The organism is Streptomyces sp. NPDC001070 (assembly GCF_053598835.1).
Map to the genome: position 1 here is coordinate 76,090 of NZ_JBSFLB010000003.1, position 56,357 is coordinate 132,446.

Consider the following 56,357-nt stretch of genomic DNA (forward strand, 5'->3'; position numbering starts at 1 on the left):
GTCTCCGTGGTTGAGGAAGAGGCTGCTGCCGCCGAGGCCGTGCCGGTTGCCGAGGCGGTTGTGGAGGTCGAGCCGGAGGCTGCGCCTGCTGAGGCGGTGGTGGAGCCGGTGGTTGAGGCCGCCGTCGAGGTTGAGCCGGAGCCGGTTGTCGAGGCGGAGGTCGTTGCCGAGGCTGCGCCTGTCGAGGCGGAGCCGGTCGTTGCCGAGGTCTCCGTGGTTGAGGAAGAGGCTGCTGCCGCCGAGGCCGTGCCGGTTGCCGAGGCGGTTGTGGAGGTCGAGCCGGAGGCTGCGCCTGCTGAGGCGTTGGTGGAGCCGGTGGTTGAGGCCGCCGTCGAGGTTGAGCCGGAGCCGGTTGTCGAGGCGGAGGTCGTTGCCGAGGCTGCGCCCGTCGAGGCGGAGCCGGTTGTCGTCGAGGCCCCCGTGGCGGAGGAAGAGGCGCCTGCGGCTACTGAGCCGGAGGCCCCCGTCGAGGTCGAGCCGGAGCCGGTCGCCGAGGCCGCCGCGGGGCGGGGGGAGAAGCCTTCGATCACGCCGGGCAAGGCGGTGACGGCGTACTCGGCGGCGGAACTGACCGCGCTGGTGCGGTGGATCGACGGCGACGGCGAGAAGCGGTCGGACGACGAGCTGCTGCGCGCCGCGATGAAGGAGCTGGGCTTCGCCCGGCTGGGCCCGCGCATCAAGGAGGCCCTCGGCGCGGCGGTGGCCGAGGCGCGCGCCTGAGACGGCGCACATCATCCGACGCGGGGGCGCCCGGGGTTCCGGGCGCCCCCGCGTCGGCGTATCAGCGGTCGGCGTTCACCGGGCGACCGGCGGCGCGGCGACCCGTACCAGGACGGTACGGGTCGCCGTGTTTCGGCAGGCGTCGGTGACGGTGGCGGTGAACGCGTCGGTGCCGGAGAAGCCGCCGCGCGGGGTGTAGGAGAAGAGGCCGTTCGCCTGCTGGACGAGAACGCCGCGCGTGGGTTCGCTGTGGGCGGTGACGGTCGTCCCGCTCCCGGTGACGCCCTTGAGGACGTTGCCCGTGGCGTGGCCCTGCGGCCCGGAGGCGACGCGCAGCAGGCCCGGTACGACGACGGGCCGGGCGATGACGTACACGCGGTGGGCGGCGTGGTCGGAGACGTAGAGCCGCCCGCCGGGGGCGAGGGCGGTGCCCCAGGGGCCGGCGAGCGCAAGGGCGGCCGTCCGGGCGCGCGGGGCAGAGTAGAAGCGGGTGCCGTCCTCTGTCACCGCCAGTCCGCGGACGTCGCCCGGGGCGAGCCGCGCGGCGCCCGGTACGGGGGTGACCCGGCCGTCGCGGTCGATCCGCCGGACCCGGCCGTCGACGACGGCGTAGACGTTGCCTGCCCGGTCGGCCGTGAGCGGCCCGACGGTGGCCCCGGCGAAGTACCGGGTCGCCGCCTTGCCGCCGGGCGGGATCCGCCGCAGGCCGCCCGCCGTGCCTCCGGTGATGTACACCGAGCGGTCGCCGCCGACGGCGACGGCGTCGTGCCGGCCCGCCTCCGCGAGCAGCGTCGTCGTGCCGCGGCCGTCGGCGCCCACGGAGACGACCTTGCCCTCGCCGGAGACGTAGACCGTGCCGTCCGTGCCGACCGCGAGCCCGTACGGGGCGAAGTCGGTGGTCGCGAAGGTCGCGATGACGGGCGGGGCCCCGGGGGCGGAGGCGGTGACGCGGCGGATCGCGCGGTTCGCGGAGTCCGCGATGTAGAGCCGGCCCGCGGCGTCGGTGGCGAGCCCCGCGGGCCCGCGCAGTGCCGCGGCGGTGGCGGCGGCGCCGTCGCCGCCGTAACCGGGCACACCGGTGCCGGCGTAGGCGGCCGGGGCGCAGCCGGCGCCGGGGACCGGTGCGGCGGTGCCGGGGGTGAGCAGGACGGTGGCCGCGGCCAGCAGAGCGGCCAGCAGAGCGGCCGGCAGGGCGGCTACGGGGAGGGAGGGCCGGTGGCGGCGGCCGGGCCGTCCGGGGGATGGGCGCACGTCGGACTCCGCGGGGTGAGGTGCTGACGGGACGTCATCAATGTTGCAATCCCGGCCCGTCCCGGCGCGCCGGGTGACCCATCGGGGGGTCGCCCGAACGGTGGCGCGTTCGCGCCACGGCATCCACCCGTGGGACTCGTGTCGTGGTTACGCCACGGACGACTCGCAGAATTAACCTCATTCCCCTTGTCATGTCCGTTTCTACGCGCGTAACTTGAGCCGGTCCGCCGTGCGCTGCCCGGAATTGACGGGTCGTTGGGCCCTGATAGGAGAAACCCTCGTGCCGATCGCCAGACCGAGCCGACCCCGCAGCCGCGCCGCGGCGTTCGCGCTCATATCGACCGGAATCGCCGCGTCCGTCGTCCTGACCGGGCTGCCCGCCGCCCACGCGACCCCCTCGAGCGGGGCGGTCGTCGCCGAGGTGTACGGCGGTGGCGGCAACTCGGGCGCGACGCTGACCAATGACTTCGTGGAGCTCGCGAACGGCGGCTCGGGCGCGTACGACCTGTCCGGCTACAGCGTGCAGTACCTGAGCGGCTCCCCGTCCGCCTCCTCCAAGTGGAGTGTGACCCCGCTGAGCGGGTCGATCGCCTCCGGCGGCCGCTACCTCGTCTCCGAGGCCGTCGGCACGGGCGGCACGACGCCCCTGCCGGCCGCCGACGCCAGTGGCTCCATCGCCATGAGCGCCACCTCCGGCACCATCGCCCTGGTCAACGGCACCACCGCGCTGACCTGCATCACGGCCGCCGACTGCGCCGCCGACGCCCGGGTGGTCGACCTGGTCGGCTACGGCAGCGCGGTCGTCCGCGAGGGCAGCGGTCCCGCCGCCGGCGCGAGCAACACCGCCTCCGTCGCCCGCGGCGCCTCCCTGGCCGACACCGACGACAACGCGGCCGACCTCGCCTCCGGCGCGCCGAGCCCGGTCAACGCCGCCGGGCAGACCCCGGGCGGCGGCACCCCGGACCCGACGCCGACCCCCGAGCCGACCGAGCCCGGCACCACCCGGATCCACGACATCCAGGGCACCACGCGGGTCTCCCCGCTCAAGGGCCAGACCGTCACCCGGGTCCCCGGCGTCGTCACCGGCGTCCGCACCAGCGGCTCCAAGGGCTACTGGATCCAGGATCCGGAGGCCGACGCCGACGCCCGCACCAGCGAGGCCGTGTTCGTCTACACCGGTTCCGCCACGCCCACCGTCGCTGTCGGCGACAAGGTGCTGGTGACCGGCAAGGTGTCGGAGTACTACCCGAGCAGCACCACCCAGTCGGTCACCGAGATCACCGGCCCGACCGCCACCGTGCTCTCCGGCGGCAACGCGCTGCCCGCGCCGGTCACCCTCGACGCCACCACGGTCCCCGCCGCGTACGCGCCCGACGCGGGCGGCGGCAGCATCGAGGACCTGCCGCTCGACCCGGCCGCGTACGCGCTGGACTTCTACGAGGCGCACGAGGGCGAGCTCGCGCGGTTCTCCGACGCCCGCGTCACCGGCGGCACCACCCAGTACCATGAGGTGTGGGTGACGGTGAAGCCCGCCGAGAACCCCACCGGTCGCGGCGGCACGGTCTACGGCGCCTACGACCAGCCCAACACGGGCCGGATCAAGGTCATGTCGCTCGTCCCGGCCGCCGACGTCCCGGCCGCCGACGTCGGCGACACGCTGGCCGGCACCACCACCGGCACCATCGACTACGACGGCTTCGGCGGCTACAACCTCCAGGCCACGCAGCTGGGCACGCTGGCCGACAACAACCTCAAGCGCGAGGTCACCCGCAAGCAGAAGGGCGGCGAGCTCGCGGTCGCCACGTACAACGTGGAGAACCTCGACCCCGCCGACCCCGCCGACAAGTTCGCGCGGCTGGCCGACGGCGTCGTCACCAACCTCTCCTCGCCCGACATCGTGGCGCTGGAGGAGATCCAGGACAACAACGGCGCCACCGACGACGGCACCGTCGCCGCCGACCAGACCGTCCAGAAGTTCGTCGACGCCATCGTCGCGGCGGGCGGCCCCCGATACAGCTGGCGCTCGGTCGACCCCACGAACGACACCGACGGCGGTGAGCCCGGCGGCAACATCCGCCAGGTCTTCCTCTTCAACCCGGAGCGCGTGCAGTTCACCGACCGCGCCGGCGGCGACGCCACCACCGCGGTCCAGGCGGTCAAGTCCCGCAAGGGCCTGCAGCTGTCCGTCTCGCCCGGCCGGATCAACCCGACCAGCGAGGCCTGGAACGCCAGCCGCAAGCCGCTGGTCGGCGAGTTCCGCTTCCACGGCGAGCCGGTCTTCGTCATCGCCAACCACTTCAACTCCAAGGGCGGCGACCAGCCGCTGCACAGCCGCTACCAGCAGCCGGTGCGCAGCTCCGAGACCCAGCGGAAGCTGCAGGCCACCGAGGTCAACACCTTCGTGAAGTCGCTGCTGGCGGCCGACAAGCACGCCAACGTCGTGGTCCTCGGCGACCTCAACGACTACGAGTTCTCCGACACCGTGTCCACCCTCACCTCGGACGGCGTGCTGAAGGACCTCCTCACCACGCTCCCGAAGTCCGAGCGCTACACCTACGTCTACGAGGGCAACTCGCAGTCGCTGGACCACATCCTGCTCAGCCCGGGGCTGCGCAGCTTCGACTACGACGTCGTGCACATCAACGCGGAGTTCGCCGACCAGGCGAGCGACCACGACCCGCAGATCGTCCGCATCAAGCCGGACGACTGCTGACGCACCACCCGTGAGGGCGGCACCGGCGCGACGCCGGTGCCGCCCTCACGGCGTCACCGGGGGTCGGGCTCCGGATCGGGGAAGCCGCTGGCGGGCGTGTCGGAGCCGGTCCACGCGGCCAGCAGCTGCAGCGCGGCCTCGGAGGTGGAGCCCGGCTCGGCCGTGTGGATGCACATGGCCTGGTCGCTGTCGCCGGGGAAGACCACGTTCTCGTACGACAGGGTGAGGTCGCCGACGACGGGGTGGTGGTAGAGCTTCACACCGTGCGACTTCTGCCGCACGTTGTGGTCGGCCCACCAGGCACGGAACTCCGCGCTCTTGATGGTCAGCTCGCCGACCAGCTCGGTCAGCCCCGGGTCGTCCGGGTGGCGCGCCGCGTCCAGCCGCAGGGTGGCAACCGTCTCGGCGGCGTACTTGTCCCATTCGCGGTACAGGTCGCGCGCCGCGTCGTCGAGGAACATGAAGCGGGCCAGGTTGCGGTCGCGGTGCGGCAGCGCGTCGAAGTCGGTGATCAGCGTGCGGGCCAGCCGGTTGGCGGCCAGCACGTCCGTGCGCCGGCCCAGGACGAGCACGGGGGTGCGGTCGCCCAGCAGGTCCAGTACGCGGTAGACCTCGGGGCGCACCCGCTGGGGCCGCTGCGGGCGGCGGCGGGGCGGCTGGCGGTGCCGCGCCAGCTCGAAGAGGTACGCCCGCTCGGCCGCGTCCAGCCGCAGGGCGCGGGCGACGGCGTCCAGCACCGCCTCCGAGACATTGAGGTGCCGGCCTTGCTCCAAACGGGTGTAGTAATCGGTGCTCACCCCGGCCAGCCGCGCCAGCTCCTCCCGCCGCAACCCCGGCACCCGGCGCGGTGTACCGCTGACGCTGATACCGGCGTCCTGCGGGCTCAACCGGTTCCTGCGGGCCCGCAGGAACTCTCTGAGCTCGGCGTTGTGCTCCATGTGTTCCAGTATGGGCGGCCGATCATGAGGCGGCCCGGTGCGGGCGGGCGGTGCCTCCCGGCACCGCCCGCCCTACTGGCCGGAAGGGGGGCTCTCCTCCCGGTGGTCCAGCCGTTCCAGCCGCTCCTGGAAGCGGTCCGGCATCGTCCTGAGCCGCGCCGCCTCCGCCGCCGGCTCCTCGCGCAGCGGCCCGGCCGCGACGGGCTCGGGCGGTTCCCCGGTCACGTTCACCCAGGGCCCGGCCAGCCGCGCGAACTCCGCCGGCCGCAGGACCCGCAGCCCCGCCGCGCAACGGGGGCAGGCCGCTGTCAGGGCGCGCCAGCCGGGCAGCCCGGCACCGTCGCGCACGAAGACCCGCGCGGCCCGGCCGCAACGGCAGACGCCCATGCGCGCGGTGCGCACACGCTGCCGCGCGTAGCGCATCCCGTGCTCGTACCGGGTGTACGCGCCCAGCACGCTCACCTGGAGCACCACCGCGTCCCGGCAGTCCGTGGCACAGGTCAGGGCCTGTGCCTCGGCGGCCGTGTGCAGGCAGTAGAAGCCGCAGTCGCAGCCCCTCGCCGGGCTGCGGTGCCGCCGCCCGTAGCCGCACACGGCGTCGTCGAGGGCGCCGTACACGATCCGCCCGCCCAGCGACACGCCCCGGAAGCCCACACGGGTGCCGTCGTGCGACAGCATGGCAAAGGCCAGCTTGTACCCCGCGGGGGGCACCGCCGGCCGTTCCTCGGGCAACCGGCCCGCGAACCTCACCGCGCCGCGGCCTCGGCGGCCTCTTCGGCCACCGCGGCCCCCGCCTCGGCGCCGGCGGTCGCCTTCTCGTCCGCGGGTTGCTCCGCGAGTCCTGTGAGCTCCTCGTCCGCCTCTTCCGCGTAGCCGTTCGCCAGTGCCTTGCCCAGCCTCATTCCGGCCTCCAAGATCGGGCGAATCCCCTCGTACGTGCGGTACTCGGGCATCATGACGCATCGGCCCGCCCCGGGGTAGGGGGCCTCGGCCCGGACCGCCGCGATTTCCTGGCCTTTACACACAACTCCCGTCACATCCGCTATGCATGACGGCGCGTCAGCGTAAACTGGGAGGCGAGGGAGGCGTCATGGAGACGTATGTGACCATCGAACTCGAGGGCGGCAAGGACCCGGCCGAGGACCTGCGCAGACTCGAGGTCTGGCTGCGGGCCGACGAGGAACTGGCCCCGCTGGTCGCCCGCCGTGAGCGGCCCGCCGACGAGAGCATGGGCATCGCCTACGACCTGCTGCTCGTCATCCTCCAGGAGACCCTGCAGACCACCGCGCTCACCCTGCTCCGCGCCCTGCGCAACCATCTGCGCAACCAGCCCGGCGACTCGCTCACCGTCACCGTCCGCTCCGGGGACGTGGAGTGCGTCCTCACCGGCCGGGACACCCTGACCCGCGGCGAACTGGAGGCCATGGCGGCCCGCATCCGCCAGACGCTGGAGAACTAGCTCCGGAGAACCGGATCCGGAGGAGGAGACCGGGAAGAGACCGGGAAGAAGAGACCCTGGGGAGGTCCGGCGGGCATGCCGTACGAACCGTTCGCGTCCCGGTCGCGGGCGGTCCTGATCGGCGTCTCCAAGTACGAGCACGCCCGCGACTTCTCCAACATCCCCTCCGCCAACGCCAATCTGGGGCGGCTGCGGGCCGTGCTCGTCTCGGGATCGCTCGGCCGGTTCATCCCGCGCACCGTGGAGACCCTCGCCGAGCCGCGCACCCGCGACCGCGCGCTGCGGCTGATCGCCACCGCCGCCGCCCAGGCCCAGGACCTGCTGCTGTGCTACTTCACCGGGCACGGCTACGTCGACCTGGGGACCGGGGAGCCCGAGCTCTACCTGATGACCCGGGAGTCCACCAAGGACGGGGCCCGCCTGGACGGCATCCCGTACCGGGACCTGCTGAAGCTCCTCGCGTCCTCGCGCGCCGAGCGGGTCGTCCTCGTCCTGGACTGCTGCTACTCCGGCAACGCGGGCCTCGTGCCGCTGCCCGAGCGGCCGTTCTCCCTGATCACGTCGTCGGCCGTCGGCTCGCGCATCCACAAGGGGGACGGCATCGACCCGACGCCCTTCACCGGGGCCCTCGTCCGGGTGCTGGCCGAGGGCACCGACCCGTACGACCCGGTCACCGTGCAGGGCCTGGGGGTCCGGCTGCGCGAACTGGCCGACGAGTACGCCGCCACGCTCGACGAGCGGGTGGACTACGACCCCTGGTTCCCGACCGAGCGCTCCAGCAACAGCGCCGGCGACACCGTCCTGTCGCAGGCCCGGCTCACCCCGCGCCCCGCTCGCGGGACGCGCCCGCTGGCGCCGCTGCGCCGCCTCGCCCAGTACGCGGGCTTCGCCTGGACGTGGATGGCGGGACCGCACCAGCCGTACTGGCACCGCGCCGTCGGCATCGGTACCGCCCTGGCCCTGCTCGCGGGCGGCGTCACCGGCTGGGCGTGGGCGCACCGCCCCGCGCCGCTGTGCCCCGCCCCGCTCGAACTGCGCGTGCTGACCTCGCCGGAGACCCGCGCCGCGCTCACCGCCGTGCTCGACGAATTCCAGGACAGCGACGCCGCCGGGACCACCGCTTCCCTCGGCGGCCGGCCCGAGGGGTGCGGCCAGATCAACACCACCGTCTACGCCGCCCCGGCCGACCGTACGATCGCCGCCTTCCGCGCCTCCGCCGCCTGGGCGGAACCGGAACGGGCCTGCGGGAGCGGCGGAGGCTGCGCGATGCCGCTGCGCGACGTCGGGCCGCACCCGGACGTGTGGATACCGGCGGCGGGCACCGCGTACACCCGGGTACTGGCGGAGACCGAGCGCCCGGAGAGCGTCGTCGCCCTCGGCGGCCGGATCACCCTCGCGCACTCGCCGGCCGTCGTCGCCGCCACCACCTCGCTGGAGGGCGTCGGGCGCACCGGCAGCACCGCGCAGCAACTGGTGGACGCCGCCCACGCGCAGGGCGTGGTCGTCCGCAGCGCGGAACCGCACTCCTCGGACGCCGCCCTGGACCAGCTGCTGCACCTGGCTCCCGGCACCCGTGTGACCACCGACGCCGTCCCCCCGGCCGACGACCGGGCCCTGGCCTGTTCGGCCCGCACCTGGCTGGTGGACCGGCACGGCACCCAACAGGCCCTGCTGACCGCCGAGTCCACCCTGGCCGCTCTCGTCACCCCGGCCCTTGAGACCCGTCCCCCGTGTCTGGGCAACCAGTCCGACCCCTACACCGTCTACTACCCCCGCGACGTCCCGCCGCTCGACCTCACCCTCGTCCCGGTGACCTGGGAGACCGGCCGTGCCGACCGCGTGGACCGCGCCGATGCCGTGCACCGGCTCGCCACCTGGCTCGGCTCGGCGCCGGGGCAGCGGGCGCTGGCCGCGCAGGGCTTCCGTACGGACGTCACCGGCACGAGCGGTGCCGGCGACACGCCGCTGGACAGCGCGGTCTTCGTCGCCGACCCCCCGACCGGTGGCGAACCGCCCTCGCGGCAGGCCATCGAGGCCGCGCTGCGCGACCACGGCGACACCGGCGGTACCCGGCGGGACGTCCTCTTCGCCGTCGACGTCTCCAGCTCCGCCTTCTCCGGGGCCAATGTCTCCGTCGTCCGCTCCGTCCTGGCCCGCGCCGCCGGCTACCGGTACGGCATCGCGGCGGTGCCCGGCCGCACGGTCCTCCCGCTCGGCGCGCACGGCGCGGCCGCGCGGGACGCCGCGATCCGCTCGCTGGCGCCGGTCGAGCGCGACGCCCCCGTCGCCGCCGCCCTGCGCCAGTGGTCCCGTACCCTCGCGGACTCCCCCGGCGCCCTGCTCGTCCTCATCACCGACGACGAGGACAGCGCCCGCGTGGCACCGCCCGACCCTGACGTCCCCGTACTGGTGGTGTCCCTGGAGAGCTTCGGCTGCTCGCTGCGCTTCAACAAGGCGGTCACGGAGGGCGGCGGCGCCTGCCTGGCGGCGGCGCAGGACCTGCCGGACCGGGTCGCGGAGACGATCACCCGGCTCACCTCGGGAGGGTCATGAGAGCCGGGGGCCTTCCGGGTACGGGGGGGTGGAACGGACGGGCGCGCGCCGCCCGCCGGGACGGCGGCGAACCCGGATCGCGCGCCCGGGCCGCCCGGGCCGGCGTGACGACTCTGGCCGCCTCGACCGGCCGGACCGCTCTGACGGCCGTGGCCGGCTCGACCGCCGTGACCGAACGCCGCGCGCGCCGTGCGCGCCCTCCGTACCGGGTCCGCCGTGCGTACCGGGTCCTGGGGCTCCTGCTCCTGCCGGCCGCCGCCGCGGCCTGCAGCGGTTCCCCCGCCGTCCCGGCCCCGCCCCCCGACCGTTCCCGTCCGATCGTCGTCGCGAGCGACGCCGATCTCACCGCGGGCGGGCAACCCGGCGTCCGCCGCGCCCTGATCGACGAGTGGAACCGGCGCAATCCCTCCCGGCCCGCCCGCCTCGTCGAGCTCCCCTCCGCCTCCGACGAGCAGCGCAGCGAGCTGATCGGCGCCTTCCAGTCCGGTACCGCCGCGTACGACGTGGTCAACCTCGACATCAGCTGGATCCCCGAGTTCGCCGACAGCGGGCTGCTCCGTCCCCTCGACCCCGCTCTCGTCGACGGCGACTTCCTCCGCCAGGCCGCGGACGCGGGCCGCTGGAAGGGCCGCACGTACGCGGTGCCCTTCAACACCGACGTCGGTCTGCTGTACTACCGCACCGACGACCTCGCCAAGGCCGGCCGCCGCCCGGCCGACCTGCGCGAGTACGCCAAGGTCGGGGATCTGCTCGCCGACGTACGCCCCCTCGGCCACGCCGCCTACACCACCCAGCTGCGCGCGTACGAGGGCCTCACGGTGAACACCCTGGAGACCTTCTGGACCGCGGGCGTCGACCTCGTCGACGGCGACGGCCGCTACGTCGGCACCGAGGACGGGCTGCGCGAGGGCCTGGACGAGCTCGGCCGGCTCGGCGCCGCGAACAACCTCAATCCGGAGTCCCTGGAGGCCGACGAGTCCGTCACCCTCGCCCAGTTCACGGAGGGCCAGAGCGTGCTGATGCGCAACTGGCCGTACGCCTACAACCGGCTCGACGCCACCCTCGCCCCCGGCGTCCGCTTCGGCGTGGCCCGGCTCCCCGGGGTCGCCGCCCTCGGCGGGCAGAGCCTGGGCGTCGCGGCGACCAGCGACCGCCCGGACGACGCCGCGGACCTGATCCGCTTCCTGACCGGCCGCACTGCCCAACATGCCCTGCTCGGGGCGGGTTTCGCCCCCGCGCGGCGGTCAGCATACGGCGCCGGGGATGTCAACTGTGACGATCCTCACGACCCCCGCGCCTGGTTCTTCGACCGCCCCGAGGGGCGCGGCTCGGAACCGTCACCCTCGCCGTCGGCCGCGACCCCCGGTTACACGACGCTGCTGTGGTGCGCGCTGCAGGCCGCCAGGGCCCGTCCGGCGACCGCTCACTACGTCACGTTCACCCGGGTCCTGCAGCGTGAAGTGCACGGGATGCTCACGGCGCACCGCAGCGCCGACGCCACGGCGGAGCGCCTCGACAGCCGATTGGGCCGTGCGTTGGGTGGCCGAGGTCCGGGGTGACCATCACTCGCCGTGAGCGCGGCGCTCCCTTCCGCATAACGACTGATGCACACTCACATTTCCCGTAGGTCACGGCAGTCGCGGCTCAATGTCCGCTTCTGTCCTGTCCATCCACATAGATTCCCGTCATGAACTCGCTTGAGTGGCTTGGAATTGGCGGGCGCCTCTATTAACGTTCGATAACGCAGCGCGGTCGTCCCGCCGCCGACAGGGCGGCGCCGTGCGCTTGCCGAATCCCGTCCGCGGGAACCGGGGAACCACTTCCTGGGGTGAATCGGGGGCCTTCCACGGTCCTCGTAGGAGACCTTCCTGCTCCGAACCCGTCAGCTAACCCGGTAGGCGAGAAGGAAGGAAAGGAGTGCGCCCGCGTGGCGTCGAACGAGCCTGCCCTGATACCCGGACAGCAACAGGGGTCCGTCTCCGCGTACCCCGATTGGGACACCGGCGAGTGGAACATCGCCGCCGGCTGGAACCCCCCGGCTGCCGAGCAGGCACCGCCGACGAAGAACGCGATCGACGGCTGGGACACCGGCGAGTGGAACATGGCCGCCGGCTGGTTCGACGAGGCGGCCTCCCAGGCCACCACCGCCGAGCCGGAGACCGCCGCCGAGCACGAGGCGTACGAGAGCGGGCCGGAGGCCTACGACACCGTCGCCACCGCCCACCCGCGCCACGAGGACGAGTCCGACGAGCCCGAGGGCGGCCCGCGGTTCGGCGGCGCACCCTACGAGGGCCCGCAGGCGGAGCCGTGGAACCCCACCGAGGAGTCCACCGGCCCCCGTCGCGCCCGGCACCGCGTCGCCAAGCAGCGCTCCATGGGCCGGGGTTCCGCGGTCTTCGGAGTCGCGGCCGTGGCCGTGCTGGGCGTCGGAGGGGTCGCCACCGCCGAGGGCAAGAACCCGCTCCCCGTCTCCCTGCCCGAGGTGTCCCACCTGCCCGGCATCGGAGCCCTGGTCGGGGACGACAGCGCCCCCGAGGCCAAGCAGGTCGCCGAGGCCCTGCGCCCCGACGCGGGTGAGGCCCTGCGCAACCGCATCCTCGACCAGGCCCAGCAGCAGCGGAACGCCGCCGACCGGTCCGCCAGGAACGCCGCACAGCAGGAGGCGGTGGCCAAGGCCGCCAAGTCCGCGGCGGCGGAGCGGGTCCGCGCCGAGGCCGCGGCCAAGAAGAAGGCCGCGGCGGAGGCCGCGAAGAAGCTGGAGGCCGAGCGCCTGGCCGAGCTCGCCAAGAGCTTCGTCAAGCCGGTCGCCTCGTACACGCTGACCGCCGGCTTCGGCGAGTCCAGCTCGCTGTGGGCCAACACGCACACCGGCCAGGACTTCGCCGCCCCGACCGGCACCCCGGTCAAGGCCATCCACAGCGGCACCATCACCGAGGCGGGCTGGGCCGGTTCGTACGGCTACCGCATCATCCTGACCCTCGACGACGGCACCGAGCTCTGGTACTGCCACCTCTCCTCGATGATCGTCACCTCCGGCAAGGTCAGCACCGGTGACACCATCGGCCGCGTCGGCGCCACGGGCAACGTCACCGGCCCGCACCTGCACCTGGAGGTGCGCCCCGGCGGCGGCGACCCGATCGGCCCGCTGGGCTGGCTCCGCAGCAAGGGCCTCTCCGTCTGAGGCACCCCGACTGCCGGTGACGACACTGACCCCGGCGGTCCTGGTGAACCCCCGACACCAGGACCGCCGGTCCGTCGTTTCCGGCCTTCGGTGATCGTCTACGGGACGACGAAGTTGTAGAGCTCGGAGATCCTCGGCGGCCCGCTCGGCTCCGGGAACCCGGACTCCTTGGCTGCGGGCATCATGATCTCCATGAAGGCCTCCAGCGCCTGCGCGGACTGCCAGACGTTGACCAGCCGCAGACCCTCGTTGGTGATCACGGCGGCATGCGAGAGAAGCCCCGCAGGAGGATGCTCGGGCCCGAACCCCGCGCGGTGGTTCGCTTCCTCGTACTGCAGGGCCGTCACACCGGGGAACTCGACCTCCGTCAGGACCGCCATGGGAACCTCCCGCCTCCCACCGACTCGCCTACGCCCCAATTTCCTCCGGCTGCACCCCGGCCGCAATCCGGAGCGCCCGGCTACAGCGCCTCGAGCCGTACATCCGCGGAGTCGCAGGCGGCCGTCTCGTCGGCGTAGACCTCGCACACCGGCCGTCCGTCGGGGGTCATCGTGTGCTCGACCTCCCAGAGGCTGATCTCCTCGCCGGTCGCCAGCAGGAAGGCGTGCTCGTAGAGCGTCCAGCCGGCGACCCGGCCGGTGCCGATCCGGGTGTGCCGGCCGGTGACGTACGCGATGTCGTGGCCCACGGCCGAGCCCAGCCGGCTGAGCAGCTCCTCGTCCGGGACGTCCGTGTTCTCCGCGCGCCGCAGCACCCGCCAGGCGTGCTCCGCGGAGTGGTCCTCCCTGTACTGCCGGGGCCCGGGCGCCAGCTCCATCGCCAGCTGCGGCAGCCGCGCCAGCCACTCCGCCGCCTCCGCCTCCAGCTCCTCCGGCGAGGGCTCCCCGAAGCGCGCGTCGATCACGTGCTGGGCCGCGGCGAGCTCCTCAGGGTCGGAGTACACCTCGTACAGCAGCCGGTCGGCGCCGGCGCCGGTGTTGTGCTCGATCTCCCAGAGCAGCTGTGTGCTGCCGTCGGCCAGCAGGAACGTATGCCGCAGCGTCCGCCGGATCAGCCGCCGCGGCGGCCCCTTGCGCTGGCGGAAGGACGCCAGCTCCGTGCACCCCATCAACGCGGTCGCCAGCCGCCCCAGCACGCGGTCCTCGATGTCGAAGGCGTTCTGTGCTCTGGCCAGCACCACTTCGACGTCCGCCGGACCCGCCCCACCTGGTCGCGCGTTCCCCATGCGGTCCTCCTGCTCACGGCATTCCCCGCGCACCACTGCGAGCACTCAGCGTAGTGGTTTCGGCGCGCTGCGCGTCGGGTCTCCCGGAAAAATGGTGCACCCCCGCCCGTAGGAGGCGCGTAAGCCACGGATCGCACGCCGTCTGCTGCCACTATGCGCCCATGCGCGCACTCTTCGTAGGCCTCTGCACTCTCGATGTCATCACGCTCGTCGACCACGTCCCGGCCCCGAACGAGAAACTCACCGCCCGCACCCAGACCGTCGCCGCCGGCGGCCCCGCCACGGGCGCCGCCGCCACCTTCGCCCACCTCGGCGGCGAGGCCGTCCTGCTCACCGCCTTCGGCGGCCACCCCCTCGCCGCCGCGATCGACGCCGACCTCGCGGGGCTGGGCGTCGACGTCATCAACCTCACCGCGGACTCCCCGGAACCCCCGGCGGTGTCGACGATCCTGGTCACGGCGGCGACGGGCGACCGCGCTGTCGCCTCCACCAACGCGACCTCATGGACCTCGGTCTCCCCGCCCGGGGACCTCTCCGTCCTCGTCGCCGACGCCGACCTCGTCCTCGTCGACGCGCACCACCCCGCGCTCGCCGTCCCCGCGGTCCGCCTCGCCCGCGCCGCCGGGGTCCCCGCCGTCCTGGACGCGGGCAGCTGGCGCCCCGCCACGGCCACCCTGCTTCCCTACGTCGACATCGCGGTCTGCTCCGCCGACTTCCACCCCCCGGGGACGTCCACCCCCGCAGAGGTCCTGGCCTTCCTGCACGACGCCGGCGTCCGCTGGCCCGCCATCACCCAGGGGGCGTCCCCCATCCTCCGACCCGGCGGCCACATCCCCGTCCCCGTCGTCTCCCCCGTCGTCGACACCCTCGGCGCCGGCGACGTCCTCCACGGCGCCCTCGCCCACCACCTCGCCGCCCACGTCACCACCCGCCTCACCCCGGCCGCCTTCGACGCCGCCCTCCGCTTCGCGGCGGACACCGCGGCCCGCTCGTGCGCGTCCTTCGGGACGCGGGCGTGGATGCGGGGGTGACGCCGTCCGGCCCGTGGCGTGCGGATCAGGAGCGCCCGCGGCTCCGCCCCGCGAACAGCGTGAACAGCACCACGCTCACGCCCAGCACGGCCCACCCCACGGCGGTCTCCGACAGTGACGTCTGCGTGTGCTTCGGCAGCAGTGACAGGCACCCGAGCACGACGAACATCGCCCCCAGGTAACTGAGCCCCGCCGTCAGCACCCAACGCATCAACCGACCCGTCCGCACATTCGCCGACTTGTTGCCCATGGGGATCCCGCCTTGCTCCTTGACGATGCCGCGGCACCGGGGGCCGGGCTGTACCGGCCCTCCGCAGTGCTTCAACGCCCGCCCACAGTCGCCGACACGGGCGTACGAAATGACGAATTCACGGGTGTTGCTCACGGGGCTGGTGTGAATGAGCTAGCGGCGCGTGTGGCGGGGCCCGATGGCGCGAATCCCGGCACGCGCTGGGCCGTTGATCGGGCGCCGACAACCACTTGTGCCCATCTGTGTCGCAGTTCGGAGGGCTGTGGGTCAGCGTTCGCGGAACCTGGTGCCCCAAAAGACGAGGGCACTGAGCGCGGCGCCGACCAGGAACACCAACCACCCGACCTCTGCATCGGAGAACGAGTCCTGAGCGGCGCCCGGGAGCAGGGCCAGGCAGACGGGCACAAAGACAGCCGCGACCACGAAACTCCCCAGGACGGTCAGCACACTGCGAAGAATCTTGCTCCGCAGTGCTGATTGCAGGCCATTGCTCATTCTGATGCTCCGGTCTCACTACTTGATGATGTTGTGACACTGTGTTCCGCGCTTGGCACCAGCAGCGAAGAAGTCAGCGCACGCCTTTCCGTAGTGCTTCAACGTCCGTCGCGTCGTGTCGATGCGGCCCATCGAGCTCAGGTCTGCGCAGCTCTGGTGTACCGGCCCCTTGCTGACGAGGTACGTGCGGCCATCCGTGTCGGAGTACCGCCAGTCGATGTGCCAGTTGCACCAACGGCCGCCGGCCGTGTCACCGCCGAGAGTGTCCTGGATGGACGCCTCCTCCCGAGTGATAGTGCGTCCCGAGCCCTGGATGAAATGACCGATGGATGTCGTCGGCAGGCAGAGTTCGACACCCTTCGCATCGAAGCAGAATCCGGTGACCTTCCCGTATCCGACGGCGCTTGCCGAGGCCGGAGAACTGGATGCCGCGAAGAGAGCGGCCGCACTGGAGATCACGAGGGCAACGGACCGGTGGAGAGGCTTCGCGGCGCGGTCGTCGGGACGCATCAGGGGGCTCCGATCTGTGGAGGCGTTGATGCTCCGGGAACGTCGTCAACCGCCCCTTCGATACGTGCTGTTGCTGTCTGATGACACTTTGTAGCTCTATGGAGTGCTGCAGGAACCTTTCCGTCACAGTCCCGCGACGACGAAGGGTGTTGGCGGGCCGATTGCCGTTTCCGTGACAGGGGATTGAGCGATATGCGCACTTAAATATCGTGCATGGGAGTGCAGTTGCAGGTTCGGGCGTTCCGTGCCCGGCTGCAGGTGGAAGTGTCGCCGAGCCGATTTAGTTATCGCGGGCTGTCTTGTCGGGGGCTACGGCTCTTGTCGCGGCGATTCTCGCTTCGATGGCGGAGGCGATAGTCGCGGGGTCCTCGTGCTCCCAGTAGCGGAGGACCGTCCATCCCATGTCGATCAGATGCTGGGTCGTCTCGCGGTCACGCGCCATGTTGCGATCGAGCTTGATCCGCCACCACTCGGCGTTCGCTCTAGGGCTGGTTGCATGCTGTGGACAGCCGTGCCAGAAGCAGCCGTCCAGGAAGACTGCGATCTTGAGCTTGGCGAAGGCGATGTCGATAGTCCGGCGGGGCATGTCCGGCACGGGCACATTCACGCGGTAGCGATATCCGACGGCGTAGAGCAGTCGCCGGACGGCCAGCTCGATCGCGGTGTCTCGTGAGACCTGCTTGCTCATGCGGGCTGAGACGCCGGGTGATGATGGGGGAGCAGGCACACGGCCATTGTGCCGGCGGGCGTGAAGCGGAAGTCAAGGCGCGTTGCGTAGCCCAAGGGGAAGTGGCGCGTCGGGCGGGTCAGCGCGCCCCGCGGGCGCAGCATGGCCCCATGGAGCAGAGCGAGACGCCGGTCACGGACGGGTTCGAGCAGGCGATGGAGGCGTTGCGGCGGGCGCCGTACGGGGTGGTGGACGAGGCGCTGTGGGAGGTGGAGGGGAGCGCGTTGCGGGAGGCACGGGGGCATCTGGAGGCGTGGGAGCGGGTGGTGCGGGGGCTGGGGGCGGGGCGGGGGACGGAGCGGGGGGAGCTGAAGTGCCGGGACGGGGTGGCTGGGCTGGTGCGGAAGCTGCCGGGCCCCGTGGCGGAGTTGTTCGGCGAGGCGCTGGGGGAGGTGGACGGGCGGTACCTGGAGCTGACGGTGGAGGACGCGGCAGCGCCCGGCGGGGAGGGCGGCTGGTGGTGGGGGCGGCGCCCGCGGGACGGGTGGGCGTGACAGTGGGCGCGGGCACACTGGACCTATGTGCCGAAGCATCAAGACCCTGCGCCCGCCGATGACGCCTGAGGTCAGCGAAGAGGACATCCGGGCCGCGGCCCTGCAGTACGTGCGGAAGATCTCCGGGTTCCGGGCGCCGGCGGCGCACAACCGGGAGGCGTTCGAGGAGGCGGTGGACGCGGTGGCGGCGGCCACGCGGGAGCTCCTGGCCGGGATCCAGGTGCGAGGGCAGCGGGCTTCCTAGCCCGGGTCTGCCCGGGCCCTTCCGCGGGTGCCTCGTCATGCGTCCTGGCGGGTGTCTTCCGACGGCGGCGTGACATCGGGTGGTCGGACGGCTTCGATGGGTTGTCGCCTGCTCGAATCAGTCCGCCGCTGCACCGAGGTGTGCCATGTCCGTTGTCCGCAGGGCCCTTGTCGTCAGCGCTCTGACCGGCGTGCTGCCGGCCGGCGCCGTCCTCTGCCAGTCAGTGGAGTGACGCCTGCTGGTGCAGGCCCGGGATCGCGAGCCGGTTCGCCAGCAGGAGCTGGTTGTACGCCACGACCTGCGTGAAGAAGAGCGGGATGGGGATCGTCAGCCCCGGCGGCAGCGGGGGCGGCGTGTCCGGGGTGAAGGTGACCGGGAGCAGGCCGAGGAGGTTGCCGCTGAGGACGCGGGTGAGCAGGACGACCGGATGCCCGGTCGCGGTCGCGGTGCCCCAGGGCGTGCCGTCCGACTCCAGTTCGCCCTGGCAGGGGGCCCACGGAGCCGGCTCGGGGGAGACGTGGCCGATGCCCGGCAGGCCGATGTCCAGCAGGGGCAGGCCGATCCCGGGGAGGCCGTGGAAGGGCGGGGTCCAGTCGCCCGAGCGGCGGCGGGCGCAGGCCGGGGAGAGCAGAGGGGCGGTCTGGCGGAGGCTCGCGATGTCGACGCGCCAGGCGGTGAAGACGAGGACGCGCTCCGCGCCGGCGCGGGTGGGGAGTTCCGTGATGCCGTGGTACGTCAGCCCGGTCAGCACCAGCAGCGGGGTGAGGACCCGGAACGGCTGCTCCGCGGCGAGCCCGTGGCCGCCGTAGCGGGCGGCGCCGATCGTCAGCTCCAGCGAGACATTCGGCAGGCACCAGGGGGAGTCCGGGGTGCCGAGGCGGATGCGGGCGGGGAGCAGGGAGAGCGGTTCGTCCATGCCGCCGTCGGTGGGGCGGCGGGGGACGACCAGGTCCAGCAGCGTGTCCGGGCTGACCTTGTCGCCGGAGAGGATGCCGGTGGGGGGCGCGCCCGCGGACGGCGCCGGGATCTCGGGGGCGGTACGGCGGGCGGACCCGTCCCCGCGGGGTGCGGACGGCGCGTACGAGGTGGCCCCCCGCCGCGGCTGCGGCGGTGCTTGCGACGACGGCTGCCGGCCCCGCAGTCCCAGCAGGTCGCCCACCGCCCCGAGCAGCCCGCCCGACGGCGGCTGCGGCGCCGCGCGCTGCGACGGTACGGAGGTCGGGCCCGGGCCCTTCGCGGAGGGGGAGGGAGAGGGGGAGCCGGTGCCGCCCGGCGAGACGTCGAGGGAGCCGCGGTCGGGGGGCGGGGGCTGCGCCTCCACGCCGGGGTTGAGACCGTCCGGGGCCCGGTTCCTGGCCTTCCCCGTGGCGGTGCCCGTGCCGTGCACGGTGGGGTTGCGTGCGTGGTACAGGCCGCCCAGGACGTCGCACACGGCCTCGCGGGCGCTGCGGTGGCCCCCGGCGGAGTTCGCCGTGGCGGCGTCGCCCTTGGGGGAGCCGCCGGGGGCCACGTTCATCGGCGCCATCGGTTGCAGCCCGCCGGCCAGCAGCGCCCCGCCCACCGGGAGGGCGCCGATGGCCCGCAGCCGTACGGCCCGGTTGCGCAGCGCGGTGCGATCGGCCGGCCGGCCGGCACCTGCCCCGGCGCCCGCCCCCGCCATTGCCCCTGCCGCGCCCCCGAGCGAGGCCGTCCCCAGCGACGAGGCCGTGGGCGGTGCCGGCTCCCCCGTACCGCCGCCGGGGGGAGGCGTGGGGGCCGGGGGCTCGTCCTCGCCGCCCTGCGGGGAGGCCGGGCCCGGCCCCGCGGCGCCTCGGCTGCCGCCCCCGCCGCCCCAGTCCGGCACCGGCCGGGCTCGCCTGCTGCGGCCGCCGTTCCCGTCCTCGTCCGGCACCCAGCTGACGGCCATGGCGCCGCCGATGACGCCCAGCAGGAAGCCGATCAGGAATCCGCCGAAGTTCGACAGCACGAGCGAGGCGACGGAGAAGACCAGGGTCGCGATGCCCGCGAAGGCGCGGTAGTGCGGGGCGAGCCACAGGGTCAGGCCCAGGACGACCAGGAAGACCCCCATGAGCAGGCCGGAGACACCGGCGATGCCCTCGTGGATCATGAGAGAGAGCGGGGCGAGCGGGATGGAGAGGATCTCCACGCCGGCGAGGAGGGTCCACACGCCGGCCCAGAAGGGGCGGCTGCGGCGCCAGGCGCGGAAACGGGACCTGAGGGTCCTGGCGCGGCTGAGCATGCGGGTCATGGTGGGCGTCCCTCCTAGAAGCAGGAGTGGTCGCCGCGCAGCACCTGCATGTGCAGGCCCGGCAGCCGGAACGTGGCCGCGCTGACCGACCGCGTCGTCTGCCGCAGGTCGCGGACGCGGATGCTCGTGGCCTGCTGTGCGAAGGCCCCGGGCGGGCCCTGGACGCCGGGGACCTGGTCCACCGTCGAGGCGTCCTGGCCGATGTGGATGTTCTCGAAGACGGCGTCGCCCGTGAGGTCGTGGGCGTCCGCGATGAGGCGGTCGGCCCGCGCCGGGTCCGCGGTCAGCCGCAGGGTGACCGGGCCGATGACCGGGACGGGCTGGACGACGGACTGGCACAGGTCGTGGAGGGTGGCCCGGCGGATACCGGACAGCGCCTCCGGATAGACCTCGTCACGGCTGTGGTCGAGGACGCCGAACTGGACGAAGCCGTCGCCCTCCAGGAGCGAGGAGGAGATCTGGAAGCTCCCGCCGGCGACGGTGAAGGAGTTGGCGGAGACCCCGAAGGACGCGGCCAGTGCGCCGGTGGCCATGGTCGCGACGATGGCGCCCGCGGTGGCGAAGGTCGGCACCATGACGAGGGCGAGTCGCTTCCAGTCGGTGCGGCCGGAGGCGTCGACGGCGGCCTGGGACGTGGCGGGCTCGGTGGTCAGCACACCCGGTCAACCGTGGGAAAGTCTGATCGGTCGCTCGGCTCCGGTCCGTAATCACTCCAACAGCCCTATGCGCTCGCCCATTCGGGTCAGAAGCAGGGCTTGGCGCCCTTGCTGACCGTCAGGTGCAGGCCGTTCAGCCGGAAGGTCGCCGCGCTCACGGACTTCGCGGTCTGCCGCAGGTTGTCGATGCGGACGCTCTCGGCCTGCTGCCCCAGGGCCCCGGCCGGGCCCTTCGCCCTGCCCTCGGCGTTCGTCCTGGAGGCGTCCACGCCGATCTGGATGTTGTGGAACTCGGCGTCACCGGCCAGGTCGGCGGTGTCGACGATCAGCTGGTCGGCGTGGACGGGCTTGCCGTCGCCGCCCGCGGTGATCCGCAGGGAGACGTTGCCGAAGCCGGGGACGGAGCCGACCACGGACTGGCACAGGTTGTGCAGGTCGGCCGAGCTGATGGCGGAGACGGCCTCGGGGAGGTCGCCCTCGTCGGTGTTGTCGACGGTGACGTACTGGGTGAAGCCCGTGCCGGTCAGGCTGTCGGCGGCGACCTGGATGTTCTGGCCGGACAGCGCGGTCATGGCCGGTGAGATCGCCAGGGACACGGGCACCACCCCGGCGCCGACGCCGACCGCCACGGCCGTGGCGACGGCGAGGGTCGGTATCAGCACGACGGCCGTCCGCGTCCAGCTGGTGCGGCCGGACGGACGGGGGCCGGAGCGGCTCGTACGTCGTATCAGCGGACTCACACGGCCATTGCAACCCCGGCCGGGGGACCCGGCAACCGGAGTCAGCGGTGGCGGCCGCCCCCGGGGTCCTGGTACGGGGGCTGGACCTGCGGATGCCACCCCTGTTGCGGCGGCACCTGCGGGTGGCGCGGCCCCCACCGCTGCGGGTACGCCCCCGGCTGCGGCTGCCAGGGTTGCGGTTGCCCGGGCTGCGGCTGCGGCTGCCACGGTTGCTGTTGCTGTTGCTGTTGCTGTTGCTGTTGCTCTTGCTGTTGCCACGGTTGCGGCTCCGGTTGCCACGGTTGCGGCTGCGGCCACCCCTGGACCTGCGGATACGGCCCGTACGGCGTCCCCGGCCGGGGCGCCGCCCAGTGGTACACGGGCGGGAACGGCGGCCGGATGACGTAGGCCGCATGGGTGAGCGCGGGCTGGGCGACGGCCTTGCGCTCCCACAGGTGGTGCAGCAGCTCCTGCTCCCGCGCCTGGAAGTCGGGACCGGCGGCGCCGCGGTTGGCGCGGGCGCGCAGGAAGGCGAGCGAGGTCGCGAAGGACACGTACTCGCGTACGGTACGGGCGGCGTCCTTGCCCTGCGCGCCGCGGGCGGCGGAGCGGGCCAGGCCGCGGCCCTTCATGGAGCCGATGGCGGCCGGTTCGGGCAGGGTCAGCCAGCCGGCCATGGCGTACAGCGGCAGCTGGGTGCGGATGGTCCTGAGCTCGTTCGAGCGGGACCAGATCGCGAGCCAGACCAGCAGGCCGAAGAGCGGGATCATCAGCGTCGCGTACACGGCGAGGAAGCCGAGCGGGCTGAGCGAGGCCGAGCCGTTCCAGGTGCCGTGCAGGGTCATCGCGAGCAGCCAGCCGCCCAGCGGGGCGAGCCAGCGGCGGGCCTGCCGGGGGCGGGAGGTGGCGGCGATGGCGAAGCCGATGCCGGTGAGCGAGGTGAACAGCGGGTGCGCGAAGGGCGTCATGACGATCCGGACGACGAACATCGCCGCGGTCGTGCCCAGCCCGCCGTCGGTCCCGTACGCCTGGTCCTCGGCGAAGCCGGAGCCCAGGTAGAGGATGTTCTCGGTGAAGGCGAACCCGGTGGCGGTGAGCCCGGCTATGACGACGCCGTCGACGATCCCGGTGAAGTCACGGCGGCGGAAGAGGAAGAGCAGCAGGACGGCGGCACCCTTGGCGCTCTCCTCGACGACGGGCGCGACGAAGGTGGCGCCCCAGATGTCGCTCTGCGAGTCGCTGGCCGTGAACGTCGTGGCGAGCAGTTCGGTCGCGTACTCGTTGGCGAGGATGGCGACCAGCGTGGCGGCGCACGCGCCCCAGGCGAAGGCGAAGACCGCGTCGCGCAGGGGGGTGGGCTCCACCCGGTCCAGCCACAGGAAGGCTCCGGCGAGCAGCGGGACCGGCAGGATCGCCAGGACGAGGCCGACCAGGAGGCCCTCGGTGCCGGTCTGGCGGCGTACCAGGGCGAGGATGATCACCCCGCACAGGGCGAGCACGGCGAAGAGCGCCACGAGCCGGAACGTCTTGTTCTCCCAGAAGTGCCGGCGCGGCTTGTAGTGCCACTGCCCGGGCGCGGGCAGCGCGAACTGCGGTTGCTGCTGGTGTTCCGGATACTCGGGTACGGACGGCTGGTCGGCCGGGCTCGGGAGGGGCGAGTCGGGCGTATGCGAGTACGAGGACACCCAATGACCTTACGGGTCGGTGACCGCGTGGCGCGATGGTGTTACGGATTACCGCGCAGCCGGACGTTCACCGGCGTTCGAAGATCAGGTCGTGGACGACGTGGCCCTTCGCGATGCCCTGGCGCTCGAACTTGGTCATGGGGCGGAAGGCCGGGCGCGGCTCGGCGTACCCGCTCTCGGTGTTGTACGCGTTGACCAGGCCGGGCTCGGCGTTCAGCACCTCGAGCATCTGCTCGGCGTACGGCTCCCAGTCGGTCGCGCAGTGCACCGTCGCGCCCGGCCGCAGCCGCGACACGGCGAGCGCCACGAACTCCGGCTGGATCATCCGGCGCTTGTGGTGCCGGGCCTTGGGCCAGGGGTCGGGGAAGTAGACCCGCAGACCGGCGAGCGAGCCCGGGGCGATCATGTCGCGCAGCAGGACGACGGCGTCGCCGTTGGCGACCCGGACGTTGCGCAGGCCCTCGCGCTCGGCGAGGTGGACGAGGTTGCCCTGGCCGGGGGTGTGCACGTCCGCGGCGAGGATGCCGGTGCCGGGGTCGGCGGCGGCCATCGCGGCGGTGGCGTCACCCATGCCGAAGCCGATCTCCAGGATCACGGGGAGGTCCGGGGCGAGGGCCGCGTCGGCGAACAGCTTGCCCAGGTCCAGCGGGGTGCCGTCGATGTCGACGCCCCAGTCCGCCCAGCGCCGCTCCAGCGCGGCCCGCTGCCCGTGGGTGACCCGGCCGCGGCGCGGGTGGAAGGTGCGGATGCGCTGCTCGGTGTGCGCGTCCGGATGCGGGTGGGAGGCGGGGCCGCCCGGGAAGTGGGGGGTGCGGGGCTTCGACATGATGCCTCGATTTTACGTACGCCCCAGCACCTCCAGTGCCCTGCGGGCGATCTCCCGGCCGATCGGCAGCGAGGCCGTCGCGGCGGGCGAGGGGGCGTTCAGCACGTGGACGAAGGGTCCGCCGCCGGTGATGAGGAAGTCGTCGACGAGCGTCCCGTCGCGCAGCACGGCCTGCGCCCGCACCCCGGCCTCCGCCGGGACCAGGTCGTCGGCGGTCACGTCGGGCAGCAGCCGCCGGACGGACTCCACGAAGGCCCGCTTCGACAGCGACCGGCGGATCTCTCCGGCCTCGTAGCGCCAGTGGCGGCGGGCGATCCGCCAGGTGCCGGGGAACGCGGCGGTCTCGACGAGGTCGCGGGGGCGCACGGTGCGCCGCCGGTAGCCCTCGCGGGCCAGGGCGGGGACGGCGTTCGGGCCGACGTGCACGGAGCCGTCGACGCCGCGGGTCAGATGCACGCCGAGGAAGGGGAAGGCCGGGTCGGGGACGGGGTAGACCAACCCCCTCACGAGGTCGGCGCGTTCCGGGCGCAGCTCGTAGTACTCGCCGCGGAACGGCACGATGCGGACGCCGGACGTGTCCTCCCCGGCCATGCGCGCGATGCGGTCGCAGTGCAGGCCCGCGCAGTTCACCAGCGCTTTGGCCCGGACGGGCGGCCCGTCGTGGGGCTCGACGACCACGGTCCGCCCGTCGCGGTGGATCGCGCGGACCTCCGTGCCGTACGCGATGCGCGCGTCGGCGCGACCGCCCTCGGTCGTGAGGCGGGCCATGGCCGCGGCGACCGCGGTGAAGTCGCACACCCCCGTCGTGCCCACGTGGATCGCCGCCGGCCCGCGCACGTGTGGTTCGTGCTCGGCGATCTGGGCGGGGCCCAGCTCGCGCACGGGGATGTCGTTCTCCCGCCCACGCTGGGCGAGGGCGTGCAGACGCGGCAGCTCGTCGCGCCCGGCGGCGACGATCAGCTTGCCGGTCACGTCGTGCGGGATGTCGTTGCGGGCGCAGAACTTCACCATCTCGGCGGCGCCTTGAGTCGCGTACCGGGCCTTGAGCGAACCGGGGCGGTAGTAGATGCCGCTGTGGATCACACCGCTGTTGTGGCCGGTCTGGTGGCGCGCGGGGCCGTCCTCCTTGTCGAGGACGAGCACGGTCGTGCCGGGGGACGCGCGGGTGAGGGCGTACGCGGTGGAAAGGCCGACGATGCCGGCGCCGATCACGACGACGTCCGCTGCCTCCATCAGTCTCCTAGCGAGGAAACCACCGGCTTCCACCGGTGGGGGAATCGCTTCCCTGGCCTGTGGCGCGTTGTGTCCGTCCCGCAAGGGACCGGTCCGGGCTGGACCGCAACCCTCGGCTCGGAAGCCCCCTCCTTCAGGTGGGGAGCGGAGTCACATGCCCGATCATCCTTGTGGTGACCCACGCGAGGGCCGGGCAAACCTGCGAGGCGCGTCGCGATCCGGGCCCGAACCGAAGAACGATGCCCGACGTCCCACGGTTTCCCCGGGTCCGTGACCGGGGGAGGCCGCTCGGGGAGCCGGGACGAAGCGCACGCCCTCCCAGTGGTGGTGTAGCCGCCGTCGCGGCGGCCAGGGCTTCGCCCGGCGCCATTGCGTCCGCCCACGTGCCTGCGGTCCCGTCGACCTCGCCGCATGCGGCGCCGGCAACGTCACCGCACGCACCACTACTGGGGTGCCGCGCTCTGTGCAGCCTCGTAGGTCAGTTGAGTGTGCGACCGGGGACCTTGGCAGGAGGAGCCACCGGTTGGTGGCAACGTCACCATCCGGCGCGCGTGTTGCTTGCCACCTTCGGGACCCGGTGCGGGGGCGGCGCGGAGCATGTGGAACCCTGACGCCTGAATTGCCCTCGCCTATCCGGTCGCCCGGTGCCGTGGCGCCTGGCGCGGGGGCTTGACCGCGTGGCGGCTGCACTGCCGCCACGCCACTGACCCTGGACATTGACCGAGAGGACCAGATGCCCCCTGCATGGCGTCTAGCCGTCATACCCGCCGCAGCGCTCACCGCGCTCGGCGCGGCGGCCCCACAGGCCGCCGCTGTCACACCCACCAACAGCACCAGCGTCACCTGGCACCTGTCCTACCAGTCCAACGCCGGCGGTTACCTCAAGGCCACCGGCACCGCCAACGGTCCGGCGGGCCGGATGGTGGACTTCCAGCGGTACTACTCGGGCGCGTGGCACACCCTGAAGTCCGGAACCACCACCTCGACGCACACCTTCTCCATCAAGACCTACAGCAACAGCGCGGCCACCTACAAGCTGCGCGTGTACGTCCCGGCCTCGGGCAGCTACAAGTCCAAGGCGGGTGTGACCACCAGCATCACGACCCACCTGAACAGCACCAGCGCCCAGCTGTCGGTGCCGAGCACCATCACCTGGGGTCGCACCGCCACGCTCAAGTTCACCGGGACGACCTTCGACTCCACGCGCACGGTCTACCTGCAGAAGCTGAGCAGCGGCAGCTGGACGAGCATCACGTCGAAGAAGGTAACCGCCTCGAAGGCAGGTACCTGCATCAGCGGCTCGACGGCCAAAAACCTGTGCACCACGTTCAGTTGGGCGGCGCCCTCGTGGGGCACCACCACGCTGCGTGCGGTGGTCGCGAAGACCTCACTGTCCTCGGCCGGGGTCTCCAGCGAGCACCGGAGCACGGTCGTGCTGGCCTCCCCGTCGGTGGTCACCGGTGAGGCGTTCGACACTGCGAGCGCGCCGAGCCTGGCCACCATGAACGCCTGGTGGGGCACCTCGCCGTACAAGGCCGTCGGCGTGTACATCGGCGGTGTCAACCGATTCGACACCACCCAGGCCAACCTGACCCCGGACTGGGTGACCAGCGTCTCGCAGACCGGCTGGAAGCTGATACCGACCTACCTGGGCTCACAGCCGTACTGCACCACCAACACCGCCAAGAAGGTCCGGTTCGACGCGACCACAGCCAAGGCCCAGGGCTCCGCGGACGGTGCCGATGCGGCGAAGGCCGCCGCGGCTCTCGGCATCCGCAGTGGCAGCCCGATCTATGTGGACATCGAGAACTACGACGCCCGCGACACCATCTGCAGCCAAGCGGTGCTCACCTACGTCCGATACTGGGACCTGGCGGTGCACAGCCATGGCTACTGGGCCGGTTTCTACAGCAGCGGCGGCTCCGGCGTTGCAGACATGGCCAAGGCGGCGAGCGCTGACTCGCCGGCCACCAGCCTGCCCGACGTGATGTGGTACGCGGACTGGAACCACAAGGACGACACCACCTCCACCAGCTACGCCTACCTGCCCTCCACTGTGTGGACCGGACACCGGCGCGGCCACCAGTACGAGACCTGCCCCACCACGAACTACTGCACCAGTGAGACCTGGGGCAGCGACCCGAAGGCTCACAGCCTGGACCACGACGCCTGGGACGCCCCCGTCGCGATCGTCGGCTGAGGCCTGACCTCGAGGCTGCACCTGCCGGCTCCCGGCCCTTCCCACGTCTTCGACGGAGGGGCCGGGGTCGGAGGGTGCATTCCGGACGCTGCGACATGTGTGCGCGCTTGTCCGGGCCCGCTCTTCGTGCCGCCCGTACGCACGTACATGTGCGGTCCGGAATGCCCCGCCCCGGAGCCCCGGTCCCGCCCCCTGAGGCTCCCTGGTCCCGGAGGCCCGGTACGGGGTCCCGGGGCACGCCCGCGACACGGCGCCCGGTCCAGGGCAACCCTGCCCGGCCATGGCCCCCGCTACGCCGGAGCGGCCAGCAGGGGCCGCGCCCGTTCGCGCAGCTCCGCGACCCGCGGCTCGTTGCCGTACGGTTCGAGCCGGTGCAGGAGGTCCCGCACGTACTCCGTCGTCCGGGCCGAGGAGATGCGCCCGGCGACCTCGACCGCCTTGACCCCGGCCGCGCATGCCGCGTCCAGGTTGCCGGACTCGAGCTCCGCGACCGCGGAGACCACGAGGCGCAGGCCGTGGGACCGCACGAACTCCTCCGTGGGCTGGGCGAGCGCCGTCTCCGTGAAGCGGCGCACCTGGCCGGGCACGCGCAGGTCGCGGTAGCACTCGGCGGCGTCGGCGGCGAGGCGGTCGTAGGAGTAGAAGCCGAGCCAGGGCGGGTCTGCGTCGCCGTCGCGGGCGCGGTCGAGCCAGGACTCGGCGGCGGCCAGCGCCGTCGCGCACGTGGCGCTCTCGCCCGCCTTGGCGTGGGCGCGGGCCTCGACCAGGTGGAAGAAGGACATCGTCCGTGCCGTGGCGAGGCCGCGGTTGCGTTCCAGGGCGGCCTGGGCCAGGTCGACGCCCTCGTCCGCGAAGCCGCGGTATGTGGCCTGCAGCGACATCGACGCCAGCACGTAGCCCCCCAGGGGGACGTCGGCCGCGGCGCGTGCGAGTCGCAGCGCCTGGATGTAGTACCGCTGGGCGGCCTCCTGCTGGCCGGTGTCGAAGGCCATCCACCCGGCGAGCCGGGTGAGTTCGGCGGTGGCACCGAACAACGACCGCCCGACCTCGTCGGAGTACGAACCCAGCAGCAGTGGTGCCGCCTCGACCCGCAGGCACTCGGGCACCATGCCGGAGCGCCAGTCGCCGCCGCCGTACTTGGAGTCCCAGCGGCGGGCGTCCTCCGCGGCCTCGCGGAGCTTGGCGACGTCGGAGTGGCCGACGTGGTGCGTGCCCGGGGCGGGGTCCTCGCGGGCGACGCGGGCGTCGGCCGGGGTTATCAGCCATCGGGACGCCGGGGTGACGTACGCGCTGACCGCGAAGGAGCCGGCGAGGCTCTGCCAGATGCCGCCGCCGCCCGGGCCGCGTCGGCCGGGGTCGAGTTTCCACAGGTCCGTCGCGGACTTGACGGCCTCCCCGACGTCGCGCGGGAAGGCGAGGCCCACTTCGGGCGCGGGGTCGGCGTCGGCGAGGCCGATCTCGTGCAGCGGCACGGGACGGCCGAGCTTGCTGCCGATGGCCGCCGCGATCAGGTGCGGGGCGGCGCCCTGCGGCACCATGCCCTTGGTGACCCAGCGGGCGACGGAGGTCTTGTCGTACCGCAGGGTCAGACCGCGCTGGGCGCCCAGGTCGTTGACCCTGCGGGCGAGTCCCGCGTTGCTGATGCCGGCCAGGGCGAGGAGGGTGCCGAGCTTTTCGTTGGGCCCTCGGGGCTCTTTGGTCATGACCACTACCACCTCTCGCCGTAAGCGCGAGGGCCGCGTACGCCTGCCACGCCTGTCACACCCTCTCGACGCACAACAACGGCTGCCCCGGCACCTCTTGTGGAGGTGTGCCGGGTCCGCCGCCGCCCGGTGGGCATGCGCCGGACCCCGAGCTGCCGGGACCATCGCTTCTCGGGTGAACCCAGCGTAGTTCGCCGTATCCCGCCCGTTAAGAGCTGTTGTCCCGGATGGCGAGATTCCTGCCCTGAATGCGGCCTGACGACTCCTGCTGGTGGCGCGTGCTACCGGCGTATGCGGCTGTGCGCCCATCCGCGCGCTCTGTGCCGATTCGGGCGATCGGGGTTCCATGGTGCCGTGGGTTGGCCCGCGGCTCTCATTTGCGGCTATGGGGGGCGGCGGCGGGTCAGGGGGCTCCGCCACCACAATCCCCGCGGGTGGCGGACCGGCCCGGGAGGCGCGCCACGCCTCCCGGGCCGCGACGCCCACACTTCGCACAACGGACGAATGCGGGCTGCCCGGACAATGACCGGAAGACGACGTTTGGAATCCAGGATCCCGCGTCAAGTGACTTTGATCATCGGGGAGTTGGGCCGAACCGGCCCCGCGCCGGGCCGCGCGTGAAGTGCGGCCCGGCGCTCAACCATGTCCTCATGCGCCTCTTTGTGCGCCGCTCCGTGGCAGCATGTTCATCGGACGGGGCGGCAGTTCTGCCTGCCGCGGGGCCGGTTGGCCACGGTGGCCCACGTAATCCACAACCGGTGGAGGCGGCGATGCGGTGGTTGGTGGGGTGGAGCAGCGCTGCCGTGGGACAGGTGCCCGGCACGCGCGGAGACCGCACACTGCAGCCCGTCGGCGCGCAACTCCTGTGGGGCGACCCCGATCCGCTGTGGATGGTGGGCGACTGGCGCCCCGACGAGGTGCGTGCGGTGCACGCCGAGAACGGTTCCGTGGCGCGGCTGGCCGTGCTGGGCCGTTGCGCCGCCTCCGATGCCGACCTGCGGGTGGGGCTGTTCGCGGCGCGCGGAGGGGCGCTGCGCCATCTGACGGCCTGGGCCGGGAGCTACACCTGCGTCCTGCAGATCGGCCGCCGCATCACGGTGCTGGGTGATCTCGCGGGCGCCCGGCCGGTGTTCCACACCCAGTGGGCGCGCGGCACGGCGTACGGGACGGCCGCGCTGCCACTGGCCGATCTCACCGAGGCCGCCCTGGACGTGACCTACCTGGCCGCGCTGCTCGCCTGCCCCGACTCTCCCGAGGCGCTCGGCGAGGGCACCCCGTACGCGGGTGTGCGCCGGGTGCCGCCCGGGCACGCGCTCATCATGCGCGACGGAGTACCCGAGGTCAGCGGGTACGAACCCACCGCCTCGCTCGCTGTCGCGGGCACCCCGGCGGGCTCCGCCGACCCCGAGCGCGCGATCGCCGGCATACGGGACGCCCTGGTGGACGCCGTACGGACGCGGCTCGCGCAGCCCCGCTTCGTGCCGGACCCCGGGGAGGACCCGGCTCCGGGGATCGGGGCCGACCTGTCCGGCGGCAGCGCGTCCTCCACGCTGGCGCTGCTCGCCGCCGGCCTGCCGGGGATGCCGGGCACGCCGCTCGGGCACGGCTCGGCGGCGGGACAGCGACTGCTCGCGGTGACCTTCAACGACCTCTCCACGGGCGGCGTCCAGGCGGGTGCGGCGGAGCTGGAGCGCGCCCGCAGTATGGCCGCCGACCCCCGGATGCACCACGTCGTGGTGCCGGGCGGCCCGGAGGCGCTGCCGTACGCCGACCTCGACAGCGGGCCGCTCACCGACGAGCCGGGGCCCTCGCTGATCACCGCGGAACGGCACCGGCTGCGGCTGGCGGCCGGCGGCGCCGACCACTTCGTGGGGCACGGCGCCCGGCAGGTGCTGGACGCCCATCCGGCGCGGCTGGCGGATCTGCTGATGGACCGGCGGCGGCGCGGCCTGCTGCGCCCGGTGACGGCGCTGGCGCGGGCGGACGGGCCCTCGGGCCGCTCGGTGTTCGTGCCGTTCACTGTCTACCGGGCGGCCCGGCGGCTGGCGCACACGAGTTATCGACAGGGTGTGGAGGACGTCGCGGCCGGGCTGCTGGCCCGGCGCTTCGAGGAGCACGGGGGCGCGCTGGCCGCGTCGCTTGCGGCTCTCGCGTGGTGCCGGCCGGGGCCGGCGGCGCGCTGGCTGACCGGCGAGGCCCTGGCTGAAGTATCGGTTCGCCTGCAGGAGGCGGCGGCCCGGCCGGGGGCGATGGTGGAGCGCCCCGGTGAGCGCCGGGCGCGGGCCGCGCTGGCCCGGCACGCCGCCGACCACCGGGTCTTCGAGCAGGCCGCCGAGGTGCGCAGCCAGCGGCTGCACGCCCCCTTCCTGGACAACCAGGTGGTACGGGCCTGCCGCGCCCTGCCCGAGACGCTGCGCGTCCAGCCGGGAGCCCGCGCCACGATCCTGCGCTCGGTCCTGGCGGGGGCGGGCATCCGCGACCTGCCGCCCGGCTGGGGTGCCAACTCCCAGGTCTCCACGGCGGTCGCCGTCCGGGCGGGCCTGCGCACGGCCGTCGAGGACCTGCTCGATCTCTTCGACGCCCCGCTGCTCGCGGACGCCGGGCTCGTCGAGGCCCGGGTCGTGCGGGCCGCCCTGCGCGCGGCGGCCGACGGCGAACCGGTGCCGGTGGACGGCCTCACCGACCTGGTCGCCACGGAGGTGTGGCTGCGCCGGCTGCTGGCGCGGCGCGGCTCGTGCTGGACGGGCACGGAGGTCCCGGAACAGCGCGCTGTCGCGGGCGGGGTGCACCGGCTGTCGCTGTAGGCGGCCGCGGGTGCCGTTGGGGGTGGGCTGCCCGGGGGGCAACCGCTGTGTGTGCGGGCCGGGTTCGTGCCGGCGGCAGGGCAGGAGGTGCGGAGGCGGGCGGCGTTCGGCGTCCGTCGGCGGTCGGGGTGGGGAGAGGTGCGGCCGGTTCCACTCCCTCGCCGCGGGTGGATACGGTCCGGGGCCCCGTGCGGCCCTGCCCCGACTGCTGCGCCGGACGGAACTGTTGCCGCGGCGCGCGGTTCACCCCCCTTTTATCCAGGGGGATATGGACGCCGTTGCTCCACATATGTCGGTGGCCGGAAAAGGACCCCGGCGCAGCCCTCCGCGCGGGTCTCCGGGACACTCGGAGCATGCGCATCCGTACCACGGCGGCGGCCCTGTCCGCCGCTGCCGCCTCCGCGGCCCTCCTGGGGCTGGCCGCGCACGCCTCCGGCGCGCCCGCCGACCGGCCCGGGGTCCGCCTCTACGACGAGGCGCTGGGCAAGACGCGCGGCGACGGCGCCACGGTGTGCACCTTCTATCTCAAGGTCGAGGGCTTCGCGCCGGACCAGCCGGTCAACTGGACGGTGGCGTACGCGCGGGGCGAGGACGCGATCGTGGGCACGCTGGTCACGGGCGACCGGGGCACCGGGAGCACCGACCGGATCGTGCTCTCCGACGGGCGGTACCGGTTGCGGTGGGTCGGTGCGGGTGCCAAGCCCCAGCGCTTCACCGTGGCGTGCCCGGACGTGACGCGGGCATCGTCGTCGGGCACGGCGTCCACCGGGCCGTCCACCGGGCCGTCCGCGCCCGCCGGGGCCGTGCCCGGCGTGACGGCCGCGGCGTCCACCGGGCCGGGCACCGGCCTTCCCGCGGCGGGGCTCACGTCCGCGTCGACCGCCGCCGGGCCCTCCGGGCTGACCGCCGGGGTGGCGTCCGCGCTGGCCGCCCTGGGCATCGCCTCGATCGCGGCACTGGTGATGCTGCGCCGCAAGCCCGCGCCGCGCCGGCACCGCCGCGTGTCCGGCTGACCGTACGGCCGGCGCACGGGGCCGGGGCCGGTTCGCGCGCCCGCCCCGCGAGCCCGTGCCGACCCCGGGTTCCGCCCCGGCGGGCCGGGCTGTCGGTGGCGTACCGGACAATGGTGGAGCCGTAGGACACAGAGGAGCACCACAGGACGGGCGGGCGCGATGGCGGTATGGGACGACCTGGTCGGCCAGGACCGGGTGACGGAGCAGCTGGCCGCCGCCGCGCGTGACGCCGACGCCTTCGTGACGGCGGCGGCCGAGCGCGCCCCGCTGCCGACGGCGTCGAAGATGACGCACGCCTGGCTGTTCACCGGCCCGCCCGGCGCGGGCCGCGGCGCGGCCGCGCGCGCCTTCGCGGCGGCGCTGCAGTGCGTGAGCCCGGACCGTGCCCTGGGCGGGGCGCCGGGCTGCGGATTCTGCGACGGCTGCCACACGACCCTGGTCGGTACGCACGCCGACGTCGAGGTGGTCCGCACCGACCTGCTCTCCATCGGCGTCAAGGACACCCGCGACCTCGTCCGCCGCTCCACGCTGTCCCCCGCCTCCGGCCGCTGGCAGGTGATCGTGCTGGAGGACGCCGACCGCCTCACCGAGGGCGCCGGCAATGTGCTGCTCAAGGCCGTCGAGGAGCCCGCCCCCCGGACGGTGTGGCTGCTGTGCGCACCGTCCGTGGAGGATGTGCTGCCCACGATCCGCTCCCGCTGCCGGCACCTGGTGCTGCGTACGCCGCCCGTCGAGGCCGTCGCCGATGTGCTGATCCGGCGCGACGGCATCGAGCCCACGGTCGCCGAGGCCGCCGCCCGCGCCACCCAGGGCCACATCGACCGCGCGCGCCGGCTCGCCACCGACGAGGCGGCGCGCGCCCGGCGCGCGTCCGTGCTGAGGCTGCCGCTGCGCGTGGACGACGTCGGCGGCTGCCTCAAGGCCGCCCAGGAGCTGGTGGACGCGGCGACCGAGGACGCCAAGCAGGTCTCCGAGGAGATGGACGCCAAGGAGACCGAGGAGCTGCGCGCGGCACTCGGCGCGGCCGCAGGAGCGGGCAGCCGCATGCCGCGCGGCACGGCGGGCGTGATGAAGGAGCTCGCCGACCGGCAGAAGCGGCGCTCCACCCGCACCCAGCGCGACACCCTCGACCTGGCCCTGACCGATCTGGCGGGCTTCTACCGGGACGTCCTGGCCGTGCAGGTCGGTACGTCCGTCGCCATCGCGAACGTCGAGGCGCGGGACGCCGTCGAGCGGATCGCGGTGGCGTCCCGCCCGGAGAACACCCTGCGCCGCATCGAGGCGGTGCTCGCCTGCCGTGAGGCGCTGGACAGGAATGTCGCGCCGCTGCTGGCCGTCGAGGCGATGACGCTGGCCCTGCGTGCGGGCTGACCTCCGGGTTCCGCCGCCGCGGGCTTGATCATCCGGCGGACGGGTGATCGTTTGCGGTGCCCGCGCGTCGCCGCTCCCCGGTGCGGCCGGGCTTGCCGCAGGCTGCTGTGCGGTGCCCCCGGTCCCTGTCCCCGCGGGGGTGATCCCAGCACACGGGGAGCGCTCCCCCCTGCCTCCGGCGCGGGTGCCCTCACCCGTGCCCGAAGCGCCGTGGGGGACTCCCGAGGTGGTGCCCACGTGCCCGAGGTGGCCGAGGTCGTCGTTCTGTACGCGCTGCTGACTGCGGCCGGGGCCGTCTCGGTGGCGCTCGCCCGGTCGGCCCTGCGGCACTGGTGGGAGCAGCGCGCGGGCCGCGCGTACGAACTGCCCGTGGAGCGCACCGGCACGGTGCTGCGCGGCGCCGGGTCCGCGCTGGCCGCCGCGGTGGCGATCACGCTGGCCGTCTGCATGCCGTCCGGCGCGGGGGACCGTTCGCACTCGCCGCCCCGCCCGGTCACCGCCGCCGCGCCCCCGCCCGCCCGGCGGCCGTCCCCGCCACCGCCGCCGCCCGTGCCGTCCGATCCCGCGGACGCGGGGATGGAGCCGCCGCGCACCCTCGGTCACCCGGCCGGGGGTACGCTCCAGGAATTGTCCGACGGCACCCGCGTCTGGCTGCCCCCGCAGTACGACTACCCGGGTTCGGACGGCCTGTACTTCCCCCTGGTGGTGGCCCACATCGACCCCGCCGACCCGGATCTGTTCGCCGGTTTCGCCGCCCAGTCGCTGCGGGGCGTCGCCGACCCCTTCGTGGTCGTGCTGCCCGCCCACTGCGACACCGGCCCGGGCGCCGGCCCCGCGGGCGTCCCGGCCGCCGTCGCCCGGCTCTACCGCGTGCTCCCCGGCCGTCTCGCGCGGGCGCTGCTGGGCGTGGACGGGGCCGCCGCCTGCGTCGTACGGCAGCAGCTGGCCGACCCCGAGGGCTACGCGACGGCGATCGGCGTCTCGGGGGGCTACGACGCGTTCGAACGGTCCGGTCCGCCGCCGTACTCCTCCGCCGACGACTACACCGGGCGGGGCGTGCCGCGCCCCGCGCTGCTGCTCGCCGTACCCTCCGGAGAGGAGGACGCGAGGCGTTCCGCCGTCGCCCTGCGCGAGCGGCTGCGAGGCGCGTCCGCCGAGGTCCGGGTGCTGGACGGCATCGCCCCGAGGCGGCGGCTCTTCGCCCTCGTCGCCGGATACGCGACCGAGAAGCTCGACGCTCCGTACCGTCCGTGACGGCGCGGGCGGAATCACCCGTATGAGGACTGTGGAGGACGGTTCGCCACCGGCCCCACGGATACGCTCCAGATCACCACCACGAGGAACCGAGGCCCCGATGGACACCCCGCGTCTGCTCCGCACCTCCGGCACCGTCCTCGCCGTCGCCGGGCTGCTGCTGTCCGCGTGCACGACCGGCGGCAGTACGCACAGCGCCGCCGCCTCGTCCCCGGCCGGTTCGCTCGGCGGGCCGCCGCCCTCGGGCGCGCCCGCGGACGCGTACGGGAACCTCCGCCCGTACTACGAGCAGCACCTGAGCTGGCGCTCCTGCAAGGACATGCCCGGCATGCAGTGCGCCACGATGCGGGTCCCGCTCGACTACCGCCACCCGTCCGCCGGCACCGACCTCAAGCTCGCGGTCACCCGGAAGAAGGCCGAGGGCCCCGGCAGCCGGCTCGGCACCCTGCTGGTCAACCCGGGCGGCCCCGGCGGCTCCGCGATCGACTATCTGCAGTACGCCGCGTTCGGGTACCCCGCGGCGGTCACCTCCCGGTACGACATGGCCGCCATCGACCCGCGCGGCGTTGCCCGCAGCGAGCCCGTCGAGTGCCTCAGCGACCGGCAGATGGACGCCTTCACGGCGACGGACGTCACGCCGGACTCCGGCGCCGAGGTCAACGACCTCGTCGCCGCCGACAAGAAGTTCGCCGGCGGCTGCGAGCAGCGCTCCGCCAAGCTGCTCAAGCACGTCAGCACGGTCGACTCCGCCCGCGACATGGACGTCTTCCGCGCCCTGGTCGGCGACCGCAAGCTCAACTACGTCGGCAAGTCCTACGGCACCTTCCTGGGCGCCACCTACGCCGAGCTCTTCCCGCAGAACTCCGGCCGGCTCGTCCTCGACGGCGCCGTCGACCCCTCGATCTCCGCCCTGGACGCCAGCCGCGGTCAGGCCTCCGGCTTCGAGACCGCCTTCGACGCCTTCGCCAGGGACTGCCTCACCCACCGCGACTGCCCGCTCGGCACGAAGAGCACCGCCGACGCCGGGCACCGCCTCGACGCCTTCCTCAGGCAGCTGGACGCGAAGCCCCTGAAGACCGGCAGCGACCGGAAGCTGACCGAGGCGCTCGGCACCACGGGCGTGATCGCGGCCATGTACGACGAGTCGATGTGGCCGACCCTGCGCACCGCCCTGACCAAGGCCGACAAGGGCGACGGCAGCGGCCTGCTCGCGCTCTCCGACACCTACTACGAGCGCGACGACCACGGCCACTACGACAACCTCATGTACGCCAACGCCGCCGTGAACTGCCTCGACCTGCCCCCGGCCCTGACCGGCCCCGCGGCCGCCGAGCAGTCCGTATCCGCGTTCACCGCCGAGTCCCCGCTCTTCGGCAAGAACCTCGCCTGGTCCAGCCTGATCTGCGCCTACTGGCCCGTCCCGCCCACCGGCAAGCCCCACCGCATCGAGGCCGCCGGTGCCGACCCCATCCTCGTCGTCGGCACCACCCGCGACCCCGCCACGCCGTACGCCTGGGCCAAGTCCCTCGCCGGCCAGCTCGACTCCGGCGTCCTCCTCAGCTACAACGGCGACGGCCACACCGCGTACGCCCGCGGCAGCGAGTGCATCGACTCCGCCGTCAACGGCTACCTCCTCAAGGGCACGCCTCCGGAGGACGGCAAGACCTGCTGACCCGGCCCCGGCCCCTGACCGCGGCCGTGACCCGGCCACGACGGCGACCCTGGTCAGGGGCCCCTCGATAACTGTGTAGACTTGTGCCCGCTGCCGATGCGAAGCTGTCTCGGCAGCCTGCCGCCTTAGCTCAGTCGGCCAGAGCGACGCACTCGTAATGCGTAGGTCAAGGGTTCGATTCCCTTAGGCGGCTCCATCGCGAAGGGCCTGGGTCACGGATGTGGCCCGGGCCCTTCGGCGTTATCGCATACGACGGCGGCGGGCGCGTGTCTCCCGCGTGGACATGGTCCCGCTTCCGGCCTCAGGGCGACCGTCTCCTGCGGGGTCGTGGCGTGCACGCGGCGCGGCGGGTGACGCCGAGCCGTGGGTGACCTTCGTCCGTGCCGTGCTCGTGGTGCTGGTCAGCTTCACGGCGACCGTCGGGATGGAGACGTTTCCCGGGCCGCGGGAGAACGATGCGCCGTCTGGATGCCGGTGTTCGGCGCTGCGGGGCGTGGGACGCAATGACGACGGCTGGTACACCTGCGTGAACCGGGGTGACATGCTTCCCTGAGTCCCCCGGAGCATCCCGCGGCACTGCTGCTCCGACACGACCGGCGCGGTGGCGGTGTTCGCCGACTAGCGGCCGACGGTGCTCCAGTCGGCGGGTGCAGGCGCTACCGGGCGCCCCGCCGCGTGCTCGCGGAGGCGCCGAGTCAATTCCGGCAGGTCGTAGGCAGGGAAACTCACCTGGAGCAGTCGCAGGTGGAACTGCGATTCCACGTGCTCTTGACGCATCGCGACATCCATCGGCTTGACTTTGACGTCCCACGCGTCCGGAGCCGCCCAATGAGTCATCCGGACGTAGAAGGCGTCTCGTGGGCCGGCGTTCGCCACGGCCGAGAGGAAGGCAAGGCCGCTGTCGATCGGAAAGTCGATGAGCATCCAGCCGCGACGGGATTCGACATATCCGGCCATGTGCGGCAGCTTCTCCACCCAGCTTGCGTTGCTCTCGCCGAGGTCCTGGCAGCAGGTGAAGGTCTCGAATCCGCTGCGCCAGATCGCCTCTATCGCCGGCGCGAGCTGCTCGTCGATCTGCGCGTGACGGTGGCCCACCTGGACCAGGACCGTGGGGTGGGTGGCTTCATCGGAGGTCATCGCACGAGCATATGGGCGGCGTCAGGGCGCCGATCCGCCGGTCCGGCCGACGTCTCGACGGGGGTGGGCGGCTCCATGGGGAGGACCGTGGCCCTGCGGCGGCAGCCTCCTGGTCCCGCCGCGTGCCCGGTCTGCCGGGCCGGGGCTTTTGGAGCGTGGGACCGGCGGCCCGGGCATGCGCGCGGCGGTGAGAAGGATCACAGCCCGATGCCGGTCACGGGGCCGGTCGTTGGCCCGGGGAGCCGCGAAAGCGCTGGTTCGGCCGCTGTTCGGGGCTCGTCCGGGGCGAGTGGCCTGACTCGCGGTGACTGCGCGTCAAGTGCCGGACATCGATCATCCGTTCCATGTTCCTGGTAACGTCGCGGCCCGACCAAACCCCTGGCATGTACAGGGTAATGATTCGGGGACATGGGGGTAAAAATGAAGCTGCGCAGGACAGTTGGCCTGGCGCTGGCGAGCATCGGGCTCACCATCGGGTTCTCCAACCCGGCGATGGCCGCCGACCACACGATGCACACCGGGGACGTGTGGGGCAGCATCTCCGGTTACAGCGGTGAGGGCTACAACAACGAGTACGGCGACGTCGTCACGATCTGCGACAAGGACGCCGACGGCTACGCCGTGATCATGTACGTCTACCTCGGCGGTGCCTACGGAGCGCCCCGCTACAACTTCTACGTGGGCGGCGAGGGCAACTGCGCCACCCACCGCGCTGCCGACGGGGGCAAGTACGACCTGCCCGAGGGCGAGAACATCGGCTTCCTCTTCTGCAGGTACAAGGACGGGTACGAGTCGGAGTGCAAGGCGTACTCGTTCGTCAACGACCACTGATCCACGGTACGTGTGACCGGAGCTCCGCCGAGGCCAGGCAATCCCGGATTGCCCGCCTGGGCGGAGCTTCCGCCTTTCCGGCGCCGCGCGTGCGGGCTCGCGCCGCGGGGCGCGGGGTCGGGGCGCGCCGGACGCCCATACCAAAGAGGCCAGGGGCCCGCAGGCGGCCTGGGCACTTCGCCGCCGGTATCCGTTCGCTCTGACACCTTGCTTTCTTCCGTCCGTACTCGTTGACACGGCAACGGCCGGACGCGCCGCCGCAGGGCGCGTCCGGGATATCGGACGAGAGAAGGCGCGCATGAACGTCAGTGCTCACATCGAGGCCGTCTACGCGGACGTCCGCCGGCGCAATGCCGGGGAGACGGAGTTCCACCAGGCGGTGGGGGAGGTGCTGCACTCGCTGGCGCCGGCGCTGGAGGCGCATCCGGAGTACGCGGACGCGCGGATCGCGGAGCGGCTGTGCGAGCCGGAACGGCAGGTGATCTTCCGGGTGCCGTGGGTGGACGACCAGGGGCGTGTGCAGGTGAACCGGGGATTCCGGGTGGAGTTCAGCAGCGCGCTCGGCCCCTACAAGGGGGGCCTGCGCTTCCACCCGAGCGTCGACCTCGGCATCGTGAAGTTCCTCGGCTTCGAGCAGATCTTCAAGAACGCGCTGACCGGGCTGGCGATCGGCGGCGGCAAGGGCGGCTCCGACTTCGACCCCAAGGGCCGCTCGGAGGGGGAGGTCATGCGCTTCTGCCAGTCGTTCATGACCGAACTCCACCGCCATCTGGGCGAGCACACCGATGTGCCGGCCGGGGACATCGGTGTGGGCGGCCGCGAGATCGGCTATCTCTTCGGGCAGTACAAGCGGATCACCAACCGCTTCGAGGCGGGGGTCCTCACCGGGAAGGGCATCGCGTGGGGCGGCTCGCACGCGCGGACCGAGGCCACGGGGTACGGGGCGGTGTACTTCGCCGCCGAGATGCTGGCCACGCGCGGGCAGGGCTTCGAGGGGCGCAAGGTGGTGGTCTCGGGATCCGGGAACGTCGCCGTGTACGCGATCGAGAAGGTGAACGCGCTGGGCGGTTCGGTGATCGCCTGCTCGGACTCCGGCGGCTACGTGGTCGACGAGGCCGGTATCGACCTGGAGCTGCTGAAGGCGGTCAAGGAGGCGCGCAGGGCCCGGCTTTCGGCGTACGCAGAGGCCAAGCCGGCGGCGCGTTACTCGGAGCGCGGCTCGGTCTTCGACGTGCCGTGCGACGTCGCGCTGCCCTGCGCCACGCAGAACGAACTGGACGGGCAGGACGCCGGGACGCTGGTCAAGAACGGCGTGCTGGCGGTCGCGGAGGGCGCGAACATGCCGTGCACCCCGGAGGCGATCGAGGTCTTCCGGGAGGCGGACGTCCTCTTCGGCCCGGGCAAGGCCGCCAACGCGGGCGGTGTGGCGACCTCCGCGCTGGAGATGCAGCAGAACGCCTCGCGCGAGGTGTGGACCTTCGAGCAGACCGAGGCCCGGCTCGCGCAGGTCATGCGGGACGTCCACACCCGCTGCCGCGCCACCGCCGCGACGTACGGGGGCACGCCCGACGACTACGTCCTGGGCGCCAACATCACGGGCTTCCTGCGCGTGGCGGAGGCGATGACGGCGCAGGGCGTCGTCTAACCGTCGCAGTGCCCCATGGACACCGGCGGCGTGCCGGTGCCCGTGCCCTCCCGCGACGCGCGCCGCGGGAGGGCACGGGCGTTCCCGGGGTCAGGAAGGCCTGCCGCCCATCACCTTGGCGAAGGCCGCCGGGTCGGCGTCGAAGCCGCGCAGGTCGGGGCGGAAGAGCCACTCGCCGGAGGCGCCCCGGCGGAACTCGCCGACGGTGGCGGCCGTGGCGGCGGCGACCTCTCCGAGGTCGGAGACGGCGAGGCCGGTGTGGCCCTCGACGACGCTGACGCCGGTGCCCGCGATGTCGCCGAACGTCATGCGGCCGTCTCGTTGCTGCACGACTATGCCGACGACGACCCGGCCGTAGGCGGGGGAGAGCCGGTCGAGTTCGAGGGTCATGACCTCGTCGAACCCGAGTCCCTTGCCGGTCTTGCTGTCGCGGTTGAGGGTGATCGTGCCGTCCGGGGAACGGCTGTCGAAGTGCACGAGGTACGCCGGGGCGCCGTGCGGGTCGGCGGCGCCGTAGGCGGCGGCGACGATGTCGAGGTCACTGGCCGGCGCCCCGATCGGGCTGGGGTCCCACTTGAGCCGGACCTCGACCCTGCCGAGGCCCTTGCTGACGCTGCTCACTGACTGGCTCTCCTTGCTTCCTTCGGGGCGGGGTCAGAGACGGCCGGTGACCCGGACCGGGGTGACGCGGACGGCGATGCGTTCGCCGTCGTTCACGGACGCGGGGTTGAAGGCGGCGTACTCCTGGCCGGTGTACTTCAGCGACAGCTCGTCGAGCAGCCGGTGGCCGGTGTCGGGGGTGACGGTCGCGTCGCCGCGGATCTCGGCGTAGGCGTACGGGCTCTCGGGCGGGTTGATCATGACGGTGACGCGCCGGTCGCGGCGGAGGTTTCTGCCCTGCAGGCGGTCCACGGTGGTGGAGAACAGCAGGTCGTCGCCGTCGCGGGTGATCCACACGACGGTGAGGTGGGGGCGGCCGTCGGCGGAGACGGTGGCCACGGTCGCGAAGGCGCGGGTTTGGTCGAGGTACTTCCTCAGGTCGTCCGAGAGTGCGGCTGTCACGGGTAACGCCCTTTCGTCTGCCGTCCGTTGGGGCCGGTCGCGCACCGCGCGCCCGCCCGAGGCGGCAACGAACGAGGGCGATCCCGGATTCCTGGCAACCGGATCGGCGTCCCGGATGGTTCAGGCGGGTGTGAGGCTGGGAGCACGGACGGGAACGCGATGGCGAGGACACCACGGTGAGGGATGCGGAGACGGACTTCGAGGAGTTCGTCGCCGCGCGCGGGCCGCGGTTGCTGCGGGTCGCCTGGCTGCTGACCGGCGACGCGCATCTGGCGGAGGACCTGCTGCAGACGGTCCTGGCCAAGGTGTGGCCGAAGTGGCGGGGCATAGCCGCCGAGAACCCGGAGGCGTACGTCCGCAGGGCCCTGGTGAACACGGCCTCCTCGTGGTGGCAGCGCCGCTGGCGGGGCGAGGTGCCGCACGGCGAGGTGCCGGACCCGACGGCTGCCGCCGTGGCGGACCCGTTCGCCTCGGTCGACCTGGAGCAGTCACTCGCGGTGCTGATACGCCGGCTGCCCGCACGGCAGCGGGCGGTGGTGGTGCTGCGCTACTTCGAGGACCTGAGCGTCGACGAGACCGCCGAGATCCTCGGCTGCCGTCCGGGCACGGTCAAGAGCCAGGCGGCCAAGGCGCTGACCATGCTGCGCGGTCAGCTCGCGGCGGTGCCGAGCCTGGCGATGGGGGGCGAGCGGTGTGAACACGGAGCCTGAGCCCGAGGAGGAGTGGGAGCTCGGTGTGCTGCTGGAGCGCGTCGTGCCGCAGCCGTCGGCGCCCGCGGACCGGATGGCGCAGATCAGACGGCGGGTACGGCGGCGCAGGCGGCGCCGGCTGGCCGCGACGACGACGGCCGCGGTCGGCGGCGTGACGGCGATGGTGGTGGCCGCGGCGATGCTGCAGCCGGCGCATCCCTTGACGCCCCGAGGGCAGCGCATCGCGCCTGCCGCGTCGCCTGCCCGCCCCGTGCCGGTCCCCGGATCCCCCCTTCCCGCGCCGACGCGGAGCGCGGACCCCGGGTTCGCCACCGTCCGCCTGGACGACCTGTCCGGACTGACGCTGCCGGCGCCCCGGGGCTGGAGCTCCCTCCTGGTGGCCGACCCGCAGGCGGTGGTGGTCGGTTTCGTCGGCTCGGGGCCCCTCCACGAGCGCGGCGAGTGCTCGAAGCAGGAGCGGATCACCTACTCGGCCTGCCCGCCCGTGGACAGGCTCACCGAGGGCGGGGTGCTGCTCTCCTTCCACTGGATGAAGGCACCCGACCCCAAGGACGCCGGCGACGGCAGGTTCTTGCTGAAGGGCGGCGTGGCGCCAGCGAGTACGGGCTGCCGGACCCTCGGCGGCGACCGGGAACTGACGGCCTGGGGGACGGGCCTGGACGGCAGGGCCGCCGTCGGGATCACCGCCACGGCCTGTCTCCACCGGCCGACGAAGGCCCTCGTCGACACGGTCGTCACGAGCCTCAGGGCGGCGAGCTTCGGCAGGCCCGATCGCGGCACCGCGGACGCCTCCGGCACGCCGGGCTGATCCGGCCGCACCCGAACCGGCCCGCCCCGCCGGCTCCCGGACCCGGCGCCGCCCCCCGGCCGTCGCGACGGGGGCCGCGGCCCCCGCTCAGCCGCTGAGGCGTGCCGCGTGCGCGGCCTCGTCCTCCCGGAGGGTGCCCGGCCGGGAGCCGCCGAACTCCCAGCGGGTGGCGTCGAGTCCCCCCCGCGGCCAGGGCGGCGTCGATACGGCCGCGGACCTCGGCCTCGTCGTCGGGGGCGGCCGCGAACAGCACGCGCAGCCGCAGTTCGCCGCCGGGGCCGGTGGTGGTGCCGGTGTGGTGGGGCGCGAGGGGGCAGGGCGGTTCGTGCTCCCAGTGGCCGCACAGGGCGACGGTGATCGCGGCGCCCGGGGCACGCTCGTCGCCGCCGGGAGCGAGGGTCACGGCCGCGTCGTGGGCGAAGGCTCGGCGCACGCCCTCAGTATGCGCGTCGTGCCCGTCGTGCGCGTCAGCCGGCGTACTCGTGGCGGGGATGCATCGCCTGCCGCTGGACGCGCCGCCCGAAGGCGGAGAGCAGGGGTTCCGCAGCGGCGCGCGGGATCACGACCTTCTGCCGGCCCGCGGGCGGGGCCGCCACCTCGCCGCGGTCGAACGTCACCACCAGGTCCCCGCCGCCGGTGAAGGCCAGGTCGTCCAGGACGGCTGAGCGCGATGCCGGGTCCCGCAGCGCGCAGGCCGCCCGTGGATCGTGGCCGGGCCGGGCGGCGAGCGCGCGCACCAGGTGCCCGGCGAGGGCGCCTGCCGAGTCCCGGCCGATCATGGCGAGCGCGGGCAGTTCCTCGCCGCGGCGGCTGTCGTACCAGTACGTCGCCGTCGTGGCGCCCTGCCCGGCGGTGGTGCCGTCGGCGGTCGTCAGCTGTATGCCGAGCACACCGCCGGACGCGGCCAGGAACGCGTACGAGATGCTGAACTCGCCCGCGCAGGCCGCGCCGCGGCCGTGCGCCGCCAGGAAGGCCAGCAGCCCGCGCCGCACCTCGCGGCTCAGCGTCCGGGTCAGCGGCTGCGCGCCCGGCACGGACGGGTAGCTCGTGGACCAGCGGCAGGCACCGCCGCCCCGGGCGCCGATGACCCGCAGCCCGGTGATCCAGGTGGGCATGACCGCCCTTACCTCCTGCCCGTCGGCGGGGGCGGGCCCGGGGGCGGGTCGCTCGCCGGACGGCGCCGTGCACGCGGGGAGCGCCAGCAGCGCGGCCATGGCGACGGCGGCGATCGACACGGACTTCACCCGGCGACCGTAGCCCCGGCCGGGCCCGTGCCCGGCGGACGTGCCGTATCCGGACGAGGATGTGACAGGGCCGCGACATCCGGACGGTCCGCGCAGGGGGCCGCGGTGCTACAGTGCGCACAGCACGGCTGTGCGCCGCTCTCGGCGCCGGTGCTCTCCCGCGTGACCGCCTCGCCGCGGTCCGCTCCCGCAGTCCGCTGCGGTGTTCCCCTTCGCCCTCGCCTCCGCGTCGGCGATTCCCCGAGGCTCCGCCTCTTCTGCCGCGCGACCCGGCGGCCGGCCGATCCGCCGCCGTGTGCGCCATCTCTGCGAGGACCGCGTATGTCCACTGCTCCCACCGCTTCCACCCCCACCCCTTCCGCGTCGTCTCCCTCCGGGGAACGGCACGTCGCCGTCGCCGGCGTCCTCGACACCGAGGGCGGACGCGGCTTCCTGCGCACCGCCGGTTACGCGCAGGGTTCCCACGACGTCCTGGTGCCGCCGGACGTGATCAGGCGCCAAGGGCTCCGCAAGGGCGACGCCGTCGAGGGCGTGGCCACCCCCGGCAGGTCGCGCACGCTCGTGCGGGCCGAACGGGTCGGCGGCCTGCCCGCCGACACCGCCCGCGGGCGGCGGCACTTCGCGGAGCTGACCCCGCTCCACCCGAGGGAGCGGCTGCGCCTGGAGTCCCCGAAGGGCGGCCTGACGACCCGCGTGGTGGACCTGCTGGCGCCGGTCGGCAAGGGGCAGCGCGGGTTGATCGTCGCGCCCCCCAAGGCCGGGAAGACCATGCTGCTGCGGCGGCTGGCCGACGCCGTCGCGGACAACCACCCCGAGTGCCATCTGATGGTGGTACTTCTCGACGAACGGCCGGAGGAGGTCACCGACATGCGGCGGTCGGTGCGGGGCGAGGTCGTCGCCTCGACCTTCGACCGCACGCCGAAGCAGCACATCGCCGTCGCCGAGCTGGCGGTCGAGCGGGCCAAGCGGCTGGTCGAGACCGGCCGGGACGTGGTCGTGCTGCTGGACTCCCTCACCCGGCTGTGCCGGGCGCACAACAACGCCGCCGCCGCGGGCGGCCGGACGCTGTCCGGCGGTGTCGACGCGGCGGCGCTGCTCGGCCCGAAGCGGCTGTTCGGGTCGGCGCGGCTCGCGGAGGAGGGCGGTTCGCTCACCATCCTGGCCACCGCGCTGGTCGACACCGGCTCACGGGCCGACGGCTACTTCTTCGAGGAGCTGAAGAGCACCGGCAACATGGAGCTGCGCCTGGACCGCGCGCTCGCCGACCGCCGGGTCTTCCCGGCCGTCGACGTGGCCCCGTCCGGGACGCGGCGCGAGGAGCTGCTTCTCGGCCCCGCCGAACTGACCGCCGCCCGCGGACTGCGCCGGGCGCTGCGCGGTGCGGGGAGCTTCGAGACGCTGCTGGAGCGGCTGCGGGCGACCCCGGACAACGCCGCGTTCCTGCGGCAGATCCAGGGCACGATGCCCGCTGCCTGACGGCGCCGGGGCCCGCATCATGGAGCCGTGATCACACCGCAGCGCGTGGGGCCCCGGAGCCCGGGGGTGCGGGACCGGCCGCCCGGTTTCGTCTGGTACGCGGCGTACGGCTCCAACACCCATCTCACGCGCCTCAACAGCTATCTCGCCGGCGGGGTGCCGCCCGGGGGCGGCCGGGGGTACCCGGGCTGCCGCGACGCGCGGCCGCCGCTTCGGTCGGTGCCGCTGGAGCTGCCGGGGCGGATGTACTTCGCCACGCGGTCGCCCGTGTGGTCGGGCGGGCGCGCGTTCTACGACGCCGACGCGCCGGGCGGCGGAGTCCGCTCCCTGGCCCACCTGGTGACGGTCGGTCAGTTCTCGGACATCATCGCGCAGGAGATGTACCGGTCGCCGGGCACCGATCTCGACCTGGCGGAGGTGCTGCGGTACGGCCGGGCCCGGCTGGGCGACGGACGGTACGAGACGCTGCTGTACCCCGGCGACGTGGACGGGCACCCGGTGCTCACCTTCACCGCGCCCTGGGGCGCCGGCGGGGCCGAGCACGTCAGGCCGTCCGGAATCTATCTGCGGCACATCGCCGAGGGCCTGGCCGAGACGGGTGCCTGGGACCTGCCCGGCATCGCGGCCTACCTCGCGGAGTGCGCGGACGGGTCGTGGGACGCGCGGGAGATCGCGGCACTGCTCGGACGGTGATCCGCGGGCGATGGATTACGGCGGCGCCGCCGGTCCTATGGGTGTACGGCGCACGTCCCGCCCGGAACCCGCCCCCGGAGGTCGCCCATGGCCCCGTCAGTGCCGCCCCCGCCCGCGCACCGACCGGGCGGCGGGCCCGCCGTGCTCGTCCTGACCGGGCGGCTGACCCGTGCCGGGATCCCGCCGCTGGCCGAACGGCTGCGCGCGCTGCTGGCCGAACGGGGCGGCGGCACGGTGCTGTGCGACGTGGGCGGGCTCGACGACGCCCCGGACGCAGTGCTGATCGACGCCGTCGCCCGGCTCCAGCTCACCGCCCGGCGCCACGGCGGCCGGATCCGGCTGCGCGGCGCCGGCAGCGCGCTGCGGGGGCTGCTCGCGTTCACCGGGCTGGGCGAGCTACCGGGCCTCGGGTTCGAGGCGTGCCGGGAGGCCGAACAGCGGGAAGAGCCGCTCGGTGTCGAGGAAGGAGTTGAGCCCGGTGATCCGGCCGTCTGATATCTCGATGACCTGCAGCGCCCACGGCTCGTGGCCGCCGTCGGCGCCGGGCCGGTACTGGCCGAAGCCCGGTGTGCCGTTGGCCGTGACGGGGACGAGCCGCGAGCCGCGGCAGCCGGAGCCGAGCCCCAGCATCCAGCCCTTGATGTCCGCCCGACCGCGCAGCCACAGACCGAAGGGCGGCATCGACAACGTGGCGTCCTCGTGGAGCAGCGAGGTGAGCGCGTCGAGGTCGTAGGACTCGAAGGCGCTGACATAGCGGCCGAGCAGGGCGCGCTGCTCCTCGTCGAGCGGCCGGGCCGGGTCGGTCGCGGCGGGGCCGACGGCGGCGAGGGCGGCACGGGCGCGCTGCAGCGCGCTGTTGACCGAGGCGACGGTGGTGCCGAGCAGTTCGGCCACCTCGGCGGCCTTCCAGGCCAGCACCTCCCGCAGGATGAGCACCGCCCGCTGGCGCGGCGCGAGGTGCTGCAGGGCGGCGACGAAGGCGAGGCGGACGCTCTCGCGCTGGTCGGCGAGGTCGGCCGGATCGCCCGTCTCGGGCAGGACGCGGCCGTCGGGGGCGGGAGAGATCCAGGTGCTCTCCGGCAGCGTGCCGGGCAGCGGGCCGTCGGCCGTGCCGGGGGAGGCCAGGTCCATCGGGCGGGCGCGGCGGCCGGTGCCGCCCAGGATGTCCAGGCACGCGTTGGTGGCGATGCGGTACAGCCAGGAGCGGAGGCTGGAGCGGCCCTCGAAGCGGTCGTACGCCCGCCAGGCCCGCACCATGGTCTCCTGGACGGCGTCCTCCGCCTCGAACGCCGAGCCCAGCATCCGGTAGCAGTAGCCGGTCAGTTCCGTGCGGAACCGCTCCAGCTCCTGTGCCACATCCGGGGGTGCAGCGAGATCACTCATGGCTCTCCTCCGCCTTCCGATGATTTCCGGAGCGCCCACGGGTCCACTTCAGCACAGACCACTGACAGAAATCCCGGAGGAAAACGCGGCGCCGCATGCCGATGGGACGGTCGCCTTGGCACGGCCGGCGTCTTGTGCGCGCTCGGCTTCGCGGTGTCCGGCGCCCGCGCGGAGCGGGACGCGGCCGGCCGGAGCCCGTGGCGGGACCGGCGGGACCGGCGGGGCCGGTTCCGCCGACGGGTTCAACCGCTGGACCCGGCCTGCCCCATGAGCTCCGCGGCCCGCTTGATCGCCTCCCGGATGCGGACGTAGGTGCCGCAGCGGCACACGTTCGCGATGGCGTCGATGTCGGCGTCGGTCGGGTCGGGGGTGCGCCGCAGCAGCGCCACCGCGGCCATGATCTGGCCCGGCTGGCAGAAGCCGCACTGGGCGACGTCCTGCTCCAGCCAGGCCTCCTGGACCGGGTGCAGGGTGTCGCCGTCGGCGAGCCCCTCGATGGTGGTCACCTCGCGGCCGGCGGTGTCGGCGAGCGGTACGACGCAGGGGCGCACGGCCTCGCCGTCGAGATGGCTCGTGCAGGCCTTGCAGACGTCGACCCCGCAGCCGTACTTGGGGCCGCGCACCCCGAGCAGGTCGCGCAGCACCCACAGCAGCGGCATGTCGCCGGGGGCGTCGACGGTGACGGGCTTCCCGTTGACGGAGAAGGAGTAGGGACCGGTGGTCACGGGGGGCTCCTCAGCGCGGGTAGGGCGTGAAGTCGACGTCGAAGACGAGCGGGAAGGACCGCGGCCGGGTACCGGTGGCGCGGGCGTAGGCGTTGGCGATCGCGCCGACCGCCGCCGGTACGCCCAGTTCGCCCGCGCCGCCGGGCTCCGCGCCCTCGGTCGCCGGGAGGACGAGGACCCGCGCGTCGGGCGGGGTGTCCTTCTGGCGCGCGTAGTGGAACTGGGAGTAGCTGCCCTCCAGCGGCAGGCCCTTGTCGATGTGCAGCCCGGCGCGCAGCGTGGTGGAGATGGCGTCGGTGAGCCCGCCCAGCATCTGCGCCTCCAGGCCGCGGGGATTCACGGGGCGGCCGACGTCGACCACGATCACCGCCTTCGTGACCCGGGGGGCGCGCGGGTCGCGGGCGTCGATCTCCACCAGGCAGGCGGTGCGGGACTTGTACTCCTCGTGGAAGGCGATGCCCTGGGCGCAGCCGGCCGGCATCGGCCGCCCCCAGCCGCCCTCGGCGGCGGCCTTGTCCAGCACGGCCCGCTGGGCCGCGGTCTTGAGGAAGGAGCGCCGGAAGGCGACGGGGTCCTTGCCGAGTCTCGCGGCGAGTTCGTCCACGACGATCTCCTCGGCGCCGCGCGTGTTGGCCGAGTACACCGAGCGCCAGGAGGCGGTGTGCATCTTCAGCGGCACCTCGGTGAGCAGTTGCGTGGTGACGCCGAAGTTGTAGGGCGACTTCACGGTGGTGGCGAAGAGGGTCTGCGCGAACGTGGCGTTGCCCAGACCGGTGGGCAGGCTCGCGGCGGTCGCGGTGAGGATCTCGCCGAGCCCGTGCCGGAAGTCGGTCTCCACCGCCGAGACGCGGTGCTCGAAGGTGAGCACCTCGCCGAGCGCGTGGGTGGCCCGGACACGGTGGTGGGTGGCGGGCCGCATCCGGCCGTGCCGGGTGTCGTCGACCCGCGACCACATCAGCCGCACCGGCCGCCCGGCGGCCTTGGAGATCTGCGCCGCCTCCAGCGCCGCGTCGAAGAACAGCCGCCGCCCGAAGGAGCCGCCGGCCTGCACGACGTGCACGGTCACCTTGTCCTGCGGCAGCCCGAGTTCCTCGGCGATGGTCTGCTGGGCGACGACCGGGGACTTCAGGCCCGACCAGACGGTGGCCCGGCCGTCGCGTACGTCCGCGACCGCCGCGTTGGTCTCCAGCGGCGCGTGGCTGACGAAGGCGAAGGCGAACTCCGCGTCCACGTACTGGGTGAGCAGCGGTGGCACGACGAAGGGCGCGTTCGCCGCCTTCAGCTTCGCCCGGATCTCCGTGTCGGAGAGGCCGTCGACGGTGCCCGGGCCCCAGGTGACGTCGAGGGCGTCCTTGGCGGTCAGGGCCTGCCCGAACGTCTCGGCCACGACGGCGACCCCGGTGGGGATGACGACGACGTCGAGCACGCCGGGCAGGGCCCGCACCGCGGCCTCGTTGTTCACCGAGCGCACGGTGCCGTTGATCGTGGGCGGCCGCCGCACGGTGGCTGGCTTGGCCCCGGGCACGTCCAGGTCGAGGGTGTACCGCTGGCGGCCGGTGACGATGGCGCGGGCGTCGACGCGGGAGGTGGGGGTGCCGACCAGGGTGTGCGCGGACTCGGGCTTGAGCGTGGCGGTGAGCCCCGCGAGGCGGGCGTCGGCCGCCTCGGCGGCCAGTGAACCGTAGGGGGCGGTGCGGCCGTCGGGCGCCACGACCAGGCCGTCCCGGGTGGTCAGGGTGCCGGCGGCCAGGCCCCACCGCCGGGCGGCGGCGGCGACCAGGCGCGCCCGTGCCGCGGCGGCCGCCCGGCGGACCGGCCCGTAGAGCGAGCGTATGGAGTTGGAACTGCCGGTGAGCTGGTTGAACAGCAACTCCGGGCGGGCGTCGTCCAGCTCGATCCGCACGGACTCCAGCGGGGCGTCGAGTTCCTCGGCGACCAGCATCGCGACGGCGGTCGTCAGGCCCTGCCCGACCTCTTCGCGGGGCAGCCGGAAGACGGCGGTGCCGTCCTCCCGCACCTCCAGGACGAGCAGGCCGGCGGTGGGCGTCCCGGCGAGGATCAGGATGTCGCCCAGGTCGAGGAGGTCGGCCGGGGCGGGCGGGGTCGGCACGGCCGCGGCGGCGCCCGCGGCGGGCACGGCGACGGTCAGGGTCGGCGCGGCGAGCACGTAGGCGAGGAATCTGCGGCGTCCGATGGGGGATGCGGGCATGGCGGACGGACTCCGTTCGGGGCGGGCGTCATTGCCGGGGGAGATCTTTACTCCGGAGTAAGTACGGCGCAAGAGTCGTGACGTGTTCCGTTGCACGGGACGGGCTTTCAGCGCGGGGCGCTGCCCGGAAGCTCCTGTTCCGCCCAGATGAGCTTGCCGTCGGCGGTGTAGCGGGTGCCCCACCGGCGGGTCAGCTGGGCGACGAGGAAGAGCCCGCGGCCGCCCTCGTCGGTCGTCCGTGCGTGCCGCAGCCGCGGCACGGTGTTGCTGCCGTCGTAGACCTCGCAGATGAAGACCGACTGCCGGATCAGCCGCAGCCGGATCGGCCCCGAGGCGTGCCGGATGGCGTTGGTGACCAGCTCGCTGACGACCAGTTCGGTGGTCATCAGCAGTTCCTCCAGACCCCACTGCGCGAGTTGGCGCGCGGCGAGCGCCCGGGCCTCGCTGACGACCGCCGGGTCGACCGGCAGTTCCCAGGAGACGAACCGGTCCGGGGTGAGCGCGTGCGTACGGGCGACGAGCAGTGCGACGTCGTCGGCGGGCGGGCCGGGCAGCAGGGTGTCCAGCACGGCCGCGCACAGTTCCTGCAGGGTGCGCCCGGGCAGTGCCAGGGCGTGCGCGAGCCGCTCCAGGCCGATGTCGATGTCCTCGCCGAAGGTATCGACGAGGCCGTCGGTGTAGAGGGCGACGACAGTGCCCTCGGCCAGCTCGAGTTCGGCGGACTCGAAGGGCATGGAGCCCAGGCCGAGCGGCGGACCAGCGGGCAGTTCGGCGAAGGTGACCCGGCCGGACGGGTCGACGATCGCCGGCGGCGGATGCCCGGCGCGGGCCATCGTCAGCCGGCGGGTCACCGGGTCGTAGACGGCGTAGAGGCAGGTGGCGCCTGTGACGGTCATGGCGACGGATTCGTCGGCGCGCTCCTCCTCGGTGAGCCGGATGACCAGGTCGTCAAGGTGCGCCAGCAGTTCGTCGGGCGGGAGGTCCATGTCGGCGAGGGTGTGGACGGCCGTGCGCAGCCGCCCCATCGTCGCCGCCGCGGTGAGCCCGTGCCCGACCACGTCCCCGACCACCAGCGCGATGCGCGCCCCGGACAGCGGGATGACGTCGAACCAGTCGCCGCCCACGCCGTCCTGGATGTCGGTGGGCAGGTAGCGGGAGGCGACCTCCAGCGCGGTGCCTCCGGTCAGGGCGTGCGGCAGCAGGCTGCGCTGCAGGGTGAGCGCCGCCTCGTGCTCGCGGGTCCAGCGCCGGGCGTTGTCCACGCACACCGCGGCGCGGGCCACCAGTTCCTCGGCGAGCAGCAGGTCGTCCTGTTCGAAGGGGCCGGGCCTGCGGTGCCGGATGAAGGTCGCCACGCCGAGCACGGCGCCGCGGGCCCGCAGCGGCACCCACATCGCCGACCGCATCCCGAACTCGCGGATCTTTGCCGCGCGGGCCGGGTCGTCGGTGAGCCAGGACGCCTGGTCGATGCCGATGTCGGGCTGCAGGAAGGACCGGCCGGAGGTCAGGCAGCGCACGTGCGGGGAGGTGCTGCCGGCGTTGGTCCGCTCGCCGAGCGCGACGACCGACTCCGGCGTGCCCTCGTGCACCGACCGCATCCCGGTGCGGCGCAGCGGGACCTCGCGCAGCGCGCCGCCGGAGGGCGGGTCGTCGCCGCGCAGCACCGGCTCCAGCAGGTCGACGGTGACGAAGTCGGCGAGCCGGGGGACCGACACGTCGGCCAGTTCCTGGGCGGTGCGGGTGACGTCCAGGGTGCTGCCGACGCAGGCCCCGGCCTCGTTGAGCAGCGCGAGCCGGGCGCGGGCCCGCCACCGGTCGGTGACGTCCATCCCCATGTAGCAGACGCCCATGACCCGGCCCTCGGCGTCCTCCAGCCGGTAGAAGGACGTGGAGTAGGACCGCTCGCGGTAGGGGGCGGCGAGGGTCCAGCCCTGGTACTCGTGGTCGATCACCGGCTCACCGGTCAGCAGCACCTCGCGCATGATGTTCTCCAGCGCCTCGGTGTCCAGTCCGGGCAGGGAGTCCGCCATGCGCATCCCGAGGCGCCGCTCGCGCGGTACGCCGCCGAAGCGTTCCAGGGTGTCGTTGAGCCACACGTAGCGCAGGTCCGGGGTCAGGACGGCCATGCCGATCGGGGACCGGGTGAGGAAGCCCTCCAGGATGGCGCTGCTCACCGCCCAGGACGGGGTCCTGGCCAGGTCGATCGCCGACACCAGCCAGCGCTCGCGGCCCTCGGCGTCGGTCAGCGTGGAGACCCGCAGGCCGAGCTCGATCCGCCGTCCGTCACGGTGCCGGGCGGCCAACAGGCCGCCCCAGATCTCCTGGTCGCGCCACTCGGACGCGACCGCCGCCGCCCTGTCCGCCTGATCGGGCGCGGCGAGCAGCTCCGCGGCGGGCCGGTGCAGCGTCTCGGCGGCCGGGTAGCCCAGCAGGTGCTCCGCGGCGCTCGTCCAGCCGACGATCGTCCCGTCGCCGTCGAGCAGCACCGACGCGGCATAGGCCAGGTCGAACGGTGCCTTCGCCGGCGCCGACGCGCTTCCCTCCGGGGTGACCATCAGGGGCGTCCCATTTCCGCTGATACGTGTATTTCATGCTAGAACCTCACGTCCGCGGGGGCTCCCCCGCGCCGGTTGGGCCGGGGTGCGAGGGCGGGGCGGGCCGCCGGTCACGGGGGTGCCGTACCGGAGGCGGCTCCGGCCGCCGCGGCCCGGCGAGGTGGGCGGCGCGTCCCGGCGGCCCGCCGCGATCGGCCCGGACGCCCTCCTGCGGGTGAACGGTGGCTGTCGCCGGGGCGGCGGGCCGGCGCGAGGGCGGCGACCTCGCCGGCCGCGTACGGCGCCCGGCCCGCGCGGATCACTCCGGGGAGGCTCCGTCTCCGGCATGCGCCGCCACTCGTCGTCCGGGTCCTCCCCGGCGGTGCCCGCGGCGCCGATCCCCCCTTCGTCGACCGCGGCCATGCCGGCGGCGGGCGCGTGCGGAGTCGCCGAGCCGGCCCCCAGGGCGCGTCCTGGCCGACGGGACCGGCCTCACCGCGTACGTCCCGGCCGGTACCGGCAGATCGCCCGCCTGCCCCGGCACGGCCCCCGATCCCCGTCGCCCCGCGGTTCCCGGGCGGTCGTCGCGCCGCCCCGGGTTCACGCGCGCGTCACGGTGCTCCCCGATCGGGCCGGGCGCAAGTACCCATCACTCGTAAGGGTGAAGTGAATTTTTCCGGCCCTCTCGGGGCCCGCCGCCCCTGTGGGCCGCGGGCGGGGCGACGGCCGCCGTCGGGCCGCCCCGGCCGCGCCGCCGGCGGCCGCGGCGCACCGCCGGGGCGATCGGGGGGAGCCGGTCGCTCCGGTTGGGCCGCCGTGTCTGTGGCGTCCGCGGTCCGGGCGGTCGAGCGGTCCGTACCGCCGGTGCGGCGGGCGGTCCGCCGGGGTGCGCCTGACGTGGGAAGCGGCGCCCGCGGGTGGCGCGGGGGCGGTCCGCACGGCGGGCTCCCGCCCGTCCGCGGGAGGCTCCCGGGGCGCGGGAAACGGCGTCGCCCCTGATCGAGCATCCTTGGCCAAACAGTCGATATCGGTCATTCGGCATGATCGATTCATCGCCCGACAGATGCGGCCGGGCCGATCGTCAGGGGTTTGCGCGAGCGGCGCGAAACCGATATCGATACCTCAACCGGCATGTGCCAAGGGCATCGTGAGGCGGCATCAGCCACGGAATGGAAGCGGCTATGCTACTTGCGGCTCAGCGTGTTGTAGCAATTACGCCAGGTCAGGCGCTCCCGGCCGACCGCCCGCCGATTGCCCAGGTCGCTGAGGCCGAACTGCGCCTGCTCGTGCTGTGTTCGTTCCACGATTAGCGATCACCTGAGGATGCTGATGGTTCGTGCTGGATCGTCCCCCGGAGACCGCCGGCCCACCGCCACGTCCGCGTGGTTATTGCCGGTCGTCGTAGTCGCGGCGGTAACGGCCGTCGCCGTATGGACCGTCCCGTCGGCCGCCAGGGAGGCGGTGCTGTGGTGCGGCGTGACCGCGACGGTGGCCGTGGCCGTCCTGGGCGCCGAGACCGCCCGAAGGGGCAGTGCCGTCCGCGCGCTGCGCGAGCAGCTCGTACGGCGTGAGGAAGAACTGCAGTTCCGGCTCGCCCGCCAGGAGGCGGAGACCGAGCGGCTCGCCAGGGAGCAGCTGCCGCAGGCGGTGGCGCGGCTGCAGCGCGGCGAGTTCGTCGCCGACGTGCTCAAGGACATCGACGAGGACGCCGAGGGCCTCACCCCCGGATTCCAGCGCGCGCACCAGAGGATGCTCCACTCGGTGCTGGAGGCGGTCTCCGCGGAGGAGGACGTCCGCGAGTCCTCGCAGCGGGCCTTCGTCAACATCGCCCGGCGCGTGCAGGCCATCGTCCATCAGCAGGCCAGTGACCTGCGGGAGATGGAGGACCGGCACGGCCGCACCCCCGAGGTCTTCGGGGACCTGCTCAAGCTGGACCACGGCACCGCGCTCATCGGCCGGCTCGCGGACAGCATCGCCGTCCTCGGCGGCGCCCGACCCGGACGCCAGTGGCGCCGGGCCGTACCCCTGTTCAGCGTGCTGCGCGGCGCCATGTCGCGCATCACCGACTACACCCGCGTGGAGCTGCACTCCGTGTCGGAGGTGGCGGTCGTCGGACCCGCCGTCGAGCCGCTGATCCACGCGATCTCCGAACTCCTGGACAACGCCACCCGTTACTCCCCGCCGCACACGAGGGTGCATCTGACCGCCGTCGAGGTGCAGTCCGGCATCGCCATCGAGATCGAGGACGGCGGCGTCGGCCTCAGCGAGGAGTCCAGGACCCGCGCCGAGCGGGCCCTGGCGGAGGCGCAGGCCGGCTTCGACCTGGGCGACCTGGGAGAGACCCCCCGCCTCGGACTCGCCGTCGTCGGGCGACTGGCGGCGACCTGGAACTTCCAGGTCTCGCTGCGGTCCTCCGCGTACGGCGGCGTGCGCGCGGTGGTGATCGTCCCCCAGGACGTCATCACCACGGTGGCCAACGCCACCGGTCTGGCGCACGGCATCGGCTCCGTCTCGGGTCCCCGGCCCGTGGTGCCGGACCAGCGGGCGACCGACCCCCGTACGGCGCCCGCGCCCGCCCCGGCGCCCGCGCCGGCCGCCGTCACCGGTCCCCGTCCCTCGCCCCCCGCGACCCCTTCCTGGGCGGAGGACGACGTCCCGGTCGTGCACGAGCGGACCATGAACGGGCTTCCCCAGCGCCGCCGCCGCAATCCGGCTCCGAGTCCCG

General features: G+C 73.7%; 48 protein-coding genes, 1 tRNA gene and 1 riboswitch (1 of these 50 running past the window's edge). Of the genes, 24 read left to right on the forward strand and 25 right to left on the reverse strand.

Annotation, left to right across the window (positions count from 1 at the left end; translation table 11 throughout):
- Nucleotides 1-720, forward strand: a 720-nt coding sequence (locus tag ACWDAS_RS04685) for a hypothetical protein (RefSeq protein ID WP_450387362.1), incomplete at its 5' end; no start/stop codon positions are given.
- A 75-nt stretch (nt 721-795) separates the two neighbouring features.
- On the opposite strand, the gene ACWDAS_RS04690 is transcribed toward ACWDAS_RS04685, so the two are convergent.
- The gene (locus ACWDAS_RS04690) at nt 796-1,971 is read right to left on the reverse strand and encodes an Ig-like domain-containing protein (RefSeq protein WP_450387363.1); all 1,176 of its coding nucleotides are present in this window, start codon (nt 1,969-1,971) and stop codon (nt 796-798) included.
- A 334-nt stretch (nt 1,972-2,305) separates the two neighbouring features.
- Here ACWDAS_RS04690 and ACWDAS_RS04695 point away from each other — a divergent pair, with 334 nt between their 5' ends.
- The gene (locus ACWDAS_RS04695; protein ID WP_450387616.1) at nt 2,306-4,684 is read left to right on the forward strand and encodes an endonuclease/exonuclease/phosphatase family protein; all 2,379 of its coding nucleotides are present in this window, start codon (nt 2,306-2,308) and stop codon (nt 4,682-4,684) included.
- A gap of 53 nt (nt 4,685-4,737) precedes the next feature.
- Here ACWDAS_RS04695 and ACWDAS_RS04700 read toward each other — a convergent pair whose 3' ends face one another.
- From ACWDAS_RS04700 to ACWDAS_RS04710, 3 genes are all read right to left on the reverse strand, one after another.
- Nucleotides 4,738-5,622: a helix-turn-helix transcriptional regulator gene (locus ACWDAS_RS04700; RefSeq protein ID WP_450387364.1), complete on the reverse strand. Its 885-nt coding sequence runs from the start codon at nt 5,620-5,622 to the stop codon at nt 4,738-4,740.
- 72 nt (nt 5,623-5,694) lie between these two features.
- On the reverse strand, nt 5,695-6,333 hold the full coding sequence (locus ACWDAS_RS04705) for a hypothetical protein (RefSeq protein WP_450387365.1): 639 nt from the start codon (nt 6,331-6,333) through the stop codon (nt 5,695-5,697).
- A 35-nt stretch (nt 6,334-6,368) separates the two neighbouring features.
- A complete protein-coding gene (locus ACWDAS_RS04710; RefSeq protein WP_450387366.1) occupies nt 6,369-6,524 on the reverse strand; it encodes a hypothetical protein in 156 nt (51 codons plus the stop codon).
- A 188-nt stretch (nt 6,525-6,712) separates the two neighbouring features.
- Here ACWDAS_RS04710 and ACWDAS_RS04715 point away from each other — a divergent pair, with 188 nt between their 5' ends.
- From ACWDAS_RS04715 to ACWDAS_RS04730, 4 genes are all read left to right on the forward strand, one after another.
- Nucleotides 6,713-7,081, forward strand: coding sequence for an effector-associated constant component EACC1 (locus ACWDAS_RS04715; RefSeq protein WP_450387367.1), 369 nt, complete (start codon nt 6,713-6,715; stop codon nt 7,079-7,081).
- A gap of 75 nt (nt 7,082-7,156) precedes the next feature.
- Entirely contained in the window at nt 7,157-9,634 is a 2,478-nt protein-coding gene (locus ACWDAS_RS04720) for a caspase family protein (protein WP_450387368.1), read from the forward strand.
- Between the two features lie 104 nt (nt 9,635-9,738).
- Entirely contained in the window at nt 9,739-11,193 is a 1,455-nt protein-coding gene (locus ACWDAS_RS04725; protein ID WP_450387369.1) for an extracellular solute-binding protein, read from the forward strand.
- Nucleotides 11,194-11,410: 217 nt separating this feature from the next.
- Nucleotides 11,411-11,550: riboswitch (cyclic di-AMP (ydaO/yuaA leader) on the forward strand.
- A gap of 11 nt (nt 11,551-11,561) precedes the next feature.
- A complete protein-coding gene (locus ACWDAS_RS04730) occupies nt 11,562-12,815 on the forward strand; it encodes a M23 family metallopeptidase (RefSeq protein ID WP_450387370.1) in 1,254 nt (417 codons plus the stop codon).
- Between the two features lie 98 nt (nt 12,816-12,913).
- Here the strand turns inward: ACWDAS_RS04730 and ACWDAS_RS04735 are convergent, their stop codons facing one another.
- Nucleotides 12,914-13,195, reverse strand: a complete 282-nt coding sequence (locus ACWDAS_RS04735; RefSeq protein WP_450387371.1) for a hypothetical protein — start codon at nt 13,193-13,195, stop codon at nt 12,914-12,916.
- 80 nt (nt 13,196-13,275) lie between these two features.
- Nucleotides 13,276-14,040 carry a DUF6227 family protein gene (locus tag ACWDAS_RS04740; protein WP_450387372.1) on the reverse strand — a complete coding sequence of 255 codons (765 nt, stop codon included), beginning with the start codon at nt 14,038-14,040 and terminating at the stop codon, nt 13,276-13,278.
- Between the two features lie 161 nt (nt 14,041-14,201).
- On the opposite strand from ACWDAS_RS04740, the gene ACWDAS_RS04745 reads away from it, so the two are divergent.
- Nucleotides 14,202-15,071, forward strand: coding sequence for a PfkB family carbohydrate kinase (locus ACWDAS_RS04745; protein WP_450387373.1), 870 nt, complete (start codon nt 14,202-14,204; stop codon nt 15,069-15,071).
- 25 nt (nt 15,072-15,096) lie between these two features.
- On the opposite strand, the gene ACWDAS_RS04750 is transcribed toward ACWDAS_RS04745, so the two are convergent.
- From ACWDAS_RS04750 to ACWDAS_RS04765, 4 genes are all read right to left on the reverse strand, one after another.
- The gene (locus ACWDAS_RS04750) at nt 15,097-15,456 is read right to left on the reverse strand and encodes a hypothetical protein (protein WP_450387374.1); all 360 of its coding nucleotides are present in this window, start codon (nt 15,454-15,456) and stop codon (nt 15,097-15,099) included.
- 132 nt (nt 15,457-15,588) lie between these two features.
- Nucleotides 15,589-15,816, reverse strand: coding sequence for a hypothetical protein (locus ACWDAS_RS04755; RefSeq protein WP_450387375.1), 228 nt, complete (start codon nt 15,814-15,816; stop codon nt 15,589-15,591).
- Between the two features lie 18 nt (nt 15,817-15,834).
- Entirely contained in the window at nt 15,835-16,326 is a 492-nt protein-coding gene (locus ACWDAS_RS04760) for a hypothetical protein (RefSeq protein WP_450387376.1), read from the reverse strand.
- Nucleotides 16,327-16,606: 280 nt separating this feature from the next.
- Nucleotides 16,607-17,014, reverse strand: coding sequence for a very short patch repair endonuclease (locus ACWDAS_RS04765; protein ID WP_450387377.1), 408 nt, complete (start codon nt 17,012-17,014; stop codon nt 16,607-16,609).
- 149 nt (nt 17,015-17,163) lie between these two features.
- Here ACWDAS_RS04765 and ACWDAS_RS04770 point away from each other — a divergent pair, with 149 nt between their 5' ends.
- On the forward strand, nt 17,164-17,547 hold the full coding sequence (locus tag ACWDAS_RS04770; protein ID WP_450387378.1) for a hypothetical protein: 384 nt from the start codon (nt 17,164-17,166) through the stop codon (nt 17,545-17,547).
- Between the two features lie 25 nt (nt 17,548-17,572).
- On the forward strand, nt 17,573-17,791 hold the full coding sequence (locus ACWDAS_RS04775) for a DUF2277 domain-containing protein (RefSeq protein ID WP_450387379.1): 219 nt from the start codon (nt 17,573-17,575) through the stop codon (nt 17,789-17,791).
- A 220-nt stretch (nt 17,792-18,011) separates the two neighbouring features.
- On the opposite strand, the gene ACWDAS_RS04780 is transcribed toward ACWDAS_RS04775, so the two are convergent.
- The 6 genes from ACWDAS_RS04780 to lhgO all read right to left on the reverse strand — a co-directional run bounded on the left by ACWDAS_RS04780 (nt 18,012) and on the right by lhgO (nt 25,158).
- Nucleotides 18,012-20,039, reverse strand: coding sequence for a DUF6114 domain-containing protein (locus ACWDAS_RS04780; protein WP_450387380.1), 2,028 nt, complete (start codon nt 20,037-20,039; stop codon nt 18,012-18,014).
- A 14-nt stretch (nt 20,040-20,053) separates the two neighbouring features.
- On the reverse strand, nt 20,054-20,695 hold the full coding sequence (locus tag ACWDAS_RS04785) for a DUF6230 family protein (protein ID WP_450387381.1): 642 nt from the start codon (nt 20,693-20,695) through the stop codon (nt 20,054-20,056).
- An 86-nt stretch (nt 20,696-20,781) separates the two neighbouring features.
- Nucleotides 20,782-21,435: a DUF6230 family protein gene (locus ACWDAS_RS04790; RefSeq protein WP_450387382.1), complete on the reverse strand. Its 654-nt coding sequence runs from the start codon at nt 21,433-21,435 to the stop codon at nt 20,782-20,784.
- 41 nt (nt 21,436-21,476) lie between these two features.
- Nucleotides 21,477-23,099 carry a PrsW family intramembrane metalloprotease gene (locus ACWDAS_RS04795; protein WP_450387383.1) on the reverse strand — a complete coding sequence of 541 codons (1,623 nt, stop codon included), beginning with the start codon at nt 23,097-23,099 and terminating at the stop codon, nt 21,477-21,479.
- Between the two features lie 67 nt (nt 23,100-23,166).
- Nucleotides 23,167-23,925 carry a tRNA (guanosine(46)-N7)-methyltransferase TrmB gene (gene trmB / locus ACWDAS_RS04800; RefSeq protein WP_450387384.1) on the reverse strand — a complete coding sequence of 253 codons (759 nt, stop codon included), beginning with the start codon at nt 23,923-23,925 and terminating at the stop codon, nt 23,167-23,169.
- Between the two features lie 12 nt (nt 23,926-23,937).
- Complete coding sequence (gene lhgO, locus ACWDAS_RS04805; RefSeq protein ID WP_450387385.1) at nt 23,938-25,158, reverse strand: L-2-hydroxyglutarate oxidase; 1,221 nt, start codon at nt 25,156-25,158, stop codon at nt 23,938-23,940.
- A gap of 733 nt (nt 25,159-25,891) precedes the next feature.
- Here lhgO and ACWDAS_RS04810 point away from each other — a divergent pair.
- Nucleotides 25,892-27,358, forward strand: coding sequence for a glycoside hydrolase domain-containing protein (locus ACWDAS_RS04810; protein ID WP_450387386.1), 1,467 nt, complete (start codon nt 25,892-25,894; stop codon nt 27,356-27,358).
- 290 nt (nt 27,359-27,648) lie between these two features.
- On the opposite strand, the gene ACWDAS_RS04815 is transcribed toward ACWDAS_RS04810, so the two are convergent.
- A complete protein-coding gene (locus ACWDAS_RS04815; protein WP_450387387.1) occupies nt 27,649-29,061 on the reverse strand; it encodes an MFS transporter in 1,413 nt (470 codons plus the stop codon).
- 770 nt (nt 29,062-29,831) lie between these two features.
- On the opposite strand from ACWDAS_RS04815, the gene ACWDAS_RS04820 reads away from it, so the two are divergent.
- From ACWDAS_RS04820 to ACWDAS_RS04845, 6 genes are all read left to right on the forward strand, one after another.
- Entirely contained in the window at nt 29,832-31,865 is a 2,034-nt protein-coding gene (locus ACWDAS_RS04820; RefSeq protein ID WP_450387388.1) for an asparagine synthase-related protein, read from the forward strand.
- 353 nt (nt 31,866-32,218) lie between these two features.
- Nucleotides 32,219-32,878, forward strand: coding sequence for a hypothetical protein (locus tag ACWDAS_RS04825; protein ID WP_450387389.1), 660 nt, complete (start codon nt 32,219-32,221; stop codon nt 32,876-32,878).
- A 159-nt stretch (nt 32,879-33,037) separates the two neighbouring features.
- Nucleotides 33,038-34,249, forward strand: coding sequence for a DNA polymerase III subunit delta' (locus ACWDAS_RS04830; RefSeq protein WP_450387390.1), 1,212 nt, complete (start codon nt 33,038-33,040; stop codon nt 34,247-34,249).
- A 237-nt stretch (nt 34,250-34,486) separates the two neighbouring features.
- Nucleotides 34,487-35,503 (forward strand): hypothetical protein, encoded by a 1,017-nt coding sequence (locus ACWDAS_RS04835; protein ID WP_450387391.1) that lies wholly within the window; start codon nt 34,487-34,489, stop codon nt 35,501-35,503.
- Between the two features lie 100 nt (nt 35,504-35,603).
- Complete coding sequence (locus tag ACWDAS_RS04840; protein WP_450387392.1) at nt 35,604-37,175, forward strand: alpha/beta hydrolase; 1,572 nt, start codon at nt 35,604-35,606, stop codon at nt 37,173-37,175.
- A gap of 119 nt (nt 37,176-37,294) precedes the next feature.
- Nucleotides 37,295-37,371: transfer RNA gene (locus tag ACWDAS_RS04845), tRNA-Thr, on the forward strand.
- A gap of 422 nt (nt 37,372-37,793) precedes the next feature.
- Here the strand turns inward: ACWDAS_RS04845 and ACWDAS_RS04850 are convergent.
- Nucleotides 37,794-38,312 (reverse strand): hypothetical protein, encoded by a 519-nt coding sequence (locus ACWDAS_RS04850; protein ID WP_450387393.1) that lies wholly within the window; start codon nt 38,310-38,312, stop codon nt 37,794-37,796.
- 420 nt (nt 38,313-38,732) lie between these two features.
- Between ACWDAS_RS04850 and ACWDAS_RS04855 the strand changes: the two genes are divergently transcribed.
- Together ACWDAS_RS04855 and gdhA are read left to right on the forward strand one after the other, a co-directional pair.
- Entirely contained in the window at nt 38,733-39,143 is a 411-nt protein-coding gene (locus ACWDAS_RS04855; RefSeq protein ID WP_450387394.1) for a hypothetical protein, read from the forward strand.
- A 298-nt stretch (nt 39,144-39,441) separates the two neighbouring features.
- Nucleotides 39,442-40,788, forward strand: coding sequence for an NADP-specific glutamate dehydrogenase (gene gdhA / locus ACWDAS_RS04860; RefSeq protein WP_450387395.1), 1,347 nt, complete (start codon nt 39,442-39,444; stop codon nt 40,786-40,788).
- 90 nt (nt 40,789-40,878) lie between these two features.
- On the opposite strand, the gene ACWDAS_RS04865 is transcribed toward gdhA, so the two are convergent.
- Complete coding sequence (locus ACWDAS_RS04865) at nt 40,879-41,409, reverse strand: TerD family protein (RefSeq protein ID WP_450387396.1); 531 nt, start codon at nt 41,407-41,409, stop codon at nt 40,879-40,881.
- Between the two features lie 33 nt (nt 41,410-41,442).
- Nucleotides 41,443-41,850, reverse strand: coding sequence for a PPOX class F420-dependent oxidoreductase (locus ACWDAS_RS04870; RefSeq protein ID WP_450387397.1), 408 nt, complete (start codon nt 41,848-41,850; stop codon nt 41,443-41,445).
- 176 nt (nt 41,851-42,026) lie between these two features.
- Between ACWDAS_RS04870 and ACWDAS_RS04875 the strand changes: the two genes are divergently transcribed.
- Nucleotides 42,027-42,560: a SigE family RNA polymerase sigma factor gene (locus ACWDAS_RS04875; RefSeq protein ID WP_450387398.1), complete on the forward strand. Its 534-nt coding sequence runs from the start codon at nt 42,027-42,029 to the stop codon at nt 42,558-42,560.
- Complete coding sequence (locus ACWDAS_RS04880) at nt 42,544-43,368, forward strand: hypothetical protein (protein WP_450387399.1); 825 nt, start codon at nt 42,544-42,546, stop codon at nt 43,366-43,368. Before ACWDAS_RS04875 ends, ACWDAS_RS04880 begins: the two co-directional genes overlap by 17 nt.
- Before the next feature lie 467 nt (nt 43,369-43,835).
- Here the strand turns inward: ACWDAS_RS04880 and ACWDAS_RS04885 are convergent, their stop codons facing one another.
- Nucleotides 43,836-44,612, reverse strand: coding sequence for a hypothetical protein (locus ACWDAS_RS04885; protein ID WP_450387400.1), 777 nt, complete (start codon nt 44,610-44,612; stop codon nt 43,836-43,838).
- Nucleotides 44,613-44,933: 321 nt separating this feature from the next.
- Here ACWDAS_RS04885 and rho point away from each other — a divergent pair, with 321 nt between their 5' ends.
- The 3 genes from rho to ACWDAS_RS04900 all read left to right on the forward strand — a co-directional run bounded on the left by rho (nt 44,934) and on the right by ACWDAS_RS04900 (nt 47,276).
- Nucleotides 44,934-46,088, forward strand: a complete 1,155-nt coding sequence (gene rho, locus ACWDAS_RS04890) for a transcription termination factor Rho (RefSeq protein WP_450387401.1) — start codon at nt 44,934-44,936, stop codon at nt 46,086-46,088.
- 27 nt (nt 46,089-46,115) lie between these two features.
- On the forward strand, nt 46,116-46,781 hold the full coding sequence (locus tag ACWDAS_RS04895; RefSeq protein ID WP_450387402.1) for a histone deacetylase: 666 nt from the start codon (nt 46,116-46,118) through the stop codon (nt 46,779-46,781).
- An 87-nt stretch (nt 46,782-46,868) separates the two neighbouring features.
- Entirely contained in the window at nt 46,869-47,276 is a 408-nt protein-coding gene (locus tag ACWDAS_RS04900) for an STAS domain-containing protein (RefSeq protein ID WP_450387403.1), read from the forward strand.
- On the opposite strand, the gene ACWDAS_RS04905 is transcribed toward ACWDAS_RS04900, so the two are convergent.
- The 4 genes from ACWDAS_RS04905 to ACWDAS_RS04920 all read right to left on the reverse strand — a co-directional run bounded on the left by ACWDAS_RS04905 (nt 47,178) and on the right by ACWDAS_RS04920 (nt 53,653).
- Complete coding sequence (locus tag ACWDAS_RS04905; protein WP_450387404.1) at nt 47,178-48,164, reverse strand: sigma-70 family RNA polymerase sigma factor; 987 nt, start codon at nt 48,162-48,164, stop codon at nt 47,178-47,180. The genes ACWDAS_RS04900 and ACWDAS_RS04905 overlap by 99 nt on opposite strands.
- 242 nt (nt 48,165-48,406) lie before the next feature.
- Nucleotides 48,407-48,889: a (2Fe-2S)-binding protein gene (locus tag ACWDAS_RS04910; RefSeq protein ID WP_450387405.1), complete on the reverse strand. Its 483-nt coding sequence runs from the start codon at nt 48,887-48,889 to the stop codon at nt 48,407-48,409.
- 10 nt (nt 48,890-48,899) lie between these two features.
- Nucleotides 48,900-51,098 (reverse strand): molybdopterin cofactor-binding domain-containing protein, encoded by a 2,199-nt coding sequence (locus ACWDAS_RS04915; RefSeq protein ID WP_450387406.1) that lies wholly within the window; start codon nt 51,096-51,098, stop codon nt 48,900-48,902.
- Nucleotides 51,099-51,205: 107 nt separating this feature from the next.
- Nucleotides 51,206-53,653 (reverse strand): SpoIIE family protein phosphatase, encoded by a 2,448-nt coding sequence (locus tag ACWDAS_RS04920; protein WP_450387407.1) that lies wholly within the window; start codon nt 53,651-53,653, stop codon nt 51,206-51,208.
- 1,308 nt (nt 53,654-54,961) lie between these two features.
- Between ACWDAS_RS04920 and ACWDAS_RS04925 the strand changes: the two genes are divergently transcribed.
- Nucleotides 54,962-56,357: the 5' portion of an ATP-binding protein gene (locus tag ACWDAS_RS04925; RefSeq protein WP_450387617.1), read on the forward strand. It continues 188 nt past the right edge of the window; 1,396 of the gene's 1,584 nt are visible here — the first part of the coding sequence; it begins with the start codon at nt 54,962-54,964; the stop codon falls past the right edge of the window.

What these genes read in the sequence shown, in the direction of transcription:
- ACWDAS_RS04830 (WP_450387390.1), top strand. Translation starts at nt 33,038, where the DNA reads ATGGCGGTATGGGACGACCTGGTCGGCCAGGACCGGGTGACGGAGCAG.
- lhgO (WP_450387385.1), bottom strand. Translation starts at nt 25,158, where the DNA reads ATGGAGGCAGCGGACGTCGTCGTGATCGGCGCCGGCATCGTCGGCCTT.
- ACWDAS_RS04815 (WP_450387387.1), bottom strand. Translation starts at nt 29,061, where the DNA reads ATGACCAAAGAGCCCCGAGGGCCCAACGAAAAGCTCGGCACCCTCCTC.
- ACWDAS_RS04905 (WP_450387404.1), bottom strand. Translation starts at nt 48,164, where the DNA reads ATGAGTGATCTCGCTGCACCCCCGGATGTGGCACAGGAGCTGGAGCGG.
- ACWDAS_RS04700 (WP_450387364.1), bottom strand. Translation starts at nt 5,622, where the DNA reads ATGGAGCACAACGCCGAGCTCAGAGAGTTCCTGCGGGCCCGCAGGAAC.
- ACWDAS_RS04920 (WP_450387407.1), bottom strand. Translation starts at nt 53,653, where the DNA reads ATGGTCACCCCGGAGGGAAGCGCGTCGGCGCCGGCGAAGGCACCGTTC.
- ACWDAS_RS04765 (WP_450387377.1), bottom strand. Translation starts at nt 17,014, where the DNA reads ATGAGCAAGCAGGTCTCACGAGACACCGCGATCGAGCTGGCCGTCCGG.
- ACWDAS_RS04810 (WP_450387386.1), top strand. Translation starts at nt 25,892, where the DNA reads ATGCCCCCTGCATGGCGTCTAGCCGTCATACCCGCCGCAGCGCTCACC.
- ACWDAS_RS04710 (WP_450387366.1), bottom strand. Translation starts at nt 6,524, where the DNA reads ATGAGGCTGGGCAAGGCACTGGCGAACGGCTACGCGGAAGAGGCGGAC.
- ACWDAS_RS04900 (WP_450387403.1), top strand. Translation starts at nt 46,869, where the DNA reads ATGGCCCCGTCAGTGCCGCCCCCGCCCGCGCACCGACCGGGCGGCGGG.
- rho (WP_450387401.1), top strand. Translation starts at nt 44,934, where the DNA reads ATGTCCACTGCTCCCACCGCTTCCACCCCCACCCCTTCCGCGTCGTCT.
- ACWDAS_RS04735 (WP_450387371.1), bottom strand. Translation starts at nt 13,195, where the DNA reads ATGGCGGTCCTGACGGAGGTCGAGTTCCCCGGTGTGACGGCCCTGCAG.
- ACWDAS_RS04850 (WP_450387393.1), bottom strand. Translation starts at nt 38,312, where the DNA reads ATGACCTCCGATGAAGCCACCCACCCCACGGTCCTGGTCCAGGTGGGC.
- ACWDAS_RS04840 (WP_450387392.1), top strand. Translation starts at nt 35,604, where the DNA reads ATGGACACCCCGCGTCTGCTCCGCACCTCCGGCACCGTCCTCGCCGTC.
- ACWDAS_RS04775 (WP_450387379.1), top strand. Translation starts at nt 17,573, where the DNA reads ATGTGCCGAAGCATCAAGACCCTGCGCCCGCCGATGACGCCTGAGGTC.
- ACWDAS_RS04770 (WP_450387378.1), top strand. Translation starts at nt 17,164, where the DNA reads ATGGAGCAGAGCGAGACGCCGGTCACGGACGGGTTCGAGCAGGCGATG.
- ACWDAS_RS04915 (WP_450387406.1), bottom strand. Translation starts at nt 51,098, where the DNA reads ATGCCCGCATCCCCCATCGGACGCCGCAGATTCCTCGCCTACGTGCTC.
- ACWDAS_RS04745 (WP_450387373.1), top strand. Translation starts at nt 14,202, where the DNA reads ATGCGCGCACTCTTCGTAGGCCTCTGCACTCTCGATGTCATCACGCTC.
- ACWDAS_RS04755 (WP_450387375.1), bottom strand. Translation starts at nt 15,816, where the DNA reads ATGAGCAATGGCCTGCAATCAGCACTGCGGAGCAAGATTCTTCGCAGT.
- ACWDAS_RS04825 (WP_450387389.1), top strand. Translation starts at nt 32,219, where the DNA reads ATGCGCATCCGTACCACGGCGGCGGCCCTGTCCGCCGCTGCCGCCTCC.
- trmB (WP_450387384.1), bottom strand. Translation starts at nt 23,925, where the DNA reads ATGTCGAAGCCCCGCACCCCCCACTTCCCGGGCGGCCCCGCCTCCCAC.
- ACWDAS_RS04720 (WP_450387368.1), top strand. Translation starts at nt 7,157, where the DNA reads ATGCCGTACGAACCGTTCGCGTCCCGGTCGCGGGCGGTCCTGATCGGC.
- gdhA (WP_450387395.1), top strand. Translation starts at nt 39,442, where the DNA reads ATGAACGTCAGTGCTCACATCGAGGCCGTCTACGCGGACGTCCGCCGG.
- ACWDAS_RS04855 (WP_450387394.1), top strand. Translation starts at nt 38,733, where the DNA reads ATGAAGCTGCGCAGGACAGTTGGCCTGGCGCTGGCGAGCATCGGGCTC.
- ACWDAS_RS04780 (WP_450387380.1), bottom strand. Translation starts at nt 20,039, where the DNA reads ATGACCCGCATGCTCAGCCGCGCCAGGACCCTCAGGTCCCGTTTCCGC.
- ACWDAS_RS04760 (WP_450387376.1), bottom strand. Translation starts at nt 16,326, where the DNA reads ATGCGTCCCGACGACCGCGCCGCGAAGCCTCTCCACCGGTCCGTTGCC.
- ACWDAS_RS04740 (WP_450387372.1), bottom strand. Translation starts at nt 14,040, where the DNA reads ATGGGGAACGCGCGACCAGGTGGGGCGGGTCCGGCGGACGTCGAAGTG.
- ACWDAS_RS04715 (WP_450387367.1), top strand. Translation starts at nt 6,713, where the DNA reads ATGGAGACGTATGTGACCATCGAACTCGAGGGCGGCAAGGACCCGGCC.
- ACWDAS_RS04820 (WP_450387388.1), top strand. Translation starts at nt 29,832, where the DNA reads ATGCGGTGGTTGGTGGGGTGGAGCAGCGCTGCCGTGGGACAGGTGCCC.